44 protein-coding genes (1 of these 44 running past the window's edge) are annotated in these 57,671 nt (G+C 73.2%); 17 read left to right on the plus strand and 27 right to left on the minus strand.

Translation table 11 applies throughout. The features are described from left to right. Positions 1–42: 42 nt before the first annotated feature. Positions 43–819, minus strand: a complete 777-nt coding sequence (locus AB0G35_RS01525) for a metallophosphoesterase (RefSeq protein ID WP_360941870.1) — start codon at positions 817–819, stop codon at positions 43–45. 283 nt (positions 820–1,102) lie between these two features. Here AB0G35_RS01525 and AB0G35_RS01530 point away from each other — a divergent pair, with 283 nt between their 5' ends. Then, a complete protein-coding gene (locus AB0G35_RS01530; protein WP_360941873.1) occupies positions 1,103–2,899 on the plus strand; it encodes an AMP-dependent synthetase/ligase in 1,797 nt (598 codons plus the stop codon). A gap of 88 nt (positions 2,900–2,987) precedes the next feature. Here AB0G35_RS01530 and AB0G35_RS01535 read toward each other — a convergent pair whose 3' ends face one another. Next, positions 2,988–4,130 (minus strand): glycosyltransferase family 4 protein, encoded by a 1,143-nt coding sequence (locus AB0G35_RS01535; RefSeq protein ID WP_360941876.1) that lies wholly within the window; start codon positions 4,128–4,130, stop codon positions 2,988–2,990. A gap of 128 nt (positions 4,131–4,258) precedes the next feature. Here AB0G35_RS01535 and AB0G35_RS01540 point away from each other — a divergent pair, with 128 nt between their 5' ends. Continuing rightward, positions 4,259–5,551, plus strand: a complete 1,293-nt coding sequence (locus AB0G35_RS01540) for a glycosyltransferase family 87 protein (protein ID WP_360941879.1) — start codon at positions 4,259–4,261, stop codon at positions 5,549–5,551. Here AB0G35_RS01540 and AB0G35_RS01545 read toward each other — a convergent pair. The 5 genes from AB0G35_RS01545 to AB0G35_RS01565 form a co-directional block, all read right to left on the minus strand. Then, positions 5,505–6,893: a hypothetical protein gene (locus AB0G35_RS01545; RefSeq protein WP_360941882.1), complete on the minus strand. Its 1,389-nt coding sequence runs from the start codon at positions 6,891–6,893 to the stop codon at positions 5,505–5,507. The genes AB0G35_RS01540 and AB0G35_RS01545 overlap by 47 nt on opposite strands. A 52-nt stretch (positions 6,894–6,945) precedes the next feature. Continuing rightward, positions 6,946–8,004 (minus strand): NlpC/P60 family protein, encoded by a 1,059-nt coding sequence (locus AB0G35_RS01550; protein WP_360941885.1) that lies wholly within the window; start codon positions 8,002–8,004, stop codon positions 6,946–6,948. Positions 8,005–8,293: 289 nt separating this feature from the next. Next, entirely contained in the window at positions 8,294–9,319 is a 1,026-nt protein-coding gene (locus tag AB0G35_RS01555; RefSeq protein ID WP_360941888.1) for an NlpC/P60 family protein, read from the minus strand. A 313-nt stretch (positions 9,320–9,632) separates the two neighbouring features. After that, entirely contained in the window at positions 9,633–11,006 is a 1,374-nt protein-coding gene (locus tag AB0G35_RS01560) for an NYN domain-containing protein (protein WP_030415460.1), read from the minus strand. Positions 11,007–11,023: 17 nt separating this feature from the next. Beyond that, positions 11,024–11,263: a hypothetical protein gene (locus AB0G35_RS01565; RefSeq protein WP_030415459.1), complete on the minus strand. Its 240-nt coding sequence runs from the start codon at positions 11,261–11,263 to the stop codon at positions 11,024–11,026. Positions 11,264–11,601: 338 nt separating this feature from the next. Between AB0G35_RS01565 and AB0G35_RS01570 the strand changes: the two genes are divergently transcribed. After that, the gene (locus AB0G35_RS01570) at positions 11,602–12,282 is read left to right on the plus strand and encodes a rhomboid family intramembrane serine protease (protein ID WP_360942088.1); all 681 of its coding nucleotides are present in this window, start codon (positions 11,602–11,604) and stop codon (positions 12,280–12,282) included. Continuing rightward, a complete protein-coding gene (locus AB0G35_RS01575) occupies positions 12,279–12,560 on the plus strand; it encodes an Lrp/AsnC ligand binding domain-containing protein (protein ID WP_030415457.1) in 282 nt (93 codons plus the stop codon). Before AB0G35_RS01570 ends, AB0G35_RS01575 begins: the two co-directional genes overlap by 4 nt. Before the next feature lie 935 nt (positions 12,561–13,495). Here AB0G35_RS01575 and AB0G35_RS01580 read toward each other — a convergent pair. The 6 genes from AB0G35_RS01580 to AB0G35_RS01605 all read right to left on the minus strand — a co-directional run bounded on the left by AB0G35_RS01580 (position 13,496) and on the right by AB0G35_RS01605 (position 23,867). Beyond that, the gene (locus AB0G35_RS01580; RefSeq protein ID WP_360941897.1) at positions 13,496–14,779 is read right to left on the minus strand and encodes an FHA domain-containing protein; all 1,284 of its coding nucleotides are present in this window, start codon (positions 14,777–14,779) and stop codon (positions 13,496–13,498) included. Positions 14,780–15,501: 722 nt separating this feature from the next. Beyond that, entirely contained in the window at positions 15,502–17,013 is a 1,512-nt protein-coding gene (locus AB0G35_RS01585; RefSeq protein WP_360941900.1) for a protein phosphatase 2C domain-containing protein, read from the minus strand. 1 nt (position 17,014) lies between these two features. Beyond that, positions 17,015–19,654 (minus strand): tetratricopeptide repeat protein, encoded by a 2,640-nt coding sequence (locus AB0G35_RS01590; protein WP_360941903.1) that lies wholly within the window; start codon positions 19,652–19,654, stop codon positions 17,015–17,017. Then, positions 19,651–20,943 carry a hypothetical protein gene (locus AB0G35_RS01595; RefSeq protein WP_360941906.1) on the minus strand — a complete coding sequence of 431 codons (1,293 nt, stop codon included), beginning with the start codon at positions 20,941–20,943 and terminating at the stop codon, positions 19,651–19,653. Before AB0G35_RS01595 ends, AB0G35_RS01590 begins: the two co-directional genes overlap by 4 nt. 321 nt (positions 20,944–21,264) lie before the next feature. Next, positions 21,265–22,293, minus strand: a complete 1,029-nt coding sequence (locus tag AB0G35_RS01600; RefSeq protein WP_360942091.1) for a glutamate ABC transporter substrate-binding protein — start codon at positions 22,291–22,293, stop codon at positions 21,265–21,267. Positions 22,294–22,493: 200 nt separating this feature from the next. After that, complete coding sequence (locus tag AB0G35_RS01605) at positions 22,494–23,867, minus strand: hypothetical protein (RefSeq protein ID WP_360941909.1); 1,374 nt, start codon at positions 23,865–23,867, stop codon at positions 22,494–22,496. A gap of 554 nt (positions 23,868–24,421) precedes the next feature. Between AB0G35_RS01605 and AB0G35_RS01610 the strand changes: the two genes are divergently transcribed. Together AB0G35_RS01610 and AB0G35_RS01615 are read left to right on the plus strand one after the other, a co-directional pair. Continuing rightward, positions 24,422–25,114: a FadR/GntR family transcriptional regulator gene (locus AB0G35_RS01610; RefSeq protein ID WP_360941912.1), complete on the plus strand. Its 693-nt coding sequence runs from the start codon at positions 24,422–24,424 to the stop codon at positions 25,112–25,114. A gap of 293 nt (positions 25,115–25,407) precedes the next feature. Continuing rightward, positions 25,408–25,737 carry a hypothetical protein gene (locus tag AB0G35_RS01615; protein WP_360941915.1) on the plus strand — a complete coding sequence of 110 codons (330 nt, stop codon included), beginning with the start codon at positions 25,408–25,410 and terminating at the stop codon, positions 25,735–25,737. A gap of 213 nt (positions 25,738–25,950) precedes the next feature. Here the strand turns inward: AB0G35_RS01615 and AB0G35_RS01620 are convergent, their stop codons facing one another. The 7 genes from AB0G35_RS01620 to AB0G35_RS01650 form a co-directional block, all read right to left on the minus strand. Continuing rightward, complete coding sequence (locus AB0G35_RS01620; RefSeq protein WP_360941918.1) at positions 25,951–27,018, minus strand: BadF/BadG/BcrA/BcrD ATPase family protein; 1,068 nt, start codon at positions 27,016–27,018, stop codon at positions 25,951–25,953. Beyond that, positions 27,009–28,307 carry a 6-phospho-beta-glucosidase gene (locus AB0G35_RS01625; protein WP_360941921.1) on the minus strand — a complete coding sequence of 433 codons (1,299 nt, stop codon included), beginning with the start codon at positions 28,305–28,307 and terminating at the stop codon, positions 27,009–27,011. The genes AB0G35_RS01620 and AB0G35_RS01625 overlap by 10 nt, the downstream gene beginning before the upstream one ends. 5 nt (positions 28,308–28,312) lie before the next feature. Continuing rightward, positions 28,313–29,221, minus strand: coding sequence for a carbohydrate ABC transporter permease (locus AB0G35_RS01630; protein ID WP_360941924.1), 909 nt, complete (start codon positions 29,219–29,221; stop codon positions 28,313–28,315). Between the two features lie 3 nt (positions 29,222–29,224). Beyond that, on the minus strand, positions 29,225–30,190 hold the full coding sequence (locus AB0G35_RS01635) for a sugar ABC transporter permease (protein ID WP_360941927.1): 966 nt from the start codon (positions 30,188–30,190) through the stop codon (positions 29,225–29,227). 45 nt (positions 30,191–30,235) lie between these two features. Beyond that, a complete protein-coding gene (locus AB0G35_RS01640; RefSeq protein WP_360941930.1) occupies positions 30,236–31,576 on the minus strand; it encodes an ABC transporter substrate-binding protein in 1,341 nt (446 codons plus the stop codon). A 66-nt stretch (positions 31,577–31,642) separates the two neighbouring features. Beyond that, positions 31,643–32,782 carry an ROK family protein gene (locus AB0G35_RS01645; protein ID WP_360942094.1) on the minus strand — a complete coding sequence of 380 codons (1,140 nt, stop codon included), beginning with the start codon at positions 32,780–32,782 and terminating at the stop codon, positions 31,643–31,645. Between the two features lie 348 nt (positions 32,783–33,130). Then, positions 33,131–34,219, minus strand: a complete 1,089-nt coding sequence (locus AB0G35_RS01650) for a mechanosensitive ion channel family protein (RefSeq protein WP_360941933.1) — start codon at positions 34,217–34,219, stop codon at positions 33,131–33,133. 288 nt (positions 34,220–34,507) lie between these two features. Here AB0G35_RS01650 and AB0G35_RS01655 point away from each other — a divergent pair, with 288 nt between their 5' ends. Then, a complete protein-coding gene (locus AB0G35_RS01655) occupies positions 34,508–35,044 on the plus strand; it encodes an HNH endonuclease (protein ID WP_018088296.1) in 537 nt (178 codons plus the stop codon). A gap of 206 nt (positions 35,045–35,250) precedes the next feature. On the opposite strand, the gene AB0G35_RS01660 is transcribed toward AB0G35_RS01655, so the two are convergent. Continuing rightward, positions 35,251–38,256 (minus strand): beta-N-acetylglucosaminidase domain-containing protein, encoded by a 3,006-nt coding sequence (locus tag AB0G35_RS01660; RefSeq protein ID WP_360942097.1) that lies wholly within the window; start codon positions 38,254–38,256, stop codon positions 35,251–35,253. A 445-nt stretch (positions 38,257–38,701) separates the two neighbouring features. Between AB0G35_RS01660 and AB0G35_RS01665 the strand changes: the two genes are divergently transcribed. From AB0G35_RS01665 to alc, 7 genes are all read left to right on the plus strand, one after another. Next, the gene (locus tag AB0G35_RS01665) at positions 38,702–38,971 is read left to right on the plus strand and encodes a hypothetical protein (RefSeq protein ID WP_261951448.1); all 270 of its coding nucleotides are present in this window, start codon (positions 38,702–38,704) and stop codon (positions 38,969–38,971) included. 6 nt (positions 38,972–38,977) lie between these two features. After that, complete coding sequence (gene malQ, locus AB0G35_RS01670) at positions 38,978–41,080, plus strand: 4-alpha-glucanotransferase (protein WP_360941938.1); 2,103 nt, start codon at positions 38,978–38,980, stop codon at positions 41,078–41,080. 59 nt (positions 41,081–41,139) lie between these two features. Continuing rightward, positions 41,140–41,385, plus strand: coding sequence for a hypothetical protein (locus AB0G35_RS01675; protein ID WP_360941941.1), 246 nt, complete (start codon positions 41,140–41,142; stop codon positions 41,383–41,385). Positions 41,386–41,644: 259 nt separating this feature from the next. Continuing rightward, positions 41,645–42,619, plus strand: coding sequence for an acyl-ACP desaturase (locus tag AB0G35_RS01680; protein WP_360941944.1), 975 nt, complete (start codon positions 41,645–41,647; stop codon positions 42,617–42,619). 152 nt (positions 42,620–42,771) lie between these two features. Beyond that, positions 42,772–42,903: a hypothetical protein gene (locus AB0G35_RS01685; protein ID WP_360941947.1), complete on the plus strand. Its 132-nt coding sequence runs from the start codon at positions 42,772–42,774 to the stop codon at positions 42,901–42,903. Positions 42,904–42,920: 17 nt separating this feature from the next. Further along, the gene (locus tag AB0G35_RS01690; protein ID WP_360941950.1) at positions 42,921–43,934 is read left to right on the plus strand and encodes a LysR family transcriptional regulator; all 1,014 of its coding nucleotides are present in this window, start codon (positions 42,921–42,923) and stop codon (positions 43,932–43,934) included. An 87-nt stretch (positions 43,935–44,021) separates the two neighbouring features. Next, positions 44,022–45,167, plus strand: coding sequence for an allantoicase (gene alc, locus AB0G35_RS01695; protein ID WP_360941953.1), 1,146 nt, complete (start codon positions 44,022–44,024; stop codon positions 45,165–45,167). A 184-nt stretch (positions 45,168–45,351) separates the two neighbouring features. Here the strand turns inward: alc and pepN (AB0G35_RS01700) are convergent, their stop codons facing one another. Next, complete coding sequence (gene pepN, locus AB0G35_RS01700; protein WP_360941956.1) at positions 45,352–47,928, minus strand: aminopeptidase N; 2,577 nt, start codon at positions 47,926–47,928, stop codon at positions 45,352–45,354. A 166-nt stretch (positions 47,929–48,094) separates the two neighbouring features. Between pepN (AB0G35_RS01700) and AB0G35_RS01705 the strand changes: the two genes are divergently transcribed. Beyond that, on the plus strand, positions 48,095–48,616 hold the full coding sequence (locus AB0G35_RS01705; protein ID WP_360941959.1) for a DUF1203 domain-containing protein: 522 nt from the start codon (positions 48,095–48,097) through the stop codon (positions 48,614–48,616). Between the two features lie 85 nt (positions 48,617–48,701). Here AB0G35_RS01705 and AB0G35_RS01710 read toward each other — a convergent pair whose 3' ends face one another. Further along, on the minus strand, positions 48,702–49,733 hold the full coding sequence (locus AB0G35_RS01710; protein ID WP_360941962.1) for an aspartate-semialdehyde dehydrogenase: 1,032 nt from the start codon (positions 49,731–49,733) through the stop codon (positions 48,702–48,704). A 511-nt stretch (positions 49,734–50,244) separates the two neighbouring features. Here AB0G35_RS01710 and AB0G35_RS01715 point away from each other — a divergent pair. Then, entirely contained in the window at positions 50,245–51,996 is a 1,752-nt protein-coding gene (locus AB0G35_RS01715) for a TIGR03767 family metallophosphoesterase (protein ID WP_360941965.1), read from the plus strand. 22 nt (positions 51,997–52,018) lie between these two features. Here the strand turns inward: AB0G35_RS01715 and AB0G35_RS01720 are convergent, their stop codons facing one another. Together AB0G35_RS01720 and pepN (AB0G35_RS01725) are read right to left on the minus strand one after the other, a co-directional pair. Beyond that, entirely contained in the window at positions 52,019–53,038 is a 1,020-nt protein-coding gene (locus tag AB0G35_RS01720) for a hypothetical protein (RefSeq protein WP_360941968.1), read from the minus strand. Between the two features lie 123 nt (positions 53,039–53,161). Then, positions 53,162–55,765 carry an aminopeptidase N gene (pepN, locus tag AB0G35_RS01725; RefSeq protein WP_360941971.1) on the minus strand — a complete coding sequence of 868 codons (2,604 nt, stop codon included), beginning with the start codon at positions 55,763–55,765 and terminating at the stop codon, positions 53,162–53,164. A 124-nt stretch (positions 55,766–55,889) separates the two neighbouring features. On the opposite strand from pepN (AB0G35_RS01725), the gene AB0G35_RS01730 reads away from it, so the two are divergent. Beyond that, the gene (locus AB0G35_RS01730; RefSeq protein WP_360941974.1) at positions 55,890–56,534 is read left to right on the plus strand and encodes a DsbA family protein; all 645 of its coding nucleotides are present in this window, start codon (positions 55,890–55,892) and stop codon (positions 56,532–56,534) included. A gap of 128 nt (positions 56,535–56,662) precedes the next feature. On the opposite strand, the gene AB0G35_RS01735 is transcribed toward AB0G35_RS01730, so the two are convergent. Together AB0G35_RS01735 and AB0G35_RS01740 are read right to left on the minus strand one after the other, a co-directional pair. Next, positions 56,663–57,304: a superoxide dismutase gene (locus AB0G35_RS01735; RefSeq protein ID WP_360941977.1), complete on the minus strand. Its 642-nt coding sequence runs from the start codon at positions 57,302–57,304 to the stop codon at positions 56,663–56,665. 217 nt (positions 57,305–57,521) lie between these two features. Further along, on the minus strand, positions 57,522–57,671 hold the 3' portion of the coding sequence (locus AB0G35_RS01740; RefSeq protein WP_360941980.1) for an amino acid permease. 1,290 nt of this gene lie beyond the right edge of the window; the window shows 150 of its 1,440 coding nt (coding positions 1,291–1,440); the start codon falls outside the window, past its right edge; it ends in the stop codon at positions 57,522–57,524.

A 57,671-nucleotide genomic window follows, 5' to 3' on the forward strand; every position in this document is an offset into this window, starting at 1 on the left:
GGCCGGACGCAGCCGGGCGCAGCCGTACGCGCCCGCCCGGGCTCACCACGTCAGGACGTAGGGCGTACCGGTCGCATTGAAATGGCCGACATTGACGCATTCGGTGCCGCCGATGCGCATCCGGCGGGCGAGCGGCTGATGGACGTGGCCGAAGAGGGAGTAGCGGGGGCGGGTGGTGCGGATGGCGTCCAGCAGCGCGGTGCTGCCGCGTTCGAAGCGGCGGGCGACGGTGTCGTAGCAGAGCTCGGGGACGTCCGGCGGGATGTGGGTGCACAGCACGTCCACCTCGCCCAGCGCCTCGATCTTGGCGGCGTACTCCTCGTCGCTGATCTCGTACGGCGTCCGCATGGGGGTGGCCAGTCCGCCGCCGACGAACCCGAAGACCCGGCCGCCTATCTCCACCCGCTGTCCGTCGAGGACGGTGGTGCCAGGTCCGGCGTATTCGGGCCACAGGCGCGGCATGTCGACGTTGCCGTAGGTGGCGTACGTGGGGGTCGGGAAGGCCGCGAAGAGTTCGGCGTACTGCTTGCGGACCGCGCTCTCGATGACCGTCTCGCGGCTGTGGCCGGCGGCGTCGAGTTCGGCCCAGAGGCGGCGGCCCAGTGCGCGGGCCTCGTCGAAGCGGCGGGCGGTGCGCAGTTCGACCAGGGTGTCGGCGTGCGCGACGCCGAAGAGGTCCGGGAAGATGCCGCGCGAGTGGTCGGCGTAATCGAGGAAGAGCACCAGGTCACCGAGGCAGACCAGGGCATCGGCGCCGTCCCCGGCGGCCGCCAGGTCCCGGCTGTTGCCGTGTACGTCACTGACCACATGCACGCGCATGGCGTCACCCTAGATCGCCCTCGGACCGGCGGGGAGGGCCCCCCACCGGTTCACCGGAGCACGGTTACTTTCGGGTCACCGACCCGCTGGTCTAGTCTGCGCGGAACAGTCCCCATGGCGTGTCCGCAAGCGTGTGACGCATCAAACATCTGGTCGCGACCCCCTATCCCAAAAGCAATACCGGTGGGTAACGTCCGGGCAGTCCAATCCCCCAGCATGATCATGGACCGCCGCCGGTGTACACACAGCGTCGTGGCGCCGGCGCTTTTGAGGAGCAGCAGTCTTGCGCGAGTTCAGCCTTCCGGCCCTGTACGAGGTCCCCGCGGACGGCAACCTGACGGATCTCATCCGCCGAAATGCCGCGCAGCACCCGGATGTTGCCGTCATGGGGCGCAAGGTGAACGGTGGGTGGCAGGACGTCACCGCCGCCGCCTTCCTCGCCGAGGTCCGTGCCGCCGCCAAGGGCCTGATGGCCTCCGGCATCCAGCCCGGCGACCGGGTGGGGCTGATGTCGCGCACCCGTTACGAGTGGACGCTGCTGGACTTCGCCATCTGGAGCGCCGGCGCGATCACCGTGCCCGTGTACGAGACCAGTTCGGCCGAGCAGATCCAGTGGATCCTCGGTGATTCGGGTGCGGTGGCGTGTCTGGTGGAGACGCCCGACCACGAGGCGACCGTCGAATCGGTCCGCGACCGGCTGCCCGAGCTGGCGAACATCTGGCAGATCGAGCGGGACGCCATCGCCCGGCTGCGGGCCGCCGGTTCCGGGCTCACCGACGAGGAGGTGGACGCCCGCAGCGCTCTCGCCGACGCGGACGCGCCCGCCACGATCGTCTACACCTCGGGGACCACCGGCCGCCCCAAGGGCTGTGTGCTCAGCCACCGCAGCTTCTTCGCCGAGTGCGGCAACGTCGTCGAGCGGCTGCGCCCGCTCTTCCGCACCGGTGACTCCTCGGTCCTGCTCTTCCTGCCCATCGCGCACGTCTTCGGCCGCCTGGTGCAGGTCGCCTCCGTGATGGCCCCGATCAAACTGGGCCACGCCCCCGACATCAAGAACCTCACCGACGACCTCGCGTCCTTCCGGCCGACGCTGGTGCTGGGCGTGCCCCGGGTCTTCGAGAAGGTCTACAACGCGGCGCGGGCCAAGGCGCAGGCCGACGGCAAGGGCAAGATCTTCGACAAGGCGGCGGACACCGCGATCGCGTACAGCCGGGCGCTGGACACCCCCGACGGCCCGCCGCTCGGCCTGAAGCTCAAGTACAAGGTCTTCGACCGGCTGGTCTACGGCAAGCTCCGGGCCGTGCTCGGCGGCCGGGCCACCCACGCGATCTCCGGCGGCGCGCCGCTCGGCGACCGGCTGGGCCACTTCTACCGCGGCATCGGCTTCACCGCCCTGGAGGGCTACGGCCTGACGGAGTCGTGCGCGGCCACCGCCTTCAACCCGTGGGACCGCCAGAAGATCGGTACCGTCGGCCAGCCGCTGCCCGGCTCGGTGGTCCGGATCGCCGACGACGGCGAGGTCCTGCTGCACGGCGAACACCTCTTCACCGAGTACTGGAACAACCCCACGGCCACCGAAGAGGCGCTCTCCGACGGCTGGTTCCACACCGGCGACCTCGGCACCCTCGACGAGGACGGCTATCTGGCCATCACCGGCCGCAAGAAGGAGATCCTGGTCACCGCGGGCGGCAAGAACGTCGCCCCGGCGGTCATCGAGGACCGCATCCGGGCGCACGCCCTGATCGCCGAGTGCATGGTCGTCGGCGACGGCCGGCCGTTCATCGGCGCGCTGATCACCCTCGACGAGGAGTTCCTGCCGCGCTGGGCCGAGGAGCACGGCCGCCCGGCCGGCAGCACCCCGGCCGAACTGGCCACGGACCCGGAGCTGCTCGCGGCCGTCCAGCGGGCCGTCGACGACGGCAACGCGGCCGTCTCGCAGGCCGAGTCGGTGCGCAAGTTCCGCATCCTGCCGACCCAGTTCACCGAGGAGTCGGGCCACGTCACGCCGTCGCTGAAGCTGAAGCGGAACGTGGTCGCCAAGGACTTCGCGGAGGAGATCGAGGCGATCTACCGGGGATGACGACCTCCCCGGTGAGCAGGGCCGGAATCCGCCGCCGTGGCCGTGTGCCGCGGCGGCGGTGCGCGTAGCGGCGCCCGTAAGGCCCCGGCTACAGCAGTTCCTTGAGCCGTTCCGCCAGCAGGTCCCAGCGCCACCTCTCCTCGACCCAGGCGCGCCCGCGCTCGCCCATCCTGCGGCGCAGGGCGGGGTCCTTCAGGAGGGTGACCAGGCGCTCCGCGGTGGGCGTCGGGGAGCCGCCGGGGACCACCCAGCCGGTCTCGCCGTCCAGCACCGCGTCCGGCGCACCGCCGGAGTCCCCCGCCACCACGGGCAGTCCGGTGGCCGAGGCCTCCAGGTAGACGATGCCCAGTCCCTCGACGTCGAGGCCGCCGCGGCGGGTGCGGCAGGGCATCGCGAAGACGTCACCGGCGCCGAAATGGGCCGGCAGCTCCTCCCACGGGACCGCGCCGGTGAAGCGCACGGACTCCGCCACGCCCTTCTCCCGGGCCAGCGCGCGCAGGTCCTTCTCGTACGGGCCGCCGCCGACGATCAGCAGGACGGCCTCCGGGACGGCGGCGAGGACCGCCGGCATCGCTTCGATGAGCGTGTCCTGGCCCTTGCGCGGCACCAGGCGGGAGACGCACACCACCACCGGGCGGTCGGCCAGGCCGAGCCGGGCCCGCACCACGTCGCCGCCCGAGCCCGAGTGGAACGTCTTCTCGTCGACGCCGGGCGGGAGCTGGACCATCCGGGACGCGGCCGCCGGGGTCAGCGCGGCGGCGATCCGGGAGCGGGTGTACTCGCCGAGGTAGGTGAGGGTGTCGGTGCCCTCGCCGATCCGCCGCAGCAGCTGCCGGGCAGCCGGCAGCTGCGCCCAGCCCGCCTCGTGGCCGTGCGTGGTCGCCACGATCCGCCGCGCGCCGGCCTCGCGGAGCGCCGGCGCCATCAGGCCCAGCGGTGCCGCGGCGCCGAACCAGACGGAGGAACAGCCGTGTTCGCGCAGCAGGCCGACGGCCCGCCGGGTCACCCTCGGGGTGGGCAGCAGCATCGTCGTACGGTCCCGGACCACCGGGAAGGGCTGGTCGGCGTCGAACGCGGCGGTGGCCGCGATGCCCTCCGCGCTCCGCTTCCAGGTCGAGGCGTAGACGACCACCTGGGAGGGGTCCAGCCGCAGCGCCATGCTGTGCAGGAAGGCCTGGATGCCGCCGGGCCGGGGCGGGAAGTCGTTCGTGACGATCAGGGTCTTGTGCACGAGGCCCGAGGCTACCCGCCGCCGGGCGCACGGTGCCCAGGGCGGTCCGCCACGCCGTACCACGGCGACGCCCTGTGACCGGCCGCCGACGGCATGATGCAGACGACGGCCGACAGGCGGAGGTGGCGATGGACGGCGCCGGCGGGGCGCGCGGGAGGTGGCTCGCGGTCGCGGCCTGGGCGGTGACCCGGGCCGTGCTGCTGCTCTGCGTGCTGAAGGTGCTGGTGCTGCCGGGGCCGGACGTCACCACCGACGTCTCGGTGATCTACCACGGCTGGGCCGGGGTGCTGAGCACCGGCACCTTCCCGCTGGACGACGTGACCTGGCAGTACCCGCCGGCCGCCGCGCTGGCGGTGCTCTCCCCCGGCCTGCTGCCGTTCCTCGGTTACGCCCCGGCGTTCTTCGTGCTGGTCCTGCTCGTGGACGCGGCGACGCTGGCGCTGTTCCTGCGGGCCGGGTCGAGGCCCGGCCACCGGGCGGCCGGGGCCTGGGCGTGGATCGTGGGCGTCGCCCTGCTGGGCCCGACCGGGTACGCCCGCTACGACCTGATGGTCACCGCGGTCGCCGTCGCGGCGCTGCTCGCGGCCGCCCGCCGGCCCCGGATGGCGGGCGCGCTGATCGCCTTCGGGACGCTGCTGAAGGTGTGGCCGGCGCTGCTGCTGACCGGGGCCGCGCTGCGCGGCCGGCACGCGCGGGCCCTGTGGCGGAGCGCGGCCGGCACCGGGGCCGGGCTCACCCTGCTCTTCGTGGCCGCGGCGCCGGGCGCGCTGGCGTTCCTGACCTTCCAGCGGGACCGCGGGACGGAGGTCGAGTCGCTCGGCGGGCTGGTGTTCCACGTCGCCCGCCACTACGGCTGGGACGGCCGGGTGCTGCTGAACTACGGCTCGGTGGAGTTCCTCGGGCCCGGCGTCCCGCTCGTCAGCACCGCCGCGGTCATGCTGAGCGGGGCGGCGCTGGGCTGGCTGGTGCTGTGGCGGACGCGGGCGCGCCGGTTCACCCGGGCGACGCCCGCCGACGCGGCCTTCACCGCCACCCTGCTGTTCACCACCACCAGCCGGGTGATCAGCCCGCAGTACCTGCTGTGGCTGGTGGGGCTGGCCGCGGTGTGCCTGGCCGTCCGCGGCAGCCGGCAGACCCCGTCGGCGGTGCTGGTGCTGCTCGCCACCGGTGTCACGCTGCTGGAGTTCCCGGTCCACTTCGCCGACGTCGTGGCGAGCGCCCCGTGGGGCATCGCGCTGCTGGCGGTGCGCAACGGGCTGCTGGTCGCCGCGTCGCTGCTGGCCTGCCGCCGGCTGTGGGCCGCCACCGGCGCCGGCCGTCGCGGCACCGAAAGCGGCGGCCACGGGCTGCGCCGGGCGCCCGCGCCGCGCACCGTCACCGCCCCAGCAGCCGCTTCACATAGGCCCGCCACTGCCGGGTGAACTCGCCCAGCCCGATGCCCAGTTGGGTGCGCAGGGCCCGGTCGGTGAGCTCGGTTCGGCCGGCCGCCGGGCGGTGGCCGGCACCAGCGGCCGGGGGCGCCGGGCGGGCGGGGGCGGGTCCGGCGGAGGCCGCCTCGATCGGTGGTTCCCCGGTCGCCGCCGAGGTGCGCAGCGCGCTCCGGCCCGCCGCCTTGTAGAACGCCAGCAGCCTGGCCTCGCCCCACTTCTCGGCGATCATGCGGCAGGCCAGCCAGCTGCCTTCGTACGCCGTCGCCAGCCGGTCCGCGCCGGCCCGGAAGCCGAAGTCGGCGTCGGTCGGCAGCCGGCCCGGCGGCTTGCCGGCCCGCACCGCACGGGCCAGCTCGGGCGCGGCGGTGGCGGGCTTGCGGTGCACCCCGCGGTAGGCGACCCAGTCGGCGAAGCCCTCGGACAACCACAGCGGGGTGGCGGCCGTGGTGACCGTGCGGGTGGCGACATGGGTGGTCTCGTGGGTGAGGACGACCTTGCGGCCCAGGTCGTTGAGCTCCTCGTAGGCGTCCGGGTTGACGATCACCCGGTCCGCCGGGGCGTTGGTGGTGACGCCCGCCTCGCCGGTGGTGACCGCCGCGATGCCGGTGTAGCCGGACGCATCGTCGCTGCCCATCAGCTGCGCCATCCGCTCGACCGAGTCCGGCGCCTCCACCACGACCTTCTCCGACCACTTCCCCTTCCAGGCCGCGGAGACCGCGGGCACCGCGGCGTCCACCCGGCGCGCGAGGTCCCGCAGCCGCCTCGGATGCGAGGCACCGCCCAGCACCAGGCTGTGCCGGCCGCGCACCAGCCGCACCGGGCCCTGGTCCCACAGCTGGCGGGTGCCGCTGCGGCCGGCCGGTGCGCCGTCGCGGTCCGAGGAGATCAGCCAGTGGCCGTCCCGCTCGGTGAGGGTGAGGTACTGGACGGCGTTGACCGGCGCGGTGTCGTAGCCCTTGAGGCGGTAGCGCAGCCGGACCTTGGCGGCCAGCCGCTCGTCGTCCTCGCCGGGCGGCAGCGGGAAGGCGTCGGTGGCGTCGAGCTCGTAGTGCCAGTCGGTCACCGGGACGCCGGAGAGGTTGCCGAAGACGGCGCGCTGGCGGGCGCGGAAGGCGGTGGCGTGCGGGTCCACGGCGGCCAGGAAGCCGGCCTCGTCGCGCTGCTCGACGGCGTGCGCCCGGCTGTCGAGCATCCGCTGGACGTCCGGGAAACGGGCCGGCGACGAGGGACCGGGGGCGCAGCCGGCCAGCGGGGCGAGCAGCGCGAGTCCGCTCAGGGCGGCGCAGGCCGCCGCACCGGCCCGTACCGGCCGTCTCGCCCGCTGGTCTGACATGCGGACGATCGTAGAGCCGGCCCGGCCGGGGCAAAAACGCAGGAAGCGGTGCTCAGGGCCGGGTGACGGCCGAGATCGGCATCATCCCGACCGGGTCGTAGCGCACCCGGGCGCCGGGATAGGGCGCGTGCACGACCCGGCCGTTGCCGACGTACATCCCGACGTGGCTGGCGTCCGAGCGGTAGATGACCAGGTCCCCGGGCCGGATCCGGCCGAGCGGCACCCGGCGCCCGGCGCCGCGCTGGGCCTGTGACGTACGGGGCAGCGAGACGCCGGCCCGGCGGTAGGCCCATTGGGTGAGTCCGGAGCAGTCGAAGGCGCCGGGGCCGGCGCTCCCCCAGGCGTACGGGGAGCCGACCGCGGCGCGTACCGCGGCGACGGCCGCGGCGGCCCGCCCGGAGGCCGGCCCGGAGGCCGGGACCGCCCCGGCCGGGTCGGGCACCGCCTCGGTGCGGCCCTCGCTGCGGGCGGCGCGCTGCCAGGCCTCCCGGTCGGCGCGGGGCAGCGCGTTCAGCAGCCGCTGGGCGGTGGCCAGCTTGCGCCGGACGTCCTTCCGGTGGCGGGCGACCTGCGTGCGGCTCGCCTCCAGCTCGGCGAGCTTGGCGGCGGTCTCCCGGCGCTGCTGCTCCAGGGAACGCTGCGCGGCCCGCAGTTCGTGCAGCCGACCGGCCTGGTGGCGGCCGAGCCGGTTCAGCGCGGAGGCCTTCTCCAGGTAGCTGTCGGGGCGCTCGGAGAGCATCAGCTTCAGGGCCGGGTCCATGCCGCCGGCGCGGTACTGGGCGGCGGCCAGCGCACCGAGCCGGCCGCGCATCCGGTTGACCCGCTCCTGGGCGCGGGCGGTGCGGTCCTGGAGGTCGGCCGCCTCGGCACGCAGCTCCTTGGTCCGGGCCTCAGCGCCGTTGTACTTCTCGGTGGCCCGCTCCGCCTGCGCGTAGAGGGCGTCGACCCGGGCGGTGGCCGCTTCCCGGCCGGCGGCGGGGTGGGCGGCGGGGTCGGCGGACGCCGGCGGTGCCGACAGCGCGGCGGCCGCGGTCGCCAGGGCGGCGGACAGAACGGTGACCCCGGCGAGGGTGGCCTGGCCGTGCTGCGAGGTACGGCGGTGGGACGCCACGGGAGCCGCACTCCTTCCCAAGTGCAGCCCCTGCCGCCCGGGAGGGCGGTCGGTGACCGGATGCTGCGAGGGCAGACAGTAACGGCGCCGGTCCACACCGGCCAAAGACCCCATTTCGTACGCAAAAAGCCGCCCCGCCGGTGACTGTGCAGGTCACCGGCGGGGCGCCGGGTCAGCGGTGGAGGCCGCAATTCGCCCGTTCGGGCGGCAGGTTGAGAGGTTTGTGAGGCTTTTCAGACCCGTACACCGGCGCATTGATCACACCGGTGAACAGTGGCCCCGCGCGTTCTCAGACCCGCACGCCGAAGGCGAACGGCATGTTGTTGATCGACTCGTAGCGCACCGAGGCACCGGGCTTGGGGGCGTGCAGCACCGTGCCGTTGCCGGCGTAGAGGCCGATGTGGTGCAGGTCGCTGTAGAAGAGCACCAGGTCACCGGGCTTGAGGGCGCTCTGCGAGGCGATCCGGGTGCCGGCGTTGGCCTGCTGCTGCGAGGTGCGCGGCAGCGACTGGCCGGCCTGTGCGTAGGCCCAGGAGGTCAGACCGGAGCAGTCGAAGGACGACGGGCCGGTGGCGCCCCAGACGTAGGGCGAACCGATCTTGGACTGGGCGGCGGCGAGGGCGGCCGCACCGCGCTGCGAAGCCGGCACGTCGTCACCGAGGTTGACCCGCTCGTTGCTGCGGTTGGCGCGGTCCTCCTTGGCCTGCATGGCCGCCCGCTCCTTGGCGGTCATGGAGTTGAGCAGCGCCTGCGCCTTGGCGAGCTTGCCCTTGATCTCGTCCTTCTTCTCACCGAGCGCCTTGCGGGTGTCGGCGAGGTCCTTGATCTTGGCCGCGGCCTCGGCGCGCTCCTGGGCGAGCCGGCGCTGCTTCTCCGCGATGACCTTGAGCTGCTCGGCCTGCTTGCCGCTCAACTGGTCGAGGGTGGCGGCCTTTTCGAGGTAGCTGTCCGGGTCGCCGGAGAGGAACAGCTGGACGGAGGGGTCGATGGACCCGCTGCGGTACTGGCCGGAGGCGACCGCACCCACGCTCTTGCGGAGCTGGTTCAGCTCGCCCTGCCCACGGGCCACCTTGTCCTGGAGGTCGTCGACCTCCTTCTGGAGCTTGTCCTGCTGCTCCTTGACGCCGTCGTACTTCTCGGTGGCCTGCTCCGCCTCGTTGTAGAGCTTGTCGACCTCGGACTTGACGTCCTTCTTCGACTGGTGGGGGTCGGCCTGGGCGACCTGGGACGACAGGGCGACGGCCGCCGCGGCGGTGGCGGTGAGCACGGTGACGCGAGTACGGCTCGGCTGCTTGGGTCGACGGTGGGACGCCACGGGGGCGAGCTCCTTCTTCCTCCAGCCGCCTACCGGGTGGGGGGTGGGAAACCCCGGCTCCGCGGGAACGCTGCGGACTCGGCGGTACCTTCACTGTTCATCCCGGTTGGATGATCACCTTAATGAAGGCTCGGGCCCTGACCTTAATGACCGAGCTGTGATCGCTTCAAATCCTCACGGGAAAAATCTGCGCCACCAGCCCCACTCTTTACCAACATCACACAGCCAGTAAGCGTCAATTGACGCTCAGATACGGAGCGGTCAGGCACGTCAAGCGCACGGCTTCCGGCCGGAAAGGACTGCCGGTCCGGCGTCAGGTACGCGCAAGTCGCTTGAGCAGCAAGGCCGATGCGACCGGGCGGGCGCCGGCCTTCGCCACGCCGTCCGCGACTTCGCGGTCCGTGGAGACCACCACGACCGGCCGGCCGGGCGGTTCGGCCCGTACCAGCTGACGAATCAACTCATCGGCCGTTACGCCCGGTTTGCTGAAAAGGACCCGTACGCCCCTCGGTGGCGCCAGCAGCACCGGAGCCGCCAGCTCCGCGCCGTCGAAGACACAGGTCATCTCCGCGCCGGTCTGCGCCGCCAGCACCGCGAGCCCGCCCAGCAGCCGCAGCCGCTGCTTGTCGAGCGGCATGGTCGGATAGCCGGTCTTGGTGACGTTGTACCCGTCCACCACCAAATGCGCCTGGGGCAGCGCCAGAAGCTGATCCAGCAGCGCCGGGTCCATCTCGGACAGCGCACGCGTCGCGATGTCCTTCGGCGTCATCCGGCCCGGCGCGACCGCCTCGACGGTGTCGGCCGGATGGACGCTGGCGGGCGGCAGCGCCAGCTCGCGGCGCAGGCCCTGGGCGGCGTCCAGCACCGTGTCCAGCAGCAGCCGCAGCCGCATGTCCTCGACGCTGCGCCCCTCGCGGGCGGCCCGCCGGCTGGTCTCCAGCGCCGCCTCGGCCTCCGCGATCCGGGCCTTGAGCCGGCGCACCTCGCTGTCCGCCGCGGTCTTCTCCGTCGCCGCCCGGTCCCGCGCCTCGACCAGTGCGGCCTCTGCCTTGCGGACCGCCGCCTCGCCGCGCTTGACGTCGCTGAGCGCACTGCGCAGCTTGCGCCGCAGCGACTCGTTCTCCCGGCGGGCGGCCTCCAGATCGCCCCGGATCCGCTCGGTCTCCGTACGGGCCTCACCGCGCGCCTGCGCCAGCTCCTCGCGCAACCGGGCCAGCTCCTGCTCGGCCTCCGCGCCGGCCCGCTCGTCGCGCGCCCGCTGCGCCTCCTCGCCGGCCGCCGCGACCAGCTTCACCCAGCCGTCCGGGCGCAGCACGTAGGCGGCCGCGGCGACGTCCAGCGGATCGGCGGCGGCCGGCGGGGTGCCGCTCTCCAGCGCTTCGGCCAGCTCCGGCTGGGCCTCGCGCAGCTTCCCCGCGATCCGCTGCCGGAAGACCGCGTCGCTCTCCAGCGCCGCGGCCATCGCGTTCCCGGCGAACTTCGCCCGACGAGACGGGGTGAACCGGGCGTACTGCCGCAGCGGGGGCGGGAGTTCGGCGACGGTCAGCGCGCCGAACGACTCCGCGGTGAGCGCCACGACGCGGCGCCGTACGCCCTCGGGCAGCGGTCGGTCGAGCACCTCGTCCGCCGCACCCTCGGGTACGTCATGACGCTCGGCCCCCGGCTCCCCTTCTGGACGGTCCACCACGGCTGATCGCTCCGATCTCAGGCGCTCGCGCCCGGCCGGTCCACCAATTCGATCTGGTCGACCGCGTTGCACCAGCGGCAGCGCACGGACTCGATGCTCTCACTGAGGACCTCGCGCTCCTCCACCTTGGGCTCGCCGGCCAGGTCCAGGTGGACGTACTCCACGACCTTGGCCTGGCGGGTCACATCGAAACGGGTGAGGTTGCCGCACAGCGTGCAGCGCCACCGGGTTTCGGCCGTCGGCAGGGGAACAGCCATCGTGTCGTCCTCTTTCGTGCTCGTCGGTCTCGTGCTGCTGCGCCGTTCACGCGGTGCGCCGTCGGACTGCGGAAGTAGGCAAAGTACTGCCTGCAACCCTACGGCCTGATGGCGGGCGGGTGGGGCGCTGCCCGGGAGCCGGGACCCGGCGAGGCACTCTGTCCCGATTGCCCGCATTACGCCATGATCACTTCATGACGGCGCCGGCTCCCCCACCCCGTTCACCCCGCCCTTCTCGTCCTTCCCTTCCCTGGCTCTTCTTCCGCACGCCGCGCTCCCCCGGCCCGCTCCGCCGCCCGCCGCATCCGGCCCGGTACCTGGCCGCGGTGTTCTCCCGGCTGACGAACGTACTGATCGCCCTGTGCTGCGCGGTCTTCGTGATCGGCCCGGCATCGGGCCTGAACCGGACGTACGGCACCGGCGACGCGCTGCTCAGGGCCCAGACCGCGTACTTCGAGCGGTGGGGCGTGGTCCCCGTGGAGCTGTGGAGCGGTTCCCTGCGGGCGCTGATCACCCCGCTCTCCGCGCTGTTCGTGCACGGCAGCTGGCTGCATCTGCTCGGCAACATGCTGTTTCTCTACGTCTTCGGCGGCATGGCCGAGGCGCGGATGGGCCGGCTGCCGTTCGCCGCCTTCTACCTCATCATCGGCTACCTGGCGCTGCTCGGCTACGCGGCCGCGCACGCCGACTCGGGCCAGACGCTGGTGGGTGCCTCCGGCTCGATCGCCGGCGTCCTCGGCGCCTTCCTGTACCTCTTCCCCCGGGCCCGGGTCACCAGCGTCTTCCCCTTCCTCTTCTTCCTCCCGCTGCGCTTCCCCGCCTGGGCCGTCCTGCTGTTCTGGTTCTTCCTCCAATGGCAGGCCGCCCAGGACGACCCCCACGGCCCCGGCGTCGCCTACCTCGCCCACGTGATCGGCTTCGCCCTGGGCTTCCTCTACGCATGGCTGCGCTACCGGAGGGATAGTGTGGGGTCCACCAGCGGGAACGTCCGGGCGAATGAGGGAGAGAGCCAGCCGTGATCACGTCGATCGTGCTCATCAAGACCAGCGTGGACCAGATCCCGGAGATCGCCGAGAAGATCGCCGCGCTGGAGGGGGTCAGCGAGGTCTACTCCGTCACCGGCGCGCACGACCTGATCGCGATGGTCCGCGTCGCCAAGCACGATGACCTCGCGGACGTCATCCCCGGCCGCATCAGCAAGATCCCCGGCGTCGCCTCCACCGAGACGCACATCGCGTTCCGCACGTACTCGCAGCACGACCTTGAGGCCGCGTTCGCCATCGGGCTCGACGCGTAGCGCTGCGCTTGGCCTCACACTCCCCACGTACTCGGCTGCAGCGCCGTGGTGGTGCCTCGCGGTTGCGCTTTACGGCGCGGCGTACGTCTTTGCGGCGCGGCGTACGTGGCTGGCTTTCCCGCCGTGGGGCTCTCACTGTTGCGCGCTTTGCGGCGCGGCGTAGGTACTTGGGGCTGTCCCGCCGCGGGGGTTGCTCGACGGTGCGCGCTGTGCGGCGGCGCGTAGGTACTTGACTGTCCCGCCGCGGGAGTTGTCGCCGTTGCGCGCTGTGCGGCGCCGCGTACGTACGCCTCCGTCCCGGCGTCGGGCTTGTTCGCCGTGGCGCCTTGCGGCGGGCGTGATGTTTTCGGGTGCGGTGACAGCCCTACAGACTTCGTCCTCCGGTCTGTCCCCTCCCGTGAGGGGGGGGTGGGGGTGGATGGGGGCGAGCGTTGTCGTTCAGCTGTAGCTCGTGTGGTGCCGTACGTCGCGCCTCACGTCGTACCGTCGCCCCGTGCCGTACGTGGCCTCGTGTGGCGCCTCGTGTCGTGTGTCGCCTCATGCCGTACGTCGCGTCGTGCAGTATCGGGAATATCCGCCCCGGCCCGTCGAGTTGAGGCCCGCAAGGGGCCCTCGCACCCCTTACGGGATCTGTTCGAGCGTCCCCTACGGGACCGCAAGCCCCCTTGCATGCCCCAACGCCCACCCCCACACACCGCATTCCCACCCCACACACGGGAGGGGACGGGCCGGAGGGGCCTGGTGCGTGGACGTAAAGCGAAGCAGTCCACACACCAGGCCCCGGAGGACCGTCACCGCACCCGACAACACCCCGCCCGCCGCAGGCGCCACGGCGAGAAACCACCACGGCGGGCCAGCCGACAACGTACGCGGCGCCGCACAGCGCACAACGGCGAGAAACACCCGCGGCGGGACAGACGGGTACGTGGGAGGGATTAGCCCCGGCGGACCGTGAGGGTCGTCCAAGCGCCCACGTGTACCCGGTCGCCGTCGTGGAGCGGCACCGGTACGTACGGCTGGATCGGGTCCTCGGCGAGGTTGATCGTGGTGCCGTTGGTGGAGTTCTGGTCCACCACCGCCCAGCTGCCGTCCTGCTGCTGCACCAGCAGTGCGTGCTGGTGCGAGACGCCCGGGTCCTCCGGCGAGCTTCCCAGGTCGATGTCCGGGGACTCGCCGGTGCTGTTGCGGCGGCGGCCCACCGCGAGCTGGCCGTTGGCGAGCGGCAGCACCTGCTCGGGGGAGTACGAGGGCAGGTTGAGCCCCGCCGCCTCCGGGCCGCTGCGGCTCATCATCGCCATGAAGTACTCGCGGTCCGGGGCGATCGCCACCACCCAGCCGTCACCGACGACCGGCGGCGGACCCTGCGGCGGTGCGGCGGGACCCTGGCCGGGGCCGGGGCCGCCGTTCCACTGCTGGTCCGGTCCGGGGCCCTGCTGCGGCGGCATCTGCTGCTCGAACGGGGCCGGCGGCTGCTGGTCGTACGGGCCGGGCTGCTGGTCGTACGGACCTGGCTGCTGGTCGTACGGACCCGGCTGCTGCGGCGGGAACGGCGCGGGCGGCTGCTGCTCGAACGGGGCCTGCGGGCCCGGGCCCGGGGGCGCGGGCGCCATCGGCGGCGGCGCGCCCTGGGCGGCGGGCGGGCTCAGGGGCCAGTCGTCGGCCTGCTGCGGCGGGGGCGGGCCGGGCTGTCCGGCCGGGCCGGGGCCGGGCATACCGGGCGGCGGACCGGGCTGGCCGGGGAAGCCACCGGGGCCGGGCTGGCCCGGGCCGGGCGGCATGCCCTGCGGGGCCTGTGGCTGCTGGGGCTGCGGCGGCGGGAAGCCGTAACCACCGCCCTGGCTGTCCGGGCCGCCGGGGCCGGGCATCGGCTGGCCGGGGCCACCGGGGCCACCGGGGCCGGGTGCGGGCGGCGGGAAGCCGTAGCCGCCCTGGCCGCCCTGGGTGCCGGGGCCACCAGGTCCACCAGGTCCACCAGGTCCACCGGGACCGGGTGCGCCGGGCGGGGCGTAGGACATCGGGGAGTTGGTGAGGAAGTTGTAGCGGCACTCGGAGCAGAACGGTGCCGCTCCGTCACGCGGCGTACGGCACTGCGGGCACGGCTCACCCGGTGCGCCGGGAGCGGACTGGTCGGGTCCGGGACCGGGCATCGGCTGGCCGAGGCCGGGGGCGCCGGGGCCGGGCATCGGCTGGCCGAGGCCGGGGGCGCCGGGGCCGGGCATCGGCTGGCCGGGTCCGCCGGGGCCGGGCGCCGGTGGCGGGAAGCCGTAGCCGCCCTGGCCGCCCTGGGTGCCGGGACCGCCAGGTCCACCAGGCCCACCGGGACCGCCGGGGCCGCCGGGGCCGGGTGGCGGGAAGCCGTAACCGCCCGGGGGGCCCTGCGGGTCAGGTCCGCCCGGGCCGGGGCCAGGTCCGGGACCGGGGGCGCCGGGCGGCGGGCCCGGGGGGCCCTGCGGGGGACCGGGCTGGCCGGTCGGCTGGGCGGGCGGTGGTGTGTTCAGGAAGCCGGCAGGCAGGGAGGGCGGCGGGGGGACTGCACCCGGCATCCGCTGGCCGCACACCTCGCACCAGTCTTCGGCCACCGACTGGTGGCCGTTCGGGCAGGTCGGCATGTCGGTTCTTCCCCCTCCGTACCGTTTTGCTTCGCTGGTACTGCTCGGTACTGATCGTGGTTCTCTGTCGCTTTTTTCGTCGCGCGAACGGTGCGCGTGGCGCGTGCGGCGGGAGTCGTCCCGCCTACCCCGGCATCCTTCGCCTTCCGTCGCACAGTACCGGGCGTCGCACGGACGACGCCCACCACCTTCGCAAGGAGTTTCGCACCCTCCTTCTTCCGTGCGACGCCGGACGGTCGGTCAACACCGCCCGAAGTCACCGTTCCACAGCCGGATTCGCGCCGAACCTCCGATAAGCCGTCGTCCCTCCCCGATGGCCGACTTGTGGTGGTTCAGTCCCGCTGGGGCGTGGTCGGTGCGGGGAACGGCACCACCGCCACGGTGACGTTGTCGTGGCCGCCGCCCGCGAGGGCGTGGGCGACCAGCGCCCGGGCGGCGGGCAGCGGCCGGGCCGGCGCGTCGTACGGCAGCACCGCGGCCATCTGCTCCGCGGAGTCGGCGTAGTTCCACAGCCCGTCCGTGCACACCACCACGACGCCCGGGCCGTCCGGTTTGAACGACGCGGTGTGCGGCTCGACCTCGTAGGCGTCGGCGCCCAGCCAGCCGGTGATGGCGTGCGCCCGCTGGTCGGCGTTGGCCTCTTCCTCGGACATCAGGTTGTTGGCGACCATCTGGGCGGCCCAGGAGTCGTCCTCGGTGAGCCGGACGGGCGGCGCCGTACGGTCGTTGGGGATCCAGTACGCGCGGCTGTCGCCGACCCAGCCGACGGTCAGCAGCTCCCCGCCGACCAGCACACCGACGATGGTGCAGGCCGGGGCGTTCTGCTGGCGGTGCTCGTCGTGGACGATCGAGGGGTCGGCGGCCAGCGCGTCCACCGCGGCGGAGGCGGTCAGGACGGCCTCGTGCATGGCCTGCTGGGGGTGGGTGCCGTGGGGCAGCGACGCCGCCAGCGCCTCGCCGGCCGCCTCGGACGCCGCCCGGGAGGCGTCGTCCGGGCGGGTCGCCGAGGAGACCCCGTCACAGACCACGGCCACCACGGCGGGCGCACCGTCCGGCAGCGCGGCGGCCCGCAGCGCGAAGAAGTCCTCGTTGCGGTGGTGGCGGTGGCCCCGGTCGCTGACCGCCGCGATGCCCGCCAGTTCCCGCTCCATGTGGTCCCGTTCCGGTCCGGTGACGGCGGTCTCCGGGGCGGTCTCCGGTGCGGGTGCGGCGACGGACGGTGCCGGAGCCGGCGGCGGATCGAAGGGCGAGCCGCCCGACGGTGGGTCGAACGGCGACCGCTCCGACGGGGGATCGAAGGGCGTCTCCTCCGCGGCGGCCGCACCGGCCCCGTCCACCCCGGCTGCGCCCGCCCCTTCGGTGTGCGCCCCGGCCGCGGCGTCGGCGACCGCCTCGTACCCGGCCACCCGCGGATCGGCCGGCGGGCCGGCCGGGAGAGCCGCGTCCACCGCCGGAAGACGGGTGCCGGGGTCGGGCGGCGGAGGACCGGCCGGAGAGCCGTCGGCGGGCGGCACGGACGGCACAGGCGGCGCGGGCGGTACGGGGGGCCGCGGCGGCACCGGCGGCACCGGCGGCGCGGGCGGCGCCAGTTCGTACTCCGCAGGTTCCGCAGACTCCGCAGACTCCGCAGGTTCCGCAGACTCCGCAGGCTCCGCAGTCCCCGGCGCACCCGGCGCACCCGGCGCATCCGGCGCCTCCGACGGCTGCGCGGTCGCCGGTGCCGCCGGTGCCGCCGACGCCCTGGAGGCCGCCGGCAGGGCGGCACCGCACCGCCCGCACACCCTGTCCGCCGCCTCGTACGGCTCGTTGCAGCCCGCACACCGGAACGGCCCAGTCACACCCATGTCACACCCATGTCCTGGGGCGGAAGCGGTTGGCCCGTTCCACCAGTTCGATCCTTCTCTCACCACGTTCCGCCAGCCGCGCCAGCAGACGGTACGACCGTTCCAGGCCGAACCGCAGCCCGCGCTCGTCCAGCGGGCTGCCGAGCAGCACCGGCGGTCCGCCGCCGGCCGCCGTACCGTCCGGCCGGGCACCGTGGCTCCCGGAGAGTACCCAGTCCAGGGCCGCGCCGAGTACCTCCGTGGCGAGTTGCTCCCGCCGCCCGGCGTCCAGGCCGAAGTCCGCGAGCGCCTCGACCTGCTGGGCGGCCGCCCGCAGGTCCGGCCACAGCGGGTCCTTTGGCGGGCGCTGCCGCAGCCGGGCGCGGACCGCCGCGATCCGCGCCGCGGTGTAGTGGATGGACGAGGCGGGGACGGACTCCAGGGCCTCGACCGCGCCCGCCCGGTCACCTGCCGCCAGCCGCACCCGCGCCAGCCCGAACGCGGCACTGACGTAACTGCGGTCGGTCGCCCACACCAGGCGGTAGTACTCCACCGCGTTGTCCCACTGCTCCAGCAGCTCGGCGCACAGGCCCAGCGCCAACTTGGGCGCCGGCTCGCCCGGGAACGCGTCGTAGACCGCGTCGAAGGCCAGCGCCGCGCCCTCCCGGTCGCCGGTCGCCAGCCCCACCAGACCGCGGTGCCACACCACCCGCCAGTCGGCGCCCCGGTCACCGGACGCGTCGCCGGGCCCGCCACCGTACGCGTCGCCGGGCCCGCCACCGTACGCGTCGGCGGACCGTACGGCGGTGTCCCACGGCCCGGCGGGCGGGTGTGCGAGCTCGTCCAGCACGGCCCGGGCGGTTGCGGCGTCGCCGTTCTCCAGATGGGCGCGCAGCTCCCGCAGCCGTACCTCCAGGGAGGCGACGGGTGCGGCGCGCAGGGCGGGCAGGAGTTCGGCCGGGGCGGCGGTCAGCAGCCCGGCCAGCAGCCCCGCGCCGGGGTCGCCCGGGTCCACCCGCGGCACCGGCAGCGCGAGCGCCGCCCGGGCCACGTCCAGCGGCCGCAGCAGCGGCCCGGCACCCGCCGCCGCCACGGTCCGGTCCGGGGCCGCGCCGCGCGCCCCCAGCAGCGAACTGTCACCTTCCTGCGGCGCCAGCAGCTCGGTGTCCGCCGCCCGCAGTTCCGGCCCGAACAGCTGCGACAGCGCCGGCCGCGGCTCGCCCGACCGGACCGCCACCACCTCCCGCAGCACCCCCGTCAGCTGCTCGGCCATCTCCTGCGCCGAGCCGAACCGGCGGTCGCGGTCCGGGTCCGTGGCCCGCACCAGCAGCCGGTAGAACGACTCGTAGGTGCGGAACACCTCGATGTGGTCCGGATCGGGCAGCGAGTCGGCGAAGACGTTGGTGTAGCCCTGGAAGTCGAAGGTCAGGACCGCGAGGGTGCGCGCGACGGTGTACAGGTCGGAGGCGACCGACGGGCCCAGAGCGGCTATCTCCGGCGCCTGGTAGCCGATCGTGCCGTAGATCGGGCTCTCGTGGTCGTCCATCCGGCGCACCGCGCCCATGTCGATCAGCTTGAGCTGGTCGTGCTGCTGGATGGCGTTGTCGACCTTGAAGTCGCAGTACAGGTAGCCGCGGCTGTGCAGATGCCCGAGCGCCTCCAGCGCCTCGATGCCGTACGCGCAGGCCTGCGCAACCGGCAGCGGATCGCGCCTCCCCTCGGGGGTGCGGCGGTCGTTGGCGATGTCCTTGAGCGACTTGCCGCCGACGTACTCCATGACGATGTAGCCGTCGAGACTGCCCGTCACACGGTCGAGGTGCTGCACGAAGTTGTAGATCCGCACGATGTTGGCGTGCTCGATCTCCGCCAGGAACCGCCGCTCGGACATCGCGACCGCCAGCGCCTCCTCGTCGCCGGTGTCCAGCAGTCCCTTGAGCACCACCCAGCGGTCCGACACCGCCCGGTCGATCGCCAGATAGATCCAGCCCAGCCCGCCGTGCGCCAGACAGCCCACGACCTCGTACTGGCCGTGCACCATGTCCCCGGGCCGCAACTTCGGTACGAAGCTGTACGGATGGCCGCATTTGCCGCAGAAGCCCTCCGTACGGCCCGGCCGGTCGGCGCGCGCCCGGCCCACCGGCGCACCGCAGTCCGCCCGGCTGCAGAACCGCTTGCGCTCCGGCACCTCCGGGTGCGTCAGCACCGCCGTCCGCGGATCGGGCCGCGGCACCTGCGGCACCGTCACCAGTCCCACGCCCAGCCGTCCCCGCGCCGACCCGGACGACGCCCCGCCGCCGGTACCGCGCACCGACACCGCCGCCACCCCGGGTGCCGCCCCGCCGGACCCCTCGCGCGGCAGCCGCCCGGACACCGAACGCCGCGACACCGGCCGGCGCGACCCGGGGACCTGCCCGGACGTCCCCGCACCGGAACCCGGGCCGGGGGAGGGCACGGTCAGCAGCGCCCCGGCCGCCTCCCGCGCCTGTGGACCGGCCGCGAACGCCCGGCCGGTCACGCCCGTCGGCGGCGCCGCCAGCAGCCCGTCCGGCGACACCACCGGCGGCAGCCCGCACACGTCGCAGTACCGCTCACCGCCGCCGACGTCCTCGTAACCGCCCGCGCAGTCCCGCCGCTGGCAGCGCTCGCCGGCCCGCTCCGTCACGAATCCCCCTTGCTCTCCGGCACTTGCGGAACCAGCACCTCCGCCGCCGCCTGCTGATAGCGCCACACCGCCTGCTCGGCCGCCCGCAGATCGCACGGCGCGCTCCACAGCATCCGCCGCGCGAGGTCGTACCGCTCCACCAGCAGCGGATCCTCCGCCAGGCCGTGCCGCGCCAGCCGCGCCCGGCAGGAGTCCAGCCGGCCGCGCAGCTCCGCCCGTACGGCCAGCGGCGCGGTCACCGCCGTCAACGACTCACGGGCCCGCTGCAGTTCGTCCTCGGCCCGCTCCTCCAGGCTGTCCAGCAGCGGCGACAGCCGGTGCCACTGCGCCCGCCGGCGGTACTCCGCGGCCGCCGCCAGCTGCTCGTGCAGCGCCGTCGACGGGCCGCTGACCGCCGGCACCTCCGACGCGGCGATCTTCGCCAGCACCTCGCCGCGCGCCTGCCGCGCCTCGGTCAGCGTCCGGTCCGCCCGCGACAGCACGTCCCGCAGCCGCATCAGCCGTCGCTCGGCGTCCTGCCGGACGTCCAGCACCGCCGCCACCTCGCGCCGGATGTCCTCCAGCGCCCGCGCCGCACGGTCGTAGCGCGCGGTGTCCGGCCGCCCGCCGCCCGGCGCCGAACTGCCCGTCGACGACGACACCCAGAAAGCCAGCGGATCGGCGATCACCTGCGCCCGCAGCCGCGCCAGCTCGCCCGTGATCCGCTCCAGGTCGTCGCCGGCCGGATGCTCACCGGGCCGCACCCCCACCGAATGCGCCAGCGACCGGGTCCGCTGCAACTCGGCCGACAGCAGGTCTATCCGCGCCGGCAGCGCCGACCACACCGCGTCGGCCGCCACGATCACATCCAGTGAGCGCGCGTACAGCCCGTTCATCCGCGCAACGAGCTCCTCCAGGGAGTACCGCTCACCCGGCCCGCTCACTCCCGGCACCGCCACGCCCGCGCCGTGCAGCAGCTCCGTCAGCGCCGCCAGGTCCTCCGGGGACGGCCAGCGCCGCCGCGCCCGCAGCTCACGCGCCGCCGCCAACGCCCCCGTGTACGCGTCGAACAGCGCCCACAGCACGGTGATGGACCGCTCGGCGCCGGCCCAGCGCTCCTTCGTGGTGCCCGACAGATCCGCGCCCTCCAGCAGCCGTCGCCCCGCATGGTCCTGCAGCGCCAGCAGCGAGGTCTCGATCGCCTCGTGCTCGGCGCCGAGCCGTGCCAGGGCGCGGTCCACCTCCTCCAGGCCCAGCACCGGGGCATCGGAACTCCCCGTGGAACCGGGGCCAGGTCCAGGGACCCCCATCGATCACCTCTCCAATACGCGTACGCTGCACGGCGATTGCTGCGACCGAGTCCGCGCGGCTGCTGCGGTCCGGCTCCCTCCGCCTCCTGTTCTGTCCGCTTTCCATAGTGACGGCAACGGGCACCGCGTGGGGCGATCAGGCGGGTGACACCGCTCCCGGGGGCCTCTTGACTTTCGCCGGGCCGTTGTTGACGTTCCGGGGCGTCTGCGACAACGCAGACTGTCGTTGACGCCGCGGGCCGGTTTCGGCGCTCAGGACACCGCGCCGGGCAGTGCGCGGGGCAGTGCGCCGGGCGGTGCGCGGGGGAGTGCGCGGGGAAGTCAGTCGCTGTACTCCGGCGACGGCGGACCCGATATGTCCGGCAGATCGGCCTTCAGCCACTTGCGGTACGCCCGCATCCACGGACCGTCCGCCGCCCCGCCGGCCCGGTAGTCGTCCAGGACCTTGTTGACCCGGCGCACCAGATCCGTGTCGGCCTCGTTCATCGCCACCCCGTACGGCTCGTCCGTGAACGGCCGGCCCTTCAGCTCCACCCTCGGATCCTGCGCCGCCTGCGCCGCGGCCAGCGCGTTGTCCGTGACCACCGCGTCCGCCTGGCCCAGCTGCAGCCGCACCAGACAGTCGAGCTGGTTCGGCACCTTCAGCACCTTCGCACCGTGCGGCCGCGCCGCCAGCTCCGCCTCACCCGTCGAACCCGCCGCCGTGCACACCCGCTTGCCGCGCAGCGAATCGTCGAACGCCTTCACGCCCGACGCCTTCGGCGCCAGCACCTGCTGCCCACCCTGGAAGTACGACGTCGAGAACGCCACCAGCTTCTTGCGCGCACAGTTGATCGTCATCGTCCGCACCACCATGTCGACCCGGCGCTTGCGCAGCGCCGGGATCCGCTGGTTCGTCGGCACCGCCTTGAACACCACCTTCGCCTGCGGCCCCAATATGTCCGCGGCGATCGCCCGCGCCAGATCGATGTCGAAGCCCGCCAGCTTCCCGGTCGCCGGATCGCGGTAGCCCCACCGGTAGGTGTTCTGGTCCACCCCGACGACCAGCTGGCCCCGCTCCTTGATCCGCGCCACCGCCGGCCCCTCGTCCGACGACGGCCGCAGGCTCTCCGCGGCGTTCTGCGGCGTGCACCCCGCCGCGGCGGACCGGGCCGGTGCCGGCCCGTACGCCCGGTGCGTCACCACGGGCGACGGGGCCCGGCCCGCGCCGCCGCCCGCGGCACCGCTCCCGACCCCGCCGGCCAGCGTCGGCACCAGCACCGCCGCCGCGGCCGCCATCACCCCCATGCCCGCCGCGACCGGCGCCAGGACGGCCCGCAGATTCCGCAGCACCCGCCCCCGCACGCTCATGCCCCCCTCACCACGCCTTCTCCCCGCTGCCCCGCCGCCCACCGGCACTTTCCCGCTCACCGGTCCGTCATCGCCCACCGGCACCCGGCCCTTGACCGGTACCCGGCCGTTGACCGGTACCCGGCCGTTGACCGGTACCCGGCCGTCCACCGGTCGTTCGCCGCCCACCGGTACTTTCCCGCCCACCGGCACGTCCCCGCTCACCGGTACTCCGCCAGCCGGCGTCCGATACCCAGGATCGCGCCCAGCGCCCCCACCAGTGCCAGCACCCCGGCACCCACCGCCAGCCCGTCCAGCGCCCCCCGGCCGGCGTCCGCCGCCGTACGGAACTCCGCCTGCTCGTGCACCAGCGCCCGGGAGAGCCCCGCCGCCACCCGGTCGAAGGACTCGCCCGTCGAGCCCGTCCCGCCGACCACCTTCGCCAGCGCCCGCTCGTACTCCCCCTTCTCGTCCGCCGTCCGCGCCTCGGCGTGCCGCACCTGCCACTGGCGTACGGACACCAGCGCGGCGCGCACCGGCGTCCGCCCCGCCTCGTCGTCCGCCAGCGCGAGCGCCGCCCCCAACCGGCTGCGCGCCGCCGCCGGACCCCGCTCACCCGCCCCCGCCAGATCCGTCATCCGGCTGCGGAAACCGGCCTCGTAGAAGTCCTGCTGATCATCCGTGAGCACCGCGCCGCGCGCCACCAGGGTCAGATTCTCGTTCCCGCGCGCCTGCAGCGCATCGATCCGCGCCTCATTGAGCACCCGCAACGACCGGGCGCCGTGCTCGTACGACTCCGTCAGCCCCGCGCGCGCCACCGCCTGCCCCACCACCAGCCACAGCAACACCGCCACGGAAGCCGCCGTGGCGGCCAGCAGACCGCGGTTGAACACGCGGTTCGTCCGCCGGTAATGCCGCCGCTGCGCCCACCCCAGCGCGACCACCGCCAGCACCCCCGCCGCCAGCGCCGCCCACGGCCAGGCCTTCGCATCGGCGTAATCCGCCGCCAGCCGGTCCGACTCCGCCTCGTACAACGCCCGGGCGGCCGGGAGGAGTTCCGTCCGCATCTGCTCGTTCGCATACCGCAGATACGCCCCGCCCAGCGGCAGCCCCTGCCGGTTGTTCGCCCGCGCCGTCTCCACCAGGCCGGTGTACTGCGGCAACCGGCGGTTGAGCCGGGCGATCTGCTCGCCCGCACCGTCCGAACCACGGGCACTCTGCGCCGCTTTCGTCAGCAGCTCCGCCGCGGTGGCGACGTCCTGGCCGTAACGCTGCCGGGTCGCCGCATCACCCTTCCCGCCCGCCAGGAACCCGCCGGCGGCCGTGGTGTCGGCGTCCGCCAGCGACCGGTAGATGCTCGCCGCGTCCGCGGTCAGCGGCTGGCTGCGCTCCACCACGTCGTCCGCGGCCGCCGCCCGGTCCGTGACCTGCCACGCCGCGGCCGCCCCGAAGACCAGCACCAGCAGCGCCAGCACCGCCCCGATCACCCGCAGCCGCCCCGGCTCGGTCGTCGCCGCGGCGCGCAGCTCGTCCAGCCCCTCGGCCCAGGCCGGACGGCGCGCCGGAGCGGGCGGCGCCACGCTGCTGGTCGGCACGGACGACACAGATCCTCCCCCTGGGTCGCTGACACGCCACCGGCCGCCCTGCGCGGCGCCCGTACGCGCTCACGACAAGGACCGGTGCATGGGCAGCAGTATGTCCGCCGCCACCGACACGCACACCGCGATTGGCTCGATCTTGCCCCGATCGCCCTCGCCACCGGCGCACAGCGGTCCCACGAGCCGGCGGCAGCGGCGGACCGGCGCACGACCCCGGCGGGCCGCCCCCGCACTAAAGTGACGGCCGGGGCCCGCGCACCATCATGACCAGCACGGACTCCGGAACACCAGACATCGGACCGGAACAGCCAGGCGGTCACGTACGAGGCTGCCGCCGCCGGGCCCCGACCCGCCCACCGACCCGGACCGACCCGCCCACCAACCCGGACCGACTGCCCACCACCCGACCGCCCCCGACCGTTCCCCGCCGGGCCGACCGCCACTCGGCCGACCGCCCCCCGGCGACCACCGTCCCCCCGGCGACCACCGTCCCTCCGACAACCACCGTCCCTCCGACAACCACCGTCCACCACCCGAAGGGAAGTGATCTCATGCAGCCCGTGCGCAAGGGCAGGGTGTCGCTCGTGGAGACCGCGACCGACGAGATCCGCTCCCAGATCGTGAACGGCACCTGGCCGGTGGGCAGCCGCATCCCGCCCGAGAACGCCCTGTCCGAGTCCCTCGGAGTCAGCCGCGCCTCGGTCCGCGAGGCCGTCCGCTCGCTCGTCCACTCCGGCCTGCTCGAACCCCGGCAGGGCGACGGGACCTTCGTGATCTCCGACGACGACAGCGCGGTGGCTCTCCGCCGCCGCCTCGAACGCGCCGAGCTCAGCCACGTCACCCAGGTCCGCCAGGGCCTCGACGTGGTCGCCGCCCGCCAGGCCGCCAAGAACCGTACGGACGCCCAACTCGCCGGTATCGAGGCCGCGTTGGCGCGCCGCAAGGCTGCGCTCGCCGCCCGTGACGCCGAGACCTTCACCGCCGCCGACGCGGAGTTCCACGTCCTGGTCGCGGAGGCCAGCGCCAACCCCGTCCTCGCGGACATCTACCGCTCCCTCAGCGCTGCCCTGCGCGCGGAACTCCGCCGCGCCGCCTGCCTCGACACCGCCACCGCGGCCCCCACCGACCCGCACTCCCGGCTCGCCGACGCCATTCGCGCCCAGGACCCGCAGGCCGCCGTCGACGCCGCCGTCCTCCTCCTCGCCGGCCACGTACGCGACCTGGCCCTTCCCCTCGACGACTGAGTGGCTCCGGAGGGCCGGGCTCCTTCGGTTGGCCGGGTTCCTCCCAAGGGCCGAGCTCCGTCCTCGGCGGCTGGACGTTTCCCGGCGGCTGAACGCTTCTCGGCGGCCGAGTCGCCCTCAACGACGCGGTCGCCGTACGCAGGGCGCGCACACCTCACCCCCACGCCCCCTCCTTGCCCCACGCGCCGCTATCACCCGCACCCTCCTTCGACTACTCTCAGTGACGAAAGAAGAGCCCTGGAGGCGCGGAATCGGACGACCTGACCGCCGCGTCCCAAGACCCGGAGGTCACCATGCACCGCATCCGCCCACTCCTCAAGCCCTTCGCCAAGCGCCCGCGGCCCGGCCCGGCGTCGCTACCGAACACCCAACTGGCCAGCGGTTTCCTCACCATCGGCGCCACGACATATATCGACCCGCAGGGCACCTATCCCCTCGACCACCGCCCCGACGGCACCCCGACCGTCATCATCAACGACACCACCCACCCCATCACCATCCTCACGGAGAGCAACGACGCCCACCCTGCCACCGCACACCCGAACGACCTACCTCCACCCCTCGCCCTGGCCCCAGGCGAACGCACGGAGACCCGCCGGGGGGATGGGGTACGGGTGAGCTGAGCGGGCGGGTGGGCGGGCGGCTCGCGACGCGACGCGACGCGACGGGGCGGGGGAGGGGAGGGGAAGGGAGCAGAGGTGGCCCCGCCCCGCTCCTCCCCGCCCACCCGCCTCACCCCCGCCCCGAGCGGCGCTCACACGCCCCTCGCGCGCGCCCGTGCGTTCCCCCTGCTCGCCCGTACGTCCCCCCGCGCTCGCCCGTACGCCCCCCGGCCCTCACCCACGTCCCCCGCCCTCACCCAAACGCCCCCGCCCTCCCCCACACATCCCCCGCTCACCCAAACGCCCCCCGGCCCCCCGCCCCCGCCCGTACGCCCGCCGTAGCCGCGCGTAAGCCTCCGGTGGGGCCTCGGTGTGGTCCAGGGTGGCGAGGGCGGCGCCGAGGACGGGTGGGGCGGTGAGGACGTGGGGGACGGCCTTGGGGGCGCGCTCGGAGAGCAGGCGGATGAGGTGGTCGTGGAGGAGGGGGTGGCGGGCGGCCAGGACGCTGCCGCCCAGGACGACGGGGGTGGGATCGGCGAGGAGGTCCAGGCGGTGCAGGGCGACGGTGGCCATGGCGGCGATCTCCTCGGCCTGGCGGGCGACGAGGGTGCGGGCGATCGGGTCGCCGTCGGCCGCCACGGTGAAGAGCAGGGGGGTGAGTTCGTGGCGGCGCTGCGGGGGGATGTGGCCCAGATGGAGAGCTTCGATCAGCTCGGCCATGGTGGTCAGGCCGAAGTGGGCGGGGAGGGTGCGGGCGAGTGCGGTGGGGGCGCCGCGGCCGTCCTCGGCGCGGGCCGCTGACCACAGGGCCTCCTCGGCGAGGTGCGCACCGCCGCCCCAGTCGCCGGAGATCCGCCCGACGGACGGGAAGCGGGCGGTGGCCCCGCCATGGCCGAGGCCCGCGCAGTTGATGCCGGCCCCGCACACCACGGCCACCCCCACCGGCTCCCCGTCGTCCGGCAGTCCGGCCCGCAGCAGCGCGAAGGTGTCGTTGCGGACGGACACCGTACGGGCCCAGCCGCGGGCGGTGAGCTCAGCGGTCAGTGCTTCCTCCTCCGCCGGGAAGTCGGCGTTGGCGAGGAAGGCGGAGAGGTGGCCGACGGGGCCGGACCGTCCCGCTTCCGCGAGGGCGGCCGCCACCAGGGGCGCCAGGGTGTCGACCGCGCGCGCGGTGCCGACCACCGGTGGCTGGAAACCACCGCCGCGGGCCGTGCCGAGCAGTCGGCCGTCGGTGGTCACCAACGCCACGTCGGTCTTGCTGTTGCCCGCGTCGATGGCGAGCGCCGTGCCGGTCAGGCCCACGTGAGGTGCTCCCGGTTGTGCGCGATCAGCAGGTCGGTGAGCCGGTCGGCGTGGTCGATCTGGCCGATGAGGGGGTGGGAGAGGAGTGCGGCGAAGACCCGGTCGCGGCCGCCGTGCAGCGCGGCGTCCAGGGCGAGCTGCTCGTACGCGGTGACGTGGGCGATCAGCCCGGCGTAGAGGGGTTCGAGGGGGCGGAGGGGGAGGGGGGTGGGGCCGGTGGCGGCCACGGTGGCGGGGACCTCGATGACCGCGTCATCGGGCAGGAAGGGCAGCGTGCCGTTGTTGCGGGCGTTGACGACCTGGGTGTCGCCGGTGTCCGCCAGCAGGGAGGAGGTCAGGGCCACCGCCGCCTCGGAGTAGTAGGCGCCGCCGCGCCGGGACAGCAGGTCCGGCTTCTCGTCGAGTGCCGGGTCGGCGTAGTGGGCGAGCAGCTGCTGCTCGATGGCGGCGACCTCGGCGGCCCGGGACGGTTTGCCGCGCAACTCCTCGACGACGGCGTCGTGTTGGTAGTAGTAGCGCAGGTAGTAGGAGGGGACGGCGCCGAGGCGGTCCAGGACGTGCCGGGGGAGGCGCAGATCGGCGGCGAGGGTGTCGGCGTGCTCGGTGAGCAGCTCGGGGAGCACGTCCTTTCCGGCGACGCGGACCGACCGCTCCCAGGTGAGGTGGTTGAGCCCGACGTGTTCCAGGGCGACCTGGTCGGGGGCGACGCCCAGCAGTGCGGCGAACTTCCGCTGGAAGCCGATCGCCACGTTGCACAGGCCGACCGCCTTGTGGCCCGCCTGCAGCAGTGCGCGGGTCACGATGCCGACCGGGTTGGTGAAGTCGATGATCCAGGCGTCCGGGTGGGTACGGCGGACCCGTTCGGCGATGTCGAGGACGACGGGCACGGTCCGCAGCGCCTTGGCGAGGCCGCCGGCGCCGGTGGTCTCCTGTCCGACGCAGCCGCACTCCAGCGGCCAGGTCTCGTCCTGGTTGCGGGCGGTCTGGCCGCCGATGCGCAGCTGGAGCAGGACGGCGTCGGCGCCGTCGATACCGGCCTCCAGGTCGTCGGTCCAGGTGATCCGGCCCGGGTGGCCCTGTTTGGCGAAGATCCGCCGGGCCAGGCCGCCCACCCGCTCCAGCCGGTCCGGGGCCGGATCGACGAGGACGAGTTCCTCCAGCGGCAGCACGTCGCGCAGCCGGGCGAAGCCGTCGATGAGTTCGGGGGTGTAGGTCGAGCCGCCGCCGACCACGGTGAGCTTGACGCGCGGGCGGCGGGTGCGGGGGCGTCCTTCGGCAGACGGCAGCATGCGGTTCAGCCCTTTACTCCGGTGAGGGTGACGCCTTCGACGAAGGCCTTCTGTGCGAAGAAGAAGACGAGCATGACCGGGGCCATGACCAGCAGCGTCGCGGCCATGGTGAGGTTCCAGTCGACGCTGTGGGCGCTCTTGAAGGACTCCAGTCCGTAGGAGAGCGTCCAGGCGGCGGGGTTCTGCGCGGCGTAGATCTGCGGGCCGAAGTAGTCGTTCCAGCAGAAGAAGAACTGGAAGAGGGCGATGGCGGCGATGCCCGGTTTGGCCATCGGTACGACGATCCTCAGCAGGGTGCGCAGTTCCCCGCAGCCGTCGACCTTCGCCGATTCGAGGTACTCCTGCGGGATGGTCAGCAGGAACTGCCGCAGCAGGAAGACGGAGTACGCGTCGCCGAACGCCATCGGGATGATCAGCGGCCACAGCGAGCCCGCGAGGTGGAACTGCTGGGCCCACACCAGGTACATCGGGATCACGACGACCTGCGGCGGCAGCATCATCGTGGAGATGACCAGGACGAGCGCGGTGCGGCGGCCGCGGAAGTGGAACGTGGCGAGTGCGTAGGCGACGGGGACGGCCGAGCAGACCGTGAAGAGGGTGCCCAGGCCCGCGTACGTCAGGGAGTTCTTCCACCAGTCCCAGAATCCGGGGGTCCGGAAGACCGTGACGTAGTTGGACCAGTGCCAGGAGTCCGGCCAGAGCTCGCCGCTCATGGCCTGGCCGTCGCTCATCACGGAGGTCAGGAGGACGAAGACGAAGGGGAGCAGGAAGAAGAGGGCGGCGGCGACGGCGACGGTGTGCACCGCGATCCAGTGCAGCAGCCGGGTGCGGCGGGCGCGGGTGCGGGCGGCGCGGTCGCCGGGGCGGCCGGTACGGGCCGGGGCGGGGCGGGCGGTGAGGGCCGTGGTGGTCATCGGTCAGTCCTCCGCCGTGAGCAGCCCGGCGCGCTTGCGCATCAGCAGGGTGGTGACGGCCATGGCGATGGCGAAGAGCACGAGGGAGAGCACGCATGCCGCGCCGGTGTTGAAGTTCTGGAAGCCGAGGGAGTAGACGAGCTGCGGGACGGTGAGGGTGGAGTGGTCCGGGTAGCCGGGCTGGATGACGGTGCCGGGCCCGACGGAGACGCCGGAGGCGAGCTTTCCGGCCACCAGCGCCTGGGTGTAGTACTGCATGGTCTGGACGACGCCGGTGACCACTGCGAACAGCACGATCGGGGTGATCGACGGCCAGGTGACGTACCGGAACTTCCCCCAGGCGCCCGCGCCGTCGAGTTCGGCGGCCTCGTACTGCTCCTTCGGTACGTCCAGCAGCGCCGCCATGAAGATCACCATCAGGTCGCCGATGCCCCACAGGGACAGCAGCACCAGCGAGGGTTTGGCCCAGTCGGGGTCGTTGAACCAGGACGGGGCGGGAATGCCGAGCGTGCCGAGGATGGTGTTGACCGGTCCGGTGCCGGGATTGAGGAGGAAGACGAAGGCGACGGTGGCGGCCACCGGCGGCGCCAGATAGGGCAGGTAGAAGGCGGTGCGGAAGAATCCGGCGCCGTTTTTGATCTTTGTGACGAGCAGGCCGATGCCCAGGCCGAACACCACCCGCAGGGCGACCATCACGACCACCAGCCACAGCGTGTTCCACAGGGCCGGGCCGAACAGCGGCATCTGCGTGAGGACGTACGTCCAGTTCCGCAGGCCCACGAATTCGGGCAGTTCGATCTGGTTGTAGTGCATGACGGAGAAATAGCCGGTGGCGAGCAGCGGATAGCCGAAGAACACCGAGAATCCGACCAGCCAGGGGGAGAGGAAGCCGAGGATGCGCAGCCGTTCGCGGGCGCGTTTGCGCCGGAGGGCGGGCGCCGGTGCGGGGGCGGTGGTCGTGGGTGCCATGGCGGTTCTCCGTCGGTTCCCGGCCGTCGGTTGCCCGGACGGCCGTCAGTTCTCGGACTGGAGGGTGTCGGCGTCGATCTGGGCGTCGAGTGCGCGCAGGCCCGCGCCGAGATCGGGGACCTTTCCGGCCTCGATGTCGTAACTGAAGTCCTGCAGTGCGGTGACGTACTGCCCGCCGTTGGCGGACGGCGGGAGGGCGACGCTGTGCGGGTTCTGCGCGATGCGGAGGAAGGTGCGGAACGCCGGGTCGGCGTCCAGTTCCGGGGATGTCAGTGCCGCTTTCGTGGACGGCACGTTGTGGATGGCGTTGGCGAACCGGACCACCTGATCGGTGTCCGTGGTCAGGAATTTCACCAGTTCCCAGGCCGCGTTCTGGTGGGTGCTGCCGTGTGCGATACCGATCACGGTGCCGGTCAGATATCCCTTGCCGTAGGTGTCGGCCCGGTCGTCGGGCACCGGCATCGGCGCGGTGTCCCAGCCGAACGGGGCCTTGGCCTGCCGCAGCATCAGTCCGCGCCATTCACCGTCCATGTGCATGGCGACCTTCTGCGTCAGGAAGGCGTTCTGCGAGGACATTTCGTCGCCGAAGGTGGTACGGAACTTCTCCAGCGGTCCGTAGCCGCCCTGGGCCTCGATCAGTTCCCGCTGGAAGGTGAGGAATTGCCGGGTCGCCGGTTCCTTCGCCAGCCGGGATTTTCCGTGGCCGTCGAAGTAGCGGGGTTCCCACTGGGCGAAGAGCCGGTCCGGACTGTTCTGGTAGAGGCGGAAGTTGGGCATGAATCCCACCCGCCGATAGGAGCCGTCCTTGGTGCGCCGGGTGAGTGCGACGGCGTCCCGTTTCAGTTCGGACATGGTCCGTGGAGGCCGGGTGATGCCGGCCTCCTTGAAGGCGTCCTTGTTGTAGTAGAGCCCGTAGGAATCGGCGAGCAGCGGCAGTGCGCACTGCTCACCCCGGTAACTCGTGTAATCCAGCAGGGTTTTCGGGAAGACCTCGTTCTTCACCACGCCGGTTTTCTTCAGGAACGGGTCGAGGTCCGCCCACATTCCCGACGAGCAGTACTGCCCGACGTTGTTGGTGGTGAAGGACGAGACCACGTCCGGTGTGTCGTCCCCGCCGGCCCGCAGGGCCTGGTTCATCGTCTCGTCGGTGACGTTCGGGACGACCTTCACCGTGATGTTGCGGTGCCGATTTTCGAACCGGGCGACCGAATCGTTGATCGCCTTCGTCTCGCCGGGCGTCGACCAGCCGTGCCAGAAGGTGAGGGTGACCGGCTTGGTCGGGTCGTCGCGGTCACTGCCGACGCTCGGGTGGGCGCAGCCGGAGAGGAGCAGTCCGGCGCCGGCCAGTGCCGCGGAAAGCCGGTGGCGCAGACGGGAAAGCGGCATGGCGGACGTCCTTTACGGCGGGAGGATTCCTGGGAGTGGGTCCGGCCGGGCGGGTCGGCCGGCGGGTCAGCCCGTCGTGTCGAACACCGCATCGCGGGCCTGCGCGAGCGCCGTGTGGAGCGCGCCGATGAGAATCGGATTGCCGTCGATGTCACTGAGCCGCAATTCCGGGCGGGGCAGTGCGAGTCCGGTGAATTCCTCCTCGACCAGGGCGCGCAGTGCCTCCCCGCCGGCCTGCGGGACCTCCCCGGAGAGCACGACCAGCCGTGGGTCGACCACCGCCACCACGGCCGCCAGCCCGGTGGCCAGCCGCCGCGCGACCTCTTTCCGTACGTCGTCCCTGGCCAGTGCCTCGTCGACGGTGCGGGCCTCGGGCGCCCCGTACGCATGGGCCAGCTCGATGACGCTGGGGGAGCCGACCAGCCGCTGGAAGCCGCCGCCGGCGTCCGGTCGGGCGGCGCTGCGGTCGCCGCCCCGGGCCAGCGGCGCGCCCGGCAGCGGCATGTAGCCGATCTCGCCCGCGCCTCCGGTGGCTCCGCGCAGCAGCCGGCCGCCGAGCACGATGGCGGCGCCCACGCCCTCGTCCACCCACACCAGCACGAAGTCGTCGAAGTCCTGTGCGGCGCCGTCGTGTTGCTCGGCGACCGCCGCCAGGTTCACATCGTTCTCGATGGTGATCGGGGTGCCCAGCTCCTCGGCCAGCTCTTCCTTCAGCGCGCGCGAGTGCCAGTCGGGCAGGTGCGGGGCGTAGCGCAGCCGGCCGGTCTGCGGGTCCAGGGCGCCGGGCGTGCCGATCACCGTCCCGTGCAGCTGCTCGCGGCTCAGTCCGGCCTTGGCCAGCGCCCCGTCGACGGCCCGGGCGACGAGCCGTGCGGTGCGGTTCGGTACGTCCGCGCCGACGGCGTCGGTGCCGACCCGTTCCTCGCCGAGCACCTGTCCGGTGATGTCGGCGACCGCGGCGGTGATCCCCAGCTGGTCCACGGCCAGCGCGGCCACCTGCGCGGCTGCCGGATCGACCTCGTACAGCTGGGCGTTGGGGCCCGGCCGTCCGGTCACGTTGCCGGTGGTGCGGACCAGTGCGGCCGCCTCCAGCCGGGCCAGCAGTTGCGAGGCGGTGGGCTTGGACAGCCCGGTCAGCTCCCCGATCTGCGTACGGGTCAGCGGCCCCTGGGACACCAGCAGATCGAGCGCCGCCCGGTCGTTCATGGCGCGCAACACCCGCGGCGTTCCCGGTGTCCCCTGTGCCTGCTGTCCACCGGCCACGTCCGTCACCCCGTTCACCCGTGGCCGCTCCGGCGGCCACCACATCTGTTAGGAAACTTTCCAATCGATGAAAGGGAAGGTAGGCGGCCCGCCGGGCGGCGTCAATGGGCGCGGCGGGGTGAGTTGGCCGAACGTCGCCGGCGCAGCGGCAGCACCCGGAGGGCGCGCGGGCGGCGGCGAGCGCACGTAGGACGGACGGGCGCACACAGAAGGGACGGGCGCACACAGAAAGGAGGGGCGCACCGCGAAACGGCGGTACGCCCCTCCCTTCCTCGTTCTGCCGGTCGCGGCCTACTTCACCGGCTTCGACGCCGCCGTCAGCGGCTCCGTGGCCTGGGCCTGCGGCGACGTGGGGTTGTTCAGCGCCGAGGGGGCGGCGATGGTGGCCGTGGGGTCGGCGGGGGGCTCTTCCTCCTCGGCCGGGGCCGGGCGGGGGGCGAGGTGGACGCCGGCGGCGTCCAGGGCCCGCTTGATCCGCCAGCGCAGTTCGCGCTCCACGCCCAGGGCCTTGCCCGGCATGGTCTTGGCGGCCACCGAGAGGGTGACCGTGTCGAGGTGCACCTCGCTGAGGCCGAGGACCTCCACCGGCTCCCACAGCTGCTCGTTCCACGGCTCGGACTTCGACATCTCCGCACCGGCCGCGGTGATCGTGTCCCGGGCCCGCTGAAGGTCCTGGTCGGCGGCGAGGACGACGTCCACGGTGGCGGTGGACCAGCCCTGGCTGAGGTTGCCGATCCGCTTCACCTCGCCGTTGCGGATGTACCAGATCGCGCCGTTGGGGCCGCGCAGCTTGGTGACCCGCAGACCGACCTCGATGACCGTACCGGTGGCCACCCCCGCGTCGATCTCGTCGCCGACGCCGTACTGGTCCTCCAGGATCATGAAGACGCCGGAGAGGAAGTCCGTGACGAGGTTGCGGGCGCCGAAACCGATCGCGACGCCCGCCACGCCCGCGCTCGCGAGCAGCGGCGCCAGGTTGATCTGCAGGACCGACAGGACCGTCAGCGCGGCCGTGCCCATGATCACGAAGGAGGCGACGCTGCGCAGCACCGAGCCGATCGCCTCGGACCGCTGCCGGCGGCGCTCGGCGTTGACCAGCAGCCCGCCGAGCGCGGTGCCCTGGGCGGCGGCCGCGGTGCGGTTCATCCGCTCGATGAGTTTGGTGATCGTGCGGCGTATCACGTGCCGCAGCACGACCGCGATCACGAGGATGAGCAGGATCTGCAGGCCGGACGTGAGCCACGTCCCCCAGTTCTCCTGCACCCAGCCGGCGGCGTTGGTGGCCTTCTCCGTGGCCTCGTCGAGCGAGGACGGGCCGGTGGAGCCGGCGGGGGCGGCGCGCAGATGCGCGGCGGCAACCGTCGAAGCGGACCAGAACACAGTCGAACCTTCCGTATGGGACAGCAGACCCGGACCGGTGTGGGAGCCGGCGACCGGGCTGACCAACCACACTAACGGGGCAACCTGGGTGGCCCGCGCCCGTGTTCGACCGGTCACATCCACGGAAGGCGGGAATGAGCCGGATCCGGCGGGCCGGGCCGGGGTGTGGTGGAAAACACCTCGGAGCCGTTACCCGGTCATGGTGGCGCTCCGACCAGGCACCGGGGGACACTGTGGGGAGATCGTCCCGGCGCGAGCCACGCGCCGCCGGCGTACAAGGAGGCACCCGTGCCGCATGTCCTGGTCCTCAACGCGTCGTACGAGCCGCTCGGCGTCGTACCGCTCCGCCGCGCGCTCATCCTCGTCCTCAATGAGAAGGCCGTCAGCCTTGAGGAGTCCGGCGCCCTGATGCACAGCGCGACCCGTGTCATTCCGGCCCCCAGTGTGGTCCGCCTGAAGCGGTTCGTGCGGGTGCCCTTTCGTGGCCCCGTGCCACTGACCCGCCGGGCGCTCTTCGCGCGTGACGGCGGGCGCTGTATGTACTGCGGTGGCGTCGCAACCAGCGTCGACCACGTCATCCCGCGCAGCCGCGGAGGTCAGCACACCTGGGAGAACGTCGTCGCCGCGTGTCGGCGCTGCAACCACGTCAAAGCGGACCGCCACGTCGCCGAGATCGGCTGGCGGCTGCGCCATCAGCCCGCCCCGCCGTCAGGACTGGCGTGGCGGATCATCGGCACGGGTCATCGTGATCCGCGCTGGCTGCCGTATTTGCAGCCGTACGGCGCGGATGACGCCTTGGCCCGGATCGATGCCGTGTCGGCATAGGCCGGGCCTTCGTACGTCCGGGCCGGGTCGTCCCCGATTCCGCCGGACCCTCGCCGCCGTGGCTCACTCAACCACGACGGCGAGGGCCCGGCGGAAGACCCGGCGGCCTTCGCCCCTGCGTACGCCTCACCTGCGGTCCTCGGCAGTCACCCGCGGTCTTCGGCAGTCATCTGCGGTCTTCGGCAGTCATCTGCGGTCTTCGACAGTCATCTGCGGTCTTCGACCGCGTAAGCCTCCACCGACCACAGCGAGTACCCGAACCGGGTCGCCCGCTTCTCGCCCTGGATGCGGACGAAGCGGGCGTCCTTCGCGTCCATCCTGATCGACTCCCGGCCGCCCTTGCCGTCCCGTACGGTCGCGGCCGTGCGCCAGCTGCGGCCGTCCGGTGAGACCTGGATGCGGTAGTGGGCGGCGTAGGCGTCCTGCCAGTGGAGGACGAGCCGGCCCAGGCGGGCCGGGTGGGCCAGCGCGAACTGCAGCCAGGCACCGTCCTCGGCGGGGGAGGACCAGCGGGTCCGGGGGTTGCCGTCGGTGGCCGCGGACGCCGGGAAGTCGGGCGTCTCGTCGCCGGAGGACGTGGCGACCGCGCCGCGCGCCAGGTCCTCGCCGCCGGTGCGCGGATAGGCCCGTACGGTCAGGATCTGCTCGGCGCCGTCGAACTCCACCGGGATCCGGTACGTCCCGGAAGGGGCCCCCTCGGGGACGTCCACGGTGAGCGGGACCATCGCGGTGCCGCCGCGCGGCGCGGTGACCTCCTCGGGCGCGTGCACGGTGAAGCCCTTGGGGGCCTTGACCGTCAGCTTGCCGCGGACGTCGCCGGGGCGGCGGGAGAAGATCCGGGCGTCCACCCGGGCGCTGCCGCCGGTCTGCGCGTCCGACTCGGCGCGGGAGAGCTCCAGACCGGCCGCCGGGGCGTCCGCGAACCACGGGGTCAGGGCGTGGACGGACGGTGCCTCGGCGCCGTTCGCCCAGGTCAGCCGTACCGCGTCGGCCCGCAGCCGGGGTGTGGTGGACTCCGTCCAGCCGGTCGCGGAGAGCCGGCCGAGGCGGCGCCAGCCCTCGCCGGGGACGTGCGCCTCCAGGGAGACGGCGCCCGCGGACGGGCCGGGATCGGTGAGCGCGGTGACCGCGGCCAGTGGGCGGACCCGGCCGAACGGCACGGTCATCGCGGTCGGGTCGGCGCCCTCCTCGGGGTGCGGGGTGTCGCGCCGGGCGCCGGTCCACGCGTCGGCCTCGGTCATCGCCCGGTCCAGGAACGGGGCGAGCACCCCCTTGCCGACGGTCGCCGGGCTGTGCGCGATCTCCTTGCGCAGCCGCTGCACCTCCCGCTGGGCCGACCAGGCGGTGTCCCCGTCGTCCCGGGCCTGCGCCAGGAGCGTGTCCACCGCCTGCTCGCCGGCCTGCCCGTAGCGGGCCAACTGCGCGGCCCAGGGCCCGATTTCGGCGGCCAGGTCGGAACGGAGCTCGTCGGGGGCGGTGCTCATGGTGTGGAAGGCGGCCCGCAGCGCCTTGGCCGCCTTGAGGTAGTCCGCGTCCTTGCCGGGCCGGCCGGCGTTGACCGCGGCCTCGCGGGTCGCCCAGAACCGGTCGATCAGCGGCCGCAGATAGCCGGACTCGCTCTTGTTCAGCAGCGAGGACGCGGCGTTGCCGGCCAGGGCACGCAGCGCCGCCCGGGCCCGCGGGGCGCCGCCCGCCAGGTCGTCGATGGCCGCGTCCCAGGATTCCGCCGGGTGGTAGGCGCGCGGGTTCCAGGCGTAGTCGGCGGCGGTGAACAGCGGGATGCGGGAGGCCAGCGGCTGCTCCATCGCATTGGCGAGCAGCGCCGCCGACCCGGTGGCCACGGCCGGTTCGCGGCCGCGGTACGGGCCGAGGAAGATCCGGTCCTGGGCGTAGTCGTTGACCGGGTAGTTGTCCATGGTCACCAGCGGGTGGCCGAACGCCTGGCGGGCCGTGGACAGCTCCGCACCGGTGATGGTGCGCGGGACCACGCCCACGCCGGTCCAGGCCACCTCGACCCGTCCGCCGAGCGCCTCGGCGAGCGCGTCGCGGTACGCCGTCGAGCCGTCCTGGTAGTACTCGGTCGGCATCAGCGACAGCGGCGCGGCGTCCGGGTGCCGCTCGTGGAGGTGGTCGGCGAGCGCGCCCGCGACCTTGGCCTGGGCCCGGGCGGCGGCCTGCGGCCCGGTGCCGAAGGCGTCCTCGTCGGCGCCGCAGTGCCATTCGTCGTAGGCGACGTCCTGGAACTGCAGCTGGAACGAGCGCACGCCCAGCGCCCACATCGCGTCCACCTTGCGGCGCAGCGCCCGCAGGTCCTCCTGGGAGGAGAAGCAGAGTGCCTGGCCGGGGGCGAGGGCCCAGCCGAGCGTGACGTGGTTGGCGCGGGCCCGCTCGGCCAGCGCCCGGAACTCGGCGCGCTGCTCGGCCGGGTACGGGTCGCGCCAGCGGGCCTGGCGGTACGGGTCGTCGCCGGGCGCGTACAGATAGCGGTTCTGCTTGGTGCGGCCCATGAAGTCCAGCTGGGCCAGGCGCTGCGCCTGGCTCCACGGCTGCCCGTAGAAGCCCTCGGTGGTGCCGCGTACGGCCGTGCCGGGCCAGTCCCGGACGACCACCGACGCCAGCTGCCGCCCGCCGTCCGGACCGGCGGTGACGAGCTGCCGGAGGGTCTGTGCGGCGTGGAAGAGGCCGTCCGGGCCGACGCCGTCCAGGGCCACCGTGCCGCGGCCGTCGACCTGGCCCACGGCGAGGCGGTAGCCGCCGGCGGGCAGGTCGCCGCGGGCCGGTGTGCGCAGCGCCCGCAGGGCCTCCTCGGCCGGTGCGCCGCCGATGCGGATCACCGGCCCGGCCGCGGGCAGCCGCTCGCCGGGCGCCACCTCGTGCACGGTGCGCACCCCGGCGTCCCGCAGCAGCCGCCGCACCACGTCCAGGGCGTAGGGGTCGGTGTCCGGGGCGGCCACCACGACGGCCGCGTCGCCGAGCCGGACCGCGTCGCCGAGGTCGCGCAGCGACTGCGGCCGGGGCCAGACGGCGGGCGGCTGCCCGGCCCCGGCCGGCCGGTCCGGCTGGTCGGGGCTGCCGACGGCCGGGTCGGCCGGGGCCGCCTGGGCGCTGGGCACCCCGCCGAGCAGGCCTCCGATGACGGCCGCGGCCAGTGCGGTGGTACCCGCGACCCGTGCCCGGGCGCCCGCGCCGTTCCCCCTGGCGTTCCTACCGATTCTTCCGACGCCCCACACGCCCCGGCCTCGCACGGCTGCTCCTCGTCCGCGTCCGCTGCTCGCCGGCTCGCGCCGGCCCCCGTTCGTCCCCTGGATCCCTACGCTGGTCTCCCCGCCGAGGTCCGTCAGGACAGACCTCCGGCGGTGAGCCCACCATTGTGGCGGTGAGGGTGTCAACCGGGCGATGGCGGGGGTCTCGTGCGGGGGGTTCCGCGCCGGTTCCGGCCACTGCCGCGGGCCGGATCCACCGGGTCCGCCGGCCCGCAGAACTTCCTGCGCCGGGCCCGCTCCCGCCGCGTTCTTCGCGCGGCGCGGCGGCGTGCGCGGGAAATCGCCTGCGTGCGGGATACTGTGACGTGAGTCACGTTTCGCGGGCGATTGCGTCTGCGATCGTGCCGAGTGGGTAGGGCCCACGTGTCCCATCACCGATGAACGGGAGGCCCTCGTGGCCGCATCCGCTCAGCTGCTCCTCGACGCCCTGTCCTCCAAACCGGGAGGTGCGACCGTGGAGCGTGATCTGTTCGACGGGGTCTCCGACCCCGATTCCGGGCTGGACGGCTCCGGCTCCTACAGCTTCGCCGAGCCGCCCCTCACCAGCGAGCCGCCGCTCGCCGACGCCGCGCCCCTGACCAGCGAGGTCCCGATCGCCGCCGAGCTGCCGCTGACCAGCGAGCCGACAGCCGCCGGCCTGGGGACGGAGTCCATGGAGGTCTGACGACCCATGGGCCGCGCGCGGCTCGCCCGGTTGCACGGCATCGCCACGTCGTACGAACCGGCACCGGGCAGAAGCGTCCAGATCGCCGACGACACCGTCGTCGCCGTGCTCGCCGCACTGGGGGTCGACGCCTCGACCCCGCACGCCGTACGCACCGCACTGGCCGCGTACGAGGACGCCGCGGGCCGCGCCCTGCTCCCCCCTGCCGTCGTCGCCCGCCCCGGCCGTCCGCCCGACCTCACCCTCCCCGCAGGCACCGCCCTGCGGGTGGAGACCGAGGACGGGCAGTCCCGCGACGTACCGCAGCGCGCCCACCACGGGCCGCACGAGGGCGCCGGACCGGCGCTGGCCCGGCTGCCGCTGGGCCTGCACACGCTGCACGCCGAGGCGCCCGACGGTCGCACCGCCCGCGCCCGGCTGATCGTCGCCCCCGACCGGGTACCCGCGCCCCCCGCCCGCAGTCACGGCTTCCTGGTGCAGCTGTACTCCCTGCTGTCCCGGCACTCCTGGGGCATGGGCGACCTCGGCGACCTCGCCGACCTCGCCGCCTGGTCCGGGCGCGCCCTGGGCAGCGGATTCATCCAGCTCAACCCCCTGCACGCGGCCGTCCCCGGCCCGCCCACCGACCCCTCGCCCTACCGCCCCTCCTCCCGCCGCTTCCCCGACCCGGTCCACCTGCGCATCGAGCAGATCCCGGAGTACGCCCAGCTGGCCGGCGCCGCCCGGTTACGCGCCGGCGAACTGGCCGCGCGGGCCCACGCGCTGCGGGACGGCGTGCTGGAGCGGGGCGCGCTGATCGACCGGGACGCGGTCTGGGAGCTCAAGCGCGAGGCCCTGGAGCTGCTCTGCGCGGTCCCGCTCTCACCGGGCCGGCGGGCCGCGTACTGCGACTTCCTCGCCGAACAGGGCCGGGCGCTGGAGGACCACGCCACCTGGTACGCGATCGCCGAGCGGCACGGTCCCGACTGGCGGGCCTGGCCGGCCGGGCTGCGCGACCCCCGGTCCGCGGACACCGCCCGGCTGCGGCCGCGGCTGATGGACCGGATCGACTTCCACTGCCGGCTCGCCTGGTTCACCGACCAGCAGCTCGCCGCCGCCCAACGGGCCGCCAGGGACGCGGGGATGCCCGTCGGGCTGGTGCACGACCTCGCCGTCGGCGTACACCCCTCCGGGGCGGACACGTGGGCCCAGCAGGACGCGTTCGCCGCCGGCATGTCCATCGGGGCGCCGCCGGACGCCTTCAACGCCCGCGGTCAGGACTGGGGCCTGCCACCGTGGCGCCCGGACGCCCTGGCTGCCACCGGCTACGCCCCCTATCGCGAGCTGCTGCGCGGTCTGCTGCGGCACGCCGGCGCCCTGCGCATCGACCACGTCATGGGCCTGTTCCGGCTGTGGTGGGTGCCCGAGGGCCGGCCGCCGACCGAGGGTGCCTATGTGCGCTACGACGGGGAGGCGATGCTCTCGGTGCTGGCCCTGGAGGCGCACCGGGCCGGCGCCGCGGTGATCGGCGAGGACCTGGGCACCGTCGAACCGGGTGTGCGCGAGGCGCTCGCCGAGCGGGGCGTCCTCGGCACCTCGGTGCTGTGGTTCGAGCGGGACTACGCCGGTGTGGACCCCACGACCGGCGGCGAGGCCCGCATCCTGTCCCCCGAGGAGTGGCGCAGCGACTGCCTCGCCACCGTCACCACCCACGACCTGCCCACCACCGCAGCCCGGCTGACCGGCGACGACCTGGCCCTGCGCGAACGGCTCGGGCTGCTCGCCGGGCCCCCGGAGCGCGAACGGTCAAGGGCGCGGTGCGAACTCGCCGCCTGGTTCGGCGAGCTGACCCGCCGCGGCCTGCTGCCCGAGGGCACCGGCGACGAGGAAGCGGTGATCAAGGCCGTCCACCGCTTCCTGCTGCGCACCCCGGCACAGCTGGTCGGGGTCTGGCTGCCCGACGCGGTGGGCGACCGGCGGCCGCAGAACCTCCCCGGGACATGGGAGGAATACCCGAACTGGCGGCTGCCGGTGGCCGGTTCGGACGGCCGGCCGCACACCCTGGAGGAGCTGGCCGCCTCACCGCGCCTGCACGCCCTGATGCGGGAACTGGCCGACGGGAAGCGGTAGGCCCGGGGACGGCCACCCCGGGCGCGCGGGGCGGCGGGGCGTCCGATACGTTGATGTTCGTGAGCAACAAGGTCAAGAAGAATGCCCTGCGCGCCGGAACCGTCACTGCCGGCACCGCGCTGATGCTGCTGATGTCGTCCCCCGCGTTTGCGCTCACCCGCGACGATGGTGACGACCCGGGTCCCGGTCTGAACGTCGCCCAGACGCTCGGCCTCTACGTCGCTGCCCCCATCGTGCTCTTCCTCGTCATCGCCGGGCTGGTCATGCTGACCGACAAGTCCCGCAAGACGAAGTCCCAGGGCTGAGCCCCGACCGCATTCCGGGCCCCGCACGGGACCCCGGCGACCCTCCAGGGCGCTGCTCGGTAACAACAACCGAGCGGCGCCCTTTGTCGTACCCGGCTATTTCCGCAGGTGAAAAAGGTGTTGCGAGGCGGCTATCGCGCGATTTTCGGCCGTTTTGCGCGAGCGGATCACTTAACCGGAGCTCACTTACGATGACGTAACCTACGCAGCCGTAGGTTGAACCTACGGCCCCGTAGCTCATCGTCCCCAGGAGTTCCCCGTGACCATCGCCCCCGCCCACAACGGAGAGCTCGGCCAGGCCGCATGGAGCGACGCCCAGCTGCTCTACGCGCTCGAAGAGGTCGTCGAGAAGGAGCTCAACCGGCATCTGAAGGTCGCCAAGGAGTGGATGCCCCACCAGTACGTCCCCTGGAGCGACGGCCGGAACTTCCCCGGGATCCTGGAGGACGGCGAGGAATGGGCGCCCGAGCAGTCCAAGGTCAGTGACATCGGCCGGATCGCCCTGGTGGTCAACCTCCTCACCGAGGACAACCTCCCCAGCTACCACCACGAGATCGCCACCCTCTTCGGCCGCGACGGCGCCTGGGGCACCTGGGTGCACCGCTGGACCGCCGAGGAGGGCCGGCACGGCATCGTGATGCGTGACTACCTGCTGACCAGCCGTGCCGTCGACCCGGACGAGCTGGAGCGGTTCCGTATGGCCCACATGTCGGAGGGCTTCGAGTCCGACAACTCCCACAGCATGCTGCACTCGGTGGCCTACGTCGCCTTCCAGGAGCTGGCCACCCGTATCTCGCACCGCAACACCGGCCACCACTCCGGCGACCCGGTCTGCGACCGGATGCTGGCCCGGATCGCCGCCGACGAGAACCTGCACATGCTCTTCTACCGGAACCTGCTCGCGGCGGCCTTCGAGATGGCCCCCGACCAGACCATGTGCGCGGTCCGGGACGTGGTCACCGGCTTCCGGATGCCCGGCCACGGCATCCCCGGCTTCGAGCGGGCCGCCGCCCGGATGGCCCTCGGCGGGATCTACAACCTCCGCATCCACCACGACGACGTGCTGCAGCCCGTCCTGCGCTTCCTGAAGGTGCTGGAGATCGGCGGCCTCGGTCCGGCCGGTCTGGCGGCCCAGGAGGAGCTGGGGCTCTTCATGGGCGGCCTGGACGACCAGGCCCGCAAGTTCGAGGAGCGGCAGGCGGCCATCCTCGCCCGCCGCCAGGCCCGCCGCTGAGACGGACCTGCTCCTTCCTTTCGCTTTCACTGAAAGGAATGGTGGGAAATATTCGATGGACCTGATGGTTCCAGGGCTGTCACGGTGGAGCTCCACCACCGCCAAGGAGAGGAAAACCGTGGCAGTCCTGGAGCGCCGGCGGTGATCTGTGGATGCTCGCCGCGACGGCCGCCTTCGCCGGCTGCAGCGCGCTGCTGCGGCGCCGCCCCGTGACACCCGTGCAGCTGCTCTGCATGGTCCTGATCGTCGCGAGCGTCGCGCTCGGTGCCGGCGGCCGCCGCTGACTGCGTACGCTGCCGGCATGGCCGACTGGGACATCAAGAAGCTGCGGATCCTGCGCACCCTCCAGGAGCAGGGCACGGTCACCGCGACCGCCGAGGCGCTGCACATGACGCCCTCGGCGGTCTCCCAGCAGCTGACCGGGCTGGCCAAGGCGCTCGGGGTGACGCTCCTGGAGGCGCACGGCCGGCGGGTACGGCTGACCGGCGCCGCCGAGCTGGTGCTGCGGCACGCCGAGGCGGTCTTCGCCCAGCTGGAGCGCGCCGACGCGGAGCTGCTCGGCTACCTCCAGGGCGACGCCGGCCAGGTGCGGGTCGGGGCGTTCTCCACCGCCATCCCCGCGCTGGTGGTCCCCGCCGTCCAGGAGCTGCGCCGTACCCACCCGGGGCTGTCGGTGGTCGTACGGGAGGCGGAGGCGGAGGCCGCGTACGAGCTGCTGGCCGAGGGCAGCGTCGATCTGGCGCTCTCGCTGGCGGCGCACGCGCCCACCCCGCGCGACCCCAAGTTCAGCCGGGTCGCGCTGCTCGCCGATCCGCTGGACGTGGCGCTGCCGGCCGGGCATCCGCTGGCCGGTGAGCCCGGGCTGCGCCTCGCCGACCTGGCGGGCGAGCCGTGGATCTTCGGCAGCAGCGGGCCCTGGTCACAGATCACCACCACGGCCTGCGAGAACGCCGGGTTCGTGCCCGAGCGGGCGCATGCCGCGGCCGACTGGAACGCGATCTGGGCGATGGTGGCGGCGGGGATGGGGGTCGCGCTGGTGCCCCGGATGGCGATGGCGGGCGGCATCGGTGCCCTGGAGCGGGGCGGCCCCGGTGAACGGGAAGGGGGCGGGCCCGGCTCCGGGGTGGCCCTGCGGGTGCTCTCCGGTGACCAGCCGCGGCGCCATGTCGTCGCGGCGGTCCGGCGCGGCTCGGAAGGGGCGCCGGGCCTGGCGCGGGTGCTGGCCGCGCTGCACCAGGCGGCGCTCGACCAGACGCCGGGGGAGGACGGTGGCCGCGGCTCCGGCTGGCACACCCAGACCATTCAGCCCAGCTGAATATATTCCTCAAAAACTTTCGATGGACCTGTGAGGTAGTCGCTGCGACCGTGGAGTGGTCCGAACCTCCGGCCACGAAGGGCAACGATGACCACCACCCCAGCCGCCCACTCCGCTGATCCGCACGCCAACGACGCCCAGCCGTACGCCGGCGGCGACCCGTACGCCGACTACCGCGGCGGGGACTTCCCGTTCACCTCGCTCGTCGACCTCGCCGACCGCCGCTTCGGCGCCGGCGTGATCGCCGCGAACGACGAGTTCTTCGCCGAGCGCGAGAACCTGCTGAAGCCCACCCCGGCGGTCTTCGACCCCGAGCACTTCGGCCACAAGGGCAAGATCATGGACGGCTGGGAGACCCGGCGCCGGCGCGGTGCCGACGGCGACCACCCCTTCCCGACCGACGACGAGCACGACTGGGCGCTGATCCGCCTCGCCGCCCCCGGCGTGATCCGCGGCATCATCGTCGACACCGCCCACTTCCGCGGCAACTACCCCCAGCAGGTCACCGTCGAGGCCACCTCGCTCCCCGGCAGCCCCGGCCCCGAGGACCTGCTCGCCCCCGACGTGAAGTGGGAGGAGCTCGTCCCGCGCACCCCCGTCCGCGGGCACGCCGCCAACGGCTTCGAGGTGACCGTCGAGCGCCGCTTCACCCACCTCCGGCTCAAGCAGCACCCCGACGGCGGCATAGCCCGCCTCCGGGTCCACGGCGAGGTGGTACCGGACCCGGAGTGGCTGGACGTGCTCGGCACCCTCGACCTGGCCTCCGTGATGCACGGCGGCACCGTCGAGGACGCCTCGGACCGCTTCTACTCCTCGCCCACCCAGATCATCCAGCCCGACCTGTCCCGCAAGATGGACGACGGCTGGGAGAACCGCCGCCGCCGGGTCAAGGGCACCCACGACTGGGTCCGCTTCCGCCTGGCCGCCCAGGGCGAGATACGCGCGGTGGAGATCGACACCGCCTACCTCAAGGGCAACTCCGCGGGCTGGGCCGCCCTGTCGGGGTGTGACGGCGACCCGGCCGACGAGTCCTCCTGGTTCGAGATCCTGCCGAAGACCAAGCTCCAGCCGGACACCCCGCACCGCTTCCCGCTGCCGCGGACCGTGACGGCCACCCACATCCGCCTGGACGTCTTCCCGGACGGCGGCCTCGCCCGCATGCGGGTGCACGGCACGCTCACCGAGACCGGCCGCGCCGAACTCGGCCGCCGCTTCGACGCGCTCAACGGCTGAGCCGCACCTGCGCCTCCCCCGGGCCCGTAGGAGGGCAACGGTCCCGGGGCCACGGCCCGCCCGGCGGACGGCAGCGCAACGAGCGCCTGTCCGCCGGGCGTTACCACCTCATCAGGCCGATCACGCCGGCCGATCACGTCGGCGATCACACCGACCGATCACGCCGGCCGATGACGCCGACCGGTTACGCCGCCCCGGCCGCCGCATCCGCCGCCTGGGCCTTCAGCGCCCGCTCGATCCCGGCCCGCGACTCGGTGACCAGCCGGCGCAGTGCCGGGCTCGGGTCGGCCGCGTCCAGCCAGGCGTCCGTGGCGTCCAGCGTCTCCTGCGAGACGTGCAGCGACGGGTAGAGACCGACGACGATCTGCTGGGCCATCTCGTGGCTGCGGGCCTCCCAGATCTCCTTCACCGCGGCGAAGTACTTCACGGTGTACGGCGCCAGCAGCTCCCGCTGGTCGGTCTGCACGAAGCCGCCGATGACGGCCTCCTGCACGGCGTTGGGCAGCTTGTCCGACTCCACGACCGACGCCCAGGCCTCGGTCTTCGCCTCCGCCGTCGGACGCGCCGCACGCGCCGTCGCGGCGTGCCGCTCGCCCGCCGACGTCCGGTCCCGCTCCAGCTCCGCCGCGATGGCCTTCTCGTCCGCCCGGCCGGTCGCCGCCAGCCGCTGCAGCAGCGACCAGCGCAGCTCGGTGTCCACGGCCAGCCCGGGGATCTCCTCGGTGCCGTCCAGCAGGCCCTGCAGCAGGGCCAGCTGCTCGTCCGTGCGCGCCGCGGCGGCGAAGGCCCGGGCCCACGCCAGCTGGTGGTCGCTGCCCGGCTCGGCCGCCCGCAGGTGGTCGAGCGCCGCCGCGGTCCAGGTGGCCAGACCCGTCTCGCGCCACTCCGGCGCCGCGTACAGGTCCAGCGCCAGCTTCACCTGGCGGTGCAGCGACTGGACCACGCCGATGTCGGACTCCTTGCCGATGCCCGACAGGACCAGCGACAGGTAGTCACGGGTGGCCAGTTCGCCGTCCCGCGTCATGTCCCAGGCCGAAGCCCACGACAGCGCCCGCGGCAGCGACTCGGCGAAGTCCCCGAGGTGCTCGGTGACCACCTTCAGCGACTCCTCGTCGAGCCGCACCTTCGCGTACGACAGGTCGTCGTCGTTGAGCAGGACCACGGCCGGGCGCCGCGTGCCCACCAGCTGCGGGACGGCGGTCAGTTCGCCGTCCACGTCCAGCTCGATCCGCTCGGTGCGGACCAGCTTGCCGGAGCCGTCCAGCTCGTACGCGCCGATCGCGATCCGGTGCGGCCGGAGCACCGGCTCGCCCTGGGCGCCGGCCGGCAGCGCCGGGGCCTCCTGCCGGACCCCGAACGAGGTGATCACGCCGTCCGCGTCCACCTCGATCTCCGGCCGCAGGATGTTGATCCCCGCGGTCTCCAGCCACTTCTTCGACCAGGTCTTCAGGTCCCGGCCGGAGGTCTCCTCCAGCGCGCCCAGCAGATCGCTCAGCCGGGTGTTGCCGTAGGCGTGCCGCTTGAAGTAGGCCTGCACGCCCTTGAAGAACTCCTCCATCCCGACGTACGCGACCAGCTGCTTCAGGACCGAGGCGCCCTTCGCGTAGGTGATCCCGTCGAAGTTCACCAGCACGTCGTCCAGATCACGGATCTCCGCCATGATCGGGTGCGTGGACGGCAGCTGGTCCTGCCGGTAGGCCCAGGTCTTCATGGAGTTGGCGAACGTGGTCCACGAGTGCGGCCACTTCGAGCCCGGCGCGTACGCCTGGCAGGCGATCGAGGTGTAGGTGGCGAACGACTCGTTCAGCCACAGGTCGTTCCACCACTCCATGGTGACCAGGTCACCGAACCACATGTGGGCCAGCTCGTGCAGGATCGTCTCGGCGCGCACCTCGTAGGCCGCGTCCGTCACCTTGGACCGGAAGACGTACTGGTCGCGGATGGTCACCGCACCCGCGTTCTCCATCGCCCCGGCGTTGAACTCCGGCACGAAGAGCTGGTCGTACTTCGCGAACGGGTACGCGTAGTCGAACTTCTCCTGGAACCAGTCGAAGCCCTGCCGGGTGACCTCGAAGATGGCGTCCGCGTCGAGGTGCTCGGCCAGCGACGGACGGCAGTAGATGCCCAGCGGCACGGTCCGCCCGTCCTTCTCGTACGTGCTGTGCACGCTGTGGTACGGGCCCACGATCAGCGCGGTGACATACGTCGAGATCCGCGGCGTCGGCTCGAACCGCCAGATGTTGTCGGCCGGTTCCGGCGTCGGGGAGTTCGAGATCACCGTCCAGCCCTCCGGGGCCTTCACGGTGAACTGGAACGTGGCCTTCAGGTCCGGCTGCTCGAACGACGCGAACACCCGCCGGGCGTCCGGCACCTCGAACTGTGTGTAGAGATACGCCTGCTGGTCCACCGGGTCGACGAACCGGTGCAGGCCCTCGCCCGTGTTGGTGTAGGCGCAGTCCGCGACGACGGTCAGCTCGTTGCGGCCGGCCCGCAGCCCCGGCAGCACGATCCGCGAGTCCTCGAACACCGAGGCCGGATCCAGCAGCTCGCCGTTGAGCGACACCTTGTGCACGGTCGGCGCCACCAGGTCGATGAACGAGTCCGCGCCCGCCCGCGCGACGTCGAACCGCACCGTGGTCGTGGACCGGTACGTACCACCCTCCTGTGCGCCGGAGAGGTCGAGATCGATCTCGTACGCATCCACACTCAGCAACTGCGCCCGCTGCTGCGCCTCGTCGCGGGTCAGATTCGTGCCAGGCACCAGGTCATCTCCTCGTAAGCGTGCTCGTATGCGGCGTATCCCGCCATCCTTCCACGGCAGCGGCTCCAGCCGATCGTGGATATCGGGGAACACGGCGGGCCGGTTTCTCGGGTACGCCGTCCGATTCCCGCCAGCACCGGGCGGGCCCGCGGGGGACCGTGGACGCATGACGACCTACACACCGCTGCCCATTCCGCCCGCCGTGCTGAAGGAACTGCGCGAGACCGACGACGCCGGGCGGCCCGCCGAGCCGTACACCGCACGTGCGGACGGCGTCCCCGTGGACTGCGTCGGCGCCCTGCTGCGCTGCTGTCTGCGGGAGACCCGGGCCGGGGAGCGGGTGGCGCTGGTGTCGTACGCGCCGCTGCGGCGGTGGGCGGCGGAGACCGGGGCCCGGCCCGGGGCGTACGACGAGCAGGGCCCGGTGTTCATCCACGCGGAGGACTGCGGGGGCCCGGACGCCGGCGCGGGCCGGTACTCCTTCGCCCGCCACGGCGCGCTGCGCGTGCTGCGGCGCTACGACGCGGTCGGGCGGATCGTCGGCGGGCCGCTCTTCGAGATCCCCGAGGACGCCGCGGCGGGCTTCGACGCGGCCCTGGACGAGGCGTTCGCCGACCCGGAGGTGGCGCTGGTGCACGTCCGGTCCGTGGATTACGGGTGCTTCCACTTCGAGGTGCGGCGGGGCTGACCGCCGGGACGGACGGCCGGCGAACGGCCCGGGGCCCGTACGGAGGGTGAGAACTCCGTACGGGCCCCGGCCGTCGGCAGGCGGGTCAGCCGCGCAGCTCCGCGGCGACCAGCTCCGCGATCTGCACGGCGTTCAGCGCCGCGCCCTTGCGGAGGTTGTCGTTGGAGACGAACAGCGCCAGGCCGTTCTCGACGGTCTCGTCGGTGCGGATCCGGCCCACGAAGGACGCGTCCTGGCCGGCGGCCTGGAGCGGGGTGGGGACTTCGGAGAGGGTCACACCGGGGGCCCCGGCCAGCAGCTCCTGCGCCCGGGCGGGGCTGATCGGCCGCGCGAAACGGGCGTTGACCTGCAGCGAGTGACCGGTGAAGACCGGGACGCGGACGCAGGTGCCGGACACCTTCAGGTCCGGGATGTCCAGGATCTTGCGGCTCTCGTGGCGGAGCTTCTGCTCCTCGTCGGTCTCGCCCAGACCGTCGTCGACGATCGAGCCGGCCATCGGCAGCACGTTGAAGGCGATCGGACGGACGTACTTGTCCGGCTCGGGGAACTCCACCGCCGATCCGTCGTGGGTGAGCTTGGTGGCGTCCTGCTCGACCACCTTGCGGACCTGCCCGTCCAGCTCCTCCACGCCCGCCAGACCGCTGCCGGACACCGCCTGGTACGTCGCGACGACCAGCGAGACCAGGCCGGCCTCCTCGTGCAGCGGGCGCAGCACCGGCATCGCGGCCATCGTCGTGCAGTTCGGGTTGGCGATGATGCCCTTGGGGCGGTCGGTGATCGCCTGCGGGTTGACCTCGGAGACGACCAGCGGGACCTCGGGGTCACGGCGCCAGGCCGAGGAGTTGTCGATCACGACCGGACCGGCGTCGGCGACCTTCTCCGCCAGCGCCTTGGAGGTGGCACCGCCGGCCGAGAAGAGGACGATGTCCAGCCCCGAGTAGTCGGCGGTCGCCGCGTCCTCGATGGTGATCTCGGTGTCCTGCCACGGCAGCGTCCGTCCGGCGGACCGGGCCGAAGCGAACAGCCGCAGCTGCTCGACCGGGAAGTTCCGCTCGGCGAGAATGCCCCGCATCACGCCGCCGACCTGTCCGGTGGCTCCGACGATTCCGACCCTCATGGGACTCCTTCTTTCTGACCTGACTTAGGTGTCTGTCCGGAACACCTGCTCAGTAGTGCCTCCATCATGTGTGTGACACCCGTCGCCTTGTCCAATCCATTCCATTCTGTGGCGGTCGAGGGGCCGGGGCGTGACGGATCGCACACGGCCGGCCGCAGTGCGTCGTGACCGGGTGGCGGTGCGCCGTCCCGTGGTGCCCGGGCGGGGCGGCCACGCAGCGTGAGGAGTGCGTGCGGTGCGTGTCGATCGCGGTGGGTGCTACCCCGTGCGGTGAACGCGCGGTGACCGGCGGTCGCACCCCGGGGCAGGGGCCCGTGGCGGTCCCGTGACCGGCAGCTCCCTGTGCGGTGATGGGTTCCCGGCGTTGCGGTGGCGTTCACGTCCAGGTCATTCCCGCTGCCAACCATCCCTGGTGACAGGGCAGTTGTGCCGCCGGAGGGCCGCGGGGGAGTCCCACCCCACGGGCCACCGGTCCCGGCCGCCTTCGCGTTCGCACTCGGGGAGCTCGCGCATGTCCCGCATCGGGTCCGCCACCACACGTATCGACCGCCGCACGTTCCTCGCCGCCACCGGAGCCGCCGGAGCCGCCACCGGGCTCGGCCTCGCCTTCGGCATCGGCCCCGACCGGGCCGCCCAGGCCGCCACCACCGTCACCCCGGGCCCGGCCCCGGCCGCGCCGATCGCCGTCGAGGCCCCGGCCGTCCCGCACGTCCCGTACACCCGGGGCACCACCCTCGGGGGCGTGGCCACCCCGCGCGGTAGTGGCACCTACCGGCGGCTGGGCGACGGGCCCGGCTGGCGCCGGGTGGTCCGCACCGAGCTGGCCGCCGCACACGGCGGGCGCGACCGGCGCCGGACCGCGCTGGCGTCGTTCGTGCAGCTCACCGACCTCCACCTGGTCGACGTGCAGAACCCGCTGCGCTACGAGTACCTGCGCGCCCAGACGGCCAGCGCCTGGCGCCCGCAGGAGGCACTGTCCGTGGCCGGGGTCGTCTCGCTGATCGAGCGGGTCAACGCGCTGCCGGGCGGGCCGGCCACCGGCGCCCCGCTGGCGTTCGTGATGACCACCGGCGACAACACCGACAACAACTCCAAGCTGGAACTGGAGTGGTTCCTCACCGCGATGAGCGGCGGCCGGATCACCCCCAACTCCGGCGACCCGCGCCGCTACGAAGGCGTCCAGAACAGCGGACTCACCCTCTACTGGCAGCCGGACAGCCCGCTGCGCGACGCCGACAAGAAGCTGGGCTTCCCGCACCTGCACGGCTTCCTGAACGCCGCGATCCGCACCGTCCACAGCCCCGGGCTGCGGCTGCCGTGGTACTCCACGGTCGGCAACCACGACTCGCTGCCCGGCGGCTGCTACGCACCCGGTGACCCGTTCTGGACGGAGACCGCCACCGGGCACCGCAAGCTGGAGACGCTGCCCGCCGCCGAGGCCGCCAAGGTCTGGAAGGCCGTCAAGGACGGTCTGGACCCGAAGGGCGCGGACTTCAAGCGGCTGCTGAAGGCGCACGCGAAGCAGGCCAGGACGGTCACCCCCGACGCGCGGCGCGCCCCCTTCACCCGCGCCGAGTACCTCCGCGCCCACCTCGACCCGGCGCACACCGGCCGCGGCCCGCACGGCCACGGCTACACCGCGGCCGCCCTGGAGGAGAACCGCCTCTACTACACCTTCCGGGTCTCCGACGACGTCCTGGGCATCAGCCTCGACACCACCGATCCGGGCGGCCACTACACCGGCTCGATCGGCGAGGCCCAACTGCGCTGGCTGGAGCGGACCCTGAAGGCGAACGAGCGGGGCGAGAAGGCGCATGTGCTGGTCTTCAGCCACCACACCAGCAAGACCATGAACAACACCCGGCCCGATCCGGCCCGTCCGCACGAGAAGCGGCACGGCGGCGCCGAGCTGGTCGAGGTGCTGGCCGCCCACCCCCGGGTCGTCGGCTGGATCAACGGCCACAGCCACCAGAACGAGATCGTCCCGCACGCCACGTTCTGGGAGGTCTCCACCGCCTCGCACATCGACTATCCGCAGCTGGCCCGGGTCATCGAGCTGGTCGACAACCACGACGGCACGCTGTCGCTGATCGCCACCCTCGTCGAGTCGGCCGCCCCGCACCGCACGGACTTCACCGACCTCTCCCAGACCGGCCTGGCCGCCCTCTACCGCGAACTGTCCTTCAACGCTCCCGAGGCCCGCACGGACCTGGCCGGCACGGCCCGCGACCGCAACGTCGAGCTGCTGCTGAAGAGGCGGTGAGGGTGCCGCGGGGAAGGAGGCCTCAGCGGGGCAGGGCCACCACGTACACCCCCGGTTCGCGGTCCGGGGCGGCCATCAGGGCCGTGCGGACGACGGCGGCCTGGTGGGCGGGGGTCTCGCGGAGGGTGCGGGGGAGGCAGCGGACGACGGTGATGCCGAGGCGCTCCAGATGTTCGCGCTTGTGGTCGAACGCGGAGTGCAGCGGGTCCTCCTCGGGCCGCGGGGCGCGGGTGTCGATCTCCAGGGCCACCCTGTGCTCGGGCCAGAAGGCGTCCACGCCGCCCAGCTGCGGTCCGCCCGGCAGCCGCAGGTCGACGTTCCACAGCGGGTCCGGCAGGTCGTGGTCGCGCACCATCGCGTACAGCCGCTGCTCGGCCCGTGCCCGGCCCTCGGCGAGCAGGGTGTCGACCGCGTCCACCACGTGCGGCCGGGTCAGCAGCCGGGCCCGGCTCAGCTCGCGCACCACCACCGGTGCCTCGCAGTGCCCGCCGCGCACCGCCTCGGTCAGCAGCCGGCGCACCGCCGAGGCGTCGGTGAGCCCGCCGACCGCATCGGCCAGGGCACGCGGCACGGGGGCGGTCGGCACACCGGTGACCTGCTGCGGAACCGGCAGCTCCACGGCCCGGACGATCCGCGCGAAGCCGGTCGAGCGCAGTCGCCGGGTGCGGGCGACCAGCACCTCGATGCGGTCCAGGGCGAGCAGTGGGGGCGTCTCGGCGAAGCCGTGCAGGGCGAGCGCCGCCAGGCCGGTGATCATCGCCTCGGCGGGGGCGTCGGCGGAGGTCTGCCGGGGCACCGTCGGCCCCCGGTGACTGGCGTACAGCAGCACCGCGTGCAGCCGTTCCTCGCTGGTGGGCGGTCCGGGGTGGAGCAGATAGATCCCGGGGAGCACCTGTTGCCAGCAGCCGCCGGGGCGGCAGCGCTCGGTCGTCTCGGCCGGTGTCACGCCGTGCTCGCGGAGCTGACGGGTCGTCAATACCTTGCGGCGGACTTCGGAGAGGTGGCGGAGGGGAAGGGGGGAGAGCGGGGTGTCGTGGTTCATGCCGTGGCGATTCCCGCGCCCGCTCCGCCCCCTAACCGCTGTTACACGCCCGTGCCAGAAACCGGACAATCCTGGGCTAAAGTACGGGCGTTCGACTGCCGAAAGGGCTGGTCGTCCGGGAGGTTACGGCCTCGCTCCGGCCGCCTCGTCACAAGCCTGTGCGCGCAGCGCCCGGGCCAGGTCGTCCCGCTCCTCCAGCACGATCCGGCGCAGCGCGGGCGCGGCCTGCGGATGTCCGGCCAGCCAGTCGTCCGCCGCGTCCAGGGTGGCGTGGTCCACCAGCCAGGCCGGAAACAGTCCACGCACCACGTCCATCGCGATCTCGATGGACCGCTCGCGCCACACCCGCTCGATCGCGGCGAAGTAGCGCGGCGCGAACGGCGCCAGCAGTTCCCGCTGGTCCGGCTGCGCGAACCCGGCGATGGTGGCCTCCACCAGCGCGTTGGACAGCGCGTCGGACTCCACCACGTCCGCCCACGCCTGCTCCTTGACCTCCGCCGACGGCCGGGCCGCCAGGCACCGCACCTGGTGGCGCTTGCCCGACGCGGTGTCGTCCCGCGCCAGCTCTGCGGCGATCACCGCCTCGTCCGCCACCCCCTGCGCGGCCAGCGGTGTGAGCAGCGCCCAGCGCAGCTCCTGGTCCACCTCCAGCCCCTCGATCGTCTCGGTGCCGTCGAGCAGCCCCTGTAGCAGCGCGAGGTCCGCGGGCGCGGCGGCCACCGCGGCGAAGTGCCGCACCCAGGACAGCTGGTGCCCGCTGCCCGGCTCCGCCCGCCGCAGCTCCGCCAGGGCGCCCTCGGCCAGCTCGCGCCCGGCGGCCTCCACGTGGTCCGGCGCGGTGTACTGCTCCAGCGCCGCCTGGGCCTGCCCGTGCAGCGACTGCAGGACGCCGATGTCGGTCTCCCGGCCGGCGAACCGCCGCACCAGGTCGAGGTAGTCCCGGGCCGGGAGCAGCCCGTCGCGGGTCAGTCCCCACAGCGCCGCCCAGCACAGCGCCCGCGCCATCGGGTCGGTCAGCCCGCCGAGCCGGTCCCGCAGCGTCGCCAGCGAGTCCGCGTCGAAGCGGACCTTGCAGTACGTCAGGTCGTCGTCGTTGACCAGGACCAGCTCGGGCCGCTCGGCGCCGGCCAGCTCCGGCACGACCGTCCGCGGCCCGGCGACGTCCACCTCGGCCCGGGCGTACCGCACCAGCGCCGGGTGGCCGCTGCCGGAGGAGGCGTCCTGCCGGCGGTAGAGGCCCACCGCGACCCGGTGCGGCCGCAGTGCGGGCTGCTCGGGGGCCGCCTCCTGGCGCACGGCCAGCTCCGCGACCCGTCCCTCCGCGTCGTAACTGACCTCCGGGGTGAGGGAGTTGACACCCGCGGTCTCCAGCCAGGCCCGCGACCAGGCCGCCATGTCCCGGCCCGAGGTCTCCTCCAGTACGGCCAGCAGGTCCGCCAGCCGGGTGTTGCCGTACGCGTGCCGCTTGAAGTAGCGCCGGGCGCCCTCCAGGAACGGCTCCTGCCCCACGTACGCCACCAGCTGCTTGAGCACCGCCGCGCCCTTGGCGTACGTGATGCCGTCGAAGTTCAGCTTGGCGTCCTCCAGGTCACGGATGTCGGCGGTGACCGGGTGGGTGGACGGGAGCTGGTCGGCGCGGTAGGCCCAGGCCTTGCGGCGGTTGGCGAAGGTGATCCAGCCGTTCGCGAAGCGGGTCGCCTCCACCAGTGCGAAGGCGCCCATGAAGTCCGCGTAGGACTCCTTGAGCCACAGGTCGTCCCACCACTGCATGGTCACCAGGTCGCCGAACCACATGTGCGCCATCTCGTGCAGGATGACGTTGGCCCGCCGCTCGTAGGACGCCTCGGTGACCTTGCCGCGGAAGATGAACTCCTCGCGGAAGGTGACGCAGCCCGGGTTCTCCATCGCGCCGAGGTTGTACTCGGGCACGAACGCGGTGTCGTACTTCCCGAACGGGTACGGGTAGTCGAAGTGGTCGTGGAAGAAGTCCAGGCCCTGCTTGGTGACGAGGAAGACGTCGTCCGCGTCGAAGTGCTTGGCCAGGCCCTTGCGGCAGAGCGCGCCCAGCGGGATCTCCAGCTCGGTGCCGTCGTCGAAGGTGCGGCGGTAGCTGTCGGAGACGTAGTGGTACGGCCCGGCCACCACGGCCGTGATGTACGTGGAGATCGGCTTGGTCGTGGCGAACCGGTGCAGCCCGCCCTCGGCGGAGCCCTCCCGCGCGCCGTTGCTGAGCACCACCCACCCCTCGGGGGCGGTCACCTCGAAGGTGAACGGCGCCTTCAGGTCCGGCTGTTCGAAATTCGCGAAGACCCGGCGGGCGTCGGCCGGTTCGTACTGGGTGTAGAGGTAGACCTCGCCGTCCTCGGGGTCCACGAAGCGGTGCAGGCCCTCGCCGGTCCGGCTGTAGGCGCACCGCGCGTCGACGACGAGGGTGTTCTCGGCGGCCAGGCCGTCCAGCGTGATCCGGGTGCCGTCGAAGACCTCGGCGGGGTCCAGCTCCCGGCCGTTGAGGGTGACCGAGGTGACCTCCGGCGCCAGCAGGTCGGCGAAGGTGCCGGCGCCCGGCTCGGCGCAGCGGAAGCGGATCGTCGTGCGCGAGCGGAACGTGGCCGCGGCGTCCCCCTCGGCGACCGCTGAGCGGACGTCCAGCGCCACGTCGTAGGCGTCGACGCTCAGCAGCCGGCCCCGCTGACGTGCCTCGTCCCGGGACAGATTCTCACCTGGCACGACGTGACTCCCTCGTCCTCGTCTCGAATATCGAACACGGGGAATCATGGCACGCCCGCCCGCGGTTGAACCGTCCGCGGCAGAACACCACAGATGCACACCGCTCTCACGAGGAGACGACGACGTGTCCGACACCCCGAAGACCCCAGCAGACTTCTGGTTCGACCCGCTGTGCCCCTGGGCCTGGATGACCTCCCGCTGGATGCTGGAGGTGGAGAAGGTCCGCCCGGTGGAGGTGCGCTGGCACGTGATGAGCCTGGCGGTCCTCAACGAGGACAAGCTCGACACGCTGCCCGAGGAGTACGCCGAGAACATGCGCCCCGGCGGCAAGGCGTGGGGCCCGGTCCGCGTGGTGATCGCCGCGCAGCAGCTGCACGGCGACGAGGCCGTCGGCAGGCTCTACACCGCGCTCGGCACCCGCTTCCACAACGAGGGCCTCGGGGTGACGCCCGAGAGCATCGCCGCGGCGCTGGCCGACGCGGGCCTGCCCGCCGAGCTGATCGAGTACGCCGACAAGGACACCTACGACAAGGAGCTGCGCGCGTCCCACAAGGCGGGCATCGACCTGGTCGGCCAGGAGGTCGGCACCCCGGTCATCGCCGTGCCGGGCGCGGACGGCGACCAGATCGCCTTCTTCGGCCCGGTCGTCACCCCCGCCCCCAAGGGCGAGGAGGCCGCGAAGCTCTGGGACGGCACGCTGATGGTGGCGTCCATCCCCGGCTTCTACGAGATCAAGCGGACCCGCACGCAGGGTCCGGTCTTCGACTGAGCTCGGCACCCCCGTACCGCCCGCATGGGCAAGGCCCCACGAGTCACGTCCTCGTGGGGCCTCGCCGTTTTTCCGCCTGCCAGGTGAAGGGTGAGAAGACGATCACGAGGCAGGAGCCTGCAGGAGCGTTACGGCGCCAGCAGCAGGTTGTGCGCGCGCTCCTTGGCCGACGTGTACCGCTTCGCCACGTCCTGCCAGTTCACCACCCGCCACATGGCCTCGATGAAGTCCACCTTCTGGTTCTTGTACTGCAGGTAGAACGCGTGCTCCCAGGCGTCGAAGACCAGGATCGGGACCGAGCCCTGGCCGACGTTGCCCTGGTGGTCGTAGACCTGCTCGACGATCAGCCGGCCGGTGACCGGCTCGTAGGCCAGTACGCCCCAGCCGGAGCCCTGGGTGGTCGCCGCGGCCTTCGACAGCTGCGTCTTGAACTTGGCGAACGAGCCGAAGGACTCGGCGAGCGCGTCGGCCAGCTCGCCCACGCCGTCCTTCTCCAGCGGCTCGCCGCCGCCGTCACCGCTCATGTTGTGCCAGTAGATGCTGTGCAGGATGTGGCCGGAGAGATGGAACGCGAGGTTCTTCTCCAGGCCGTTGATGCTGCCCCACTGGTCCTTGTCGCGGGCCTCGGCGAGCTGCTCCAGGGTGTCGTTCGCGCCCTTGACGTAGGCCGCGTGGTGCTTGTCGTGGTGCAGCTCGATGATCTCGGGGCTGATGACCGGTGCCAGCGCCGAGTAGTCGTACGGAAGTTCAGGAAGTGTGTAGGTGGCCATGCCGATCCCGCCTCCAAGCTGCGTCAAAGCAGTAGTTGCAATCGATGTGCAAGAGCACGCTATCAGCAGGAGTGGTCTACGGCCGGGTACGGGACGGGCCCGGGGCCAAAGACGTAAGGCGGGGCGGGACCTCGGATGGAGGTCCCGCCCCGCCTCGGGAATGCCGGGATGCCGGGATGAGCGCCGGTGCGCGGCCCTTACGTGGGGCCGCCCCCGGTCAGTGGTCGGACGGCTCGCTCTGCTTGCTGCCGACCGCCTGCTGCCGCAGCAGCCCGATCAGGGCCAGCACGGCCCCGAAGCCGCCGGTGAACAGCAGCTGGATGCGCTGGTTCTCGTCCCGCAGCATCAGCAGCAGCACGGCGACGAT

The sequence above is a fragment of the Streptomyces sp. NPDC021749 genome (assembly GCF_040640655.1).
Classification (GTDB): domain Bacteria; phylum Actinomycetota; class Actinomycetes; order Streptomycetales; family Streptomycetaceae; genus Streptomyces.

Excerpts from the sequence above, each read along its gene's own strand:
- AB0G35_RS01525 (WP_360941870.1), bottom strand. The coding sequence starts at position 819 with ATGCGCGTGCATGTGGTCAGTGACGTACACGGCAACAGCCGGGACCTG.
- AB0G35_RS01540 (WP_360941879.1), top strand. The coding sequence starts at position 4,259 with ATGGACGGCGCCGGCGGGGCGCGCGGGAGGTGGCTCGCGGTCGCGGCC.
- AB0G35_RS01545 (WP_360941882.1), bottom strand. The coding sequence starts at position 6,893 with ATGTCAGACCAGCGGGCGAGACGGCCGGTACGGGCCGGTGCGGCGGCC.
- AB0G35_RS01565 (WP_030415459.1), bottom strand. The coding sequence starts at position 11,263 with ATGGCTGTTCCCCTGCCGACGGCCGAAACCCGGTGGCGCTGCACGCTG.
- AB0G35_RS01580 (WP_360941897.1), bottom strand. The coding sequence starts at position 14,779 with ATGCCCGGCCCCGGCGCCCCCGGCCTCGGCCAGCCGATGCCCGGCCCC.
- AB0G35_RS01585 (WP_360941900.1), bottom strand. The coding sequence starts at position 17,013 with ATGGGTGTGACTGGGCCGTTCCGGTGTGCGGGCTGCAACGAGCCGTAC.
- AB0G35_RS01595 (WP_360941906.1), bottom strand. The coding sequence starts at position 20,943 with ATGGGGGTCCCTGGACCTGGCCCCGGTTCCACGGGGAGTTCCGATGCC.
- AB0G35_RS01600 (WP_360942091.1), bottom strand. The coding sequence starts at position 22,293 with ATGAGCGTGCGGGGGCGGGTGCTGCGGAATCTGCGGGCCGTCCTGGCG.
- AB0G35_RS01610 (WP_360941912.1), top strand. The coding sequence starts at position 24,422 with ATGCAGCCCGTGCGCAAGGGCAGGGTGTCGCTCGTGGAGACCGCGACC.
- AB0G35_RS01615 (WP_360941915.1), top strand. The coding sequence starts at position 25,408 with ATGCACCGCATCCGCCCACTCCTCAAGCCCTTCGCCAAGCGCCCGCGG.
- AB0G35_RS01625 (WP_360941921.1), bottom strand. The coding sequence starts at position 28,307 with ATGCTGCCGTCTGCCGAAGGACGCCCCCGCACCCGCCGCCCGCGCGTC.
- AB0G35_RS01630 (WP_360941924.1), bottom strand. The coding sequence starts at position 29,221 with ATGACCACCACGGCCCTCACCGCCCGCCCCGCCCCGGCCCGTACCGGC.
- AB0G35_RS01635 (WP_360941927.1), bottom strand. The coding sequence starts at position 30,190 with ATGGCACCCACGACCACCGCCCCCGCACCGGCGCCCGCCCTCCGGCGC.
- AB0G35_RS01640 (WP_360941930.1), bottom strand. The coding sequence starts at position 31,576 with ATGCCGCTTTCCCGTCTGCGCCACCGGCTTTCCGCGGCACTGGCCGGC.
- AB0G35_RS01645 (WP_360942094.1), bottom strand. The coding sequence starts at position 32,782 with ATGAACGACCGGGCGGCGCTCGATCTGCTGGTGTCCCAGGGGCCGCTG.
- malQ (WP_360941938.1), top strand. The coding sequence starts at position 38,978 with ATGGGCCGCGCGCGGCTCGCCCGGTTGCACGGCATCGCCACGTCGTAC.
- AB0G35_RS01685 (WP_360941947.1), top strand. The coding sequence starts at position 42,772 with ATGCTCGCCGCGACGGCCGCCTTCGCCGGCTGCAGCGCGCTGCTGCGG.
- AB0G35_RS01690 (WP_360941950.1), top strand. The coding sequence starts at position 42,921 with ATGGCCGACTGGGACATCAAGAAGCTGCGGATCCTGCGCACCCTCCAG.
- alc (WP_360941953.1), top strand. The coding sequence starts at position 44,022 with ATGACCACCACCCCAGCCGCCCACTCCGCTGATCCGCACGCCAACGAC.
- AB0G35_RS01705 (WP_360941959.1), top strand. The coding sequence starts at position 48,095 with ATGACGACCTACACACCGCTGCCCATTCCGCCCGCCGTGCTGAAGGAA.
- AB0G35_RS01710 (WP_360941962.1), bottom strand. The coding sequence starts at position 49,733 with ATGAGGGTCGGAATCGTCGGAGCCACCGGACAGGTCGGCGGCGTGATG.
- AB0G35_RS01715 (WP_360941965.1), top strand. The coding sequence starts at position 50,245 with ATGTCCCGCATCGGGTCCGCCACCACACGTATCGACCGCCGCACGTTC.
- AB0G35_RS01720 (WP_360941968.1), bottom strand. The coding sequence starts at position 53,038 with ATGAACCACGACACCCCGCTCTCCCCCCTTCCCCTCCGCCACCTCTCC.
- AB0G35_RS01735 (WP_360941977.1), bottom strand. The coding sequence starts at position 57,304 with ATGGCCACCTACACACTTCCTGAACTTCCGTACGACTACTCGGCGCTG.